At 68.8% G+C, this 55,765-nt stretch carries 50 protein-coding genes and 1 pseudogene (2 of these 51 cut by a window edge); 19 read left to right on the top strand and 32 right to left on the bottom strand.

Annotated elements, in window-relative coordinates:
* A protein-coding gene (locus AB4Z46_RS13010) for an Lrp/AsnC family transcriptional regulator (protein WP_442283909.1) crosses the window boundary here: on the bottom strand, positions 1–291 show its 5' portion. The gene continues 210 nt to the left of window position 1, outside the view; the window shows 291 of its 501 coding nt (coding positions 1–291); the start codon lies at positions 289–291; its stop codon lies off the left edge, out of view.
* A 58-nt stretch (positions 292–349) separates the two neighbouring features.
* On the opposite strand from AB4Z46_RS13010, the gene ilvB reads away from it, so the two are divergent.
* Together ilvB and AB4Z46_RS13000 are read left to right on the top strand one after the other, a co-directional pair.
* Complete coding sequence (ilvB, locus tag AB4Z46_RS13005; RefSeq protein ID WP_442283908.1) at positions 350–2,149, top strand: biosynthetic-type acetolactate synthase large subunit; 1,800 nt, start codon at positions 350–352, stop codon at positions 2,147–2,149.
* A 131-nt stretch (positions 2,150–2,280) separates the two neighbouring features.
* Entirely contained in the window at positions 2,281–5,829 is a 3,549-nt protein-coding gene (locus tag AB4Z46_RS13000) for an indolepyruvate ferredoxin oxidoreductase family protein (protein WP_442283907.1), read from the top strand.
* A gap of 104 nt (positions 5,830–5,933) precedes the next feature.
* On the opposite strand, the gene AB4Z46_RS12995 is transcribed toward AB4Z46_RS13000, so the two are convergent.
* The 9 genes from AB4Z46_RS12995 to AB4Z46_RS12955 all read right to left on the bottom strand — a co-directional run bounded on the left by AB4Z46_RS12995 (position 5,934) and on the right by AB4Z46_RS12955 (position 16,016).
* Entirely contained in the window at positions 5,934–6,299 is a 366-nt protein-coding gene (locus AB4Z46_RS12995) for a RidA family protein (protein WP_442283906.1), read from the bottom strand.
* A 62-nt stretch (positions 6,300–6,361) separates the two neighbouring features.
* Positions 6,362–7,831: an N-acyl-D-amino-acid deacylase family protein gene (locus tag AB4Z46_RS12990; RefSeq protein ID WP_442283905.1), complete on the bottom strand. Its 1,470-nt coding sequence runs from the start codon at positions 7,829–7,831 to the stop codon at positions 6,362–6,364.
* Between the two features lie 16 nt (positions 7,832–7,847).
* Positions 7,848–8,828 (bottom strand): ABC transporter ATP-binding protein, encoded by a 981-nt coding sequence (locus AB4Z46_RS12985; protein ID WP_442283904.1) that lies wholly within the window; start codon positions 8,826–8,828, stop codon positions 7,848–7,850.
* Positions 8,825–9,853 (bottom strand): ABC transporter ATP-binding protein, encoded by a 1,029-nt coding sequence (locus tag AB4Z46_RS12980; protein ID WP_442283903.1) that lies wholly within the window; start codon positions 9,851–9,853, stop codon positions 8,825–8,827. Before AB4Z46_RS12980 ends, AB4Z46_RS12985 begins: the two co-directional genes overlap by 4 nt.
* A 10-nt stretch (positions 9,854–9,863) precedes the next feature.
* On the bottom strand, positions 9,864–10,751 hold the full coding sequence (locus tag AB4Z46_RS12975) for an ABC transporter permease (protein ID WP_442283902.1): 888 nt from the start codon (positions 10,749–10,751) through the stop codon (positions 9,864–9,866).
* Positions 10,752–10,768: 17 nt separating this feature from the next.
* Positions 10,769–11,704 carry an ABC transporter permease gene (locus tag AB4Z46_RS12970; RefSeq protein ID WP_442283901.1) on the bottom strand — a complete coding sequence of 312 codons (936 nt, stop codon included), beginning with the start codon at positions 11,702–11,704 and terminating at the stop codon, positions 10,769–10,771.
* A gap of 24 nt (positions 11,705–11,728) precedes the next feature.
* Positions 11,729–13,309 (bottom strand): ABC transporter substrate-binding protein, encoded by a 1,581-nt coding sequence (locus AB4Z46_RS12965; protein WP_442283900.1) that lies wholly within the window; start codon positions 13,307–13,309, stop codon positions 11,729–11,731.
* Between the two features lie 47 nt (positions 13,310–13,356).
* Entirely contained in the window at positions 13,357–14,811 is a 1,455-nt protein-coding gene (locus AB4Z46_RS12960) for a M81 family metallopeptidase (RefSeq protein ID WP_442283899.1), read from the bottom strand.
* Between the two features lie 50 nt (positions 14,812–14,861).
* On the bottom strand, positions 14,862–16,016 hold the full coding sequence (locus AB4Z46_RS12955) for an NAD(P)/FAD-dependent oxidoreductase (protein ID WP_442283898.1): 1,155 nt from the start codon (positions 16,014–16,016) through the stop codon (positions 14,862–14,864).
* A 201-nt stretch (positions 16,017–16,217) separates the two neighbouring features.
* Here AB4Z46_RS12955 and AB4Z46_RS12950 point away from each other — a divergent pair, with 201 nt between their 5' ends.
* Positions 16,218–16,931 (top strand): helix-turn-helix domain-containing protein, encoded by a 714-nt coding sequence (locus AB4Z46_RS12950; RefSeq protein ID WP_442283897.1) that lies wholly within the window; start codon positions 16,218–16,220, stop codon positions 16,929–16,931.
* A gap of 147 nt (positions 16,932–17,078) precedes the next feature.
* Here AB4Z46_RS12950 and AB4Z46_RS12945 read toward each other — a convergent pair whose 3' ends face one another.
* From AB4Z46_RS12945 to AB4Z46_RS12905, 9 genes and pseudogenes are all read right to left on the bottom strand, one after another.
* Positions 17,079–17,372 (bottom strand): type II toxin-antitoxin system RelE/ParE family toxin, encoded by a 294-nt coding sequence (locus tag AB4Z46_RS12945; protein WP_442283896.1) that lies wholly within the window; start codon positions 17,370–17,372, stop codon positions 17,079–17,081.
* Positions 17,373–17,378: 6 nt separating this feature from the next.
* A complete protein-coding gene (locus AB4Z46_RS12940; RefSeq protein WP_442283895.1) occupies positions 17,379–17,663 on the bottom strand; it encodes a CopG family ribbon-helix-helix protein in 285 nt (94 codons plus the stop codon).
* A gap of 85 nt (positions 17,664–17,748) precedes the next feature.
* Positions 17,749–17,868: pseudogene (locus tag AB4Z46_RS12935) on the bottom strand (IS6 family transposase); the annotation flags it as partial.
* 69 nt (positions 17,869–17,937) lie between these two features.
* A complete protein-coding gene (locus tag AB4Z46_RS12930; RefSeq protein WP_442283894.1) occupies positions 17,938–20,040 on the bottom strand; it encodes an HlyD family efflux transporter periplasmic adaptor subunit in 2,103 nt (700 codons plus the stop codon).
* Between the two features lie 6 nt (positions 20,041–20,046).
* On the bottom strand, positions 20,047–21,438 hold the full coding sequence (locus AB4Z46_RS12925) for an efflux RND transporter periplasmic adaptor subunit (RefSeq protein WP_442283893.1): 1,392 nt from the start codon (positions 21,436–21,438) through the stop codon (positions 20,047–20,049).
* A complete protein-coding gene (locus tag AB4Z46_RS12920) occupies positions 21,435–27,461 on the bottom strand; it encodes an Ig-like domain-containing protein (RefSeq protein ID WP_442283892.1) in 6,027 nt (2,008 codons plus the stop codon). The genes AB4Z46_RS12925 and AB4Z46_RS12920 overlap by 4 nt, the downstream gene beginning before the upstream one ends.
* 52 nt (positions 27,462–27,513) lie before the next feature.
* A complete protein-coding gene (locus AB4Z46_RS12915) occupies positions 27,514–28,293 on the bottom strand; it encodes an efflux RND transporter periplasmic adaptor subunit (protein WP_442283891.1) in 780 nt (259 codons plus the stop codon).
* Positions 28,293–29,801, bottom strand: coding sequence for a TolC family protein (locus AB4Z46_RS12910; RefSeq protein WP_442283890.1), 1,509 nt, complete (start codon positions 29,799–29,801; stop codon positions 28,293–28,295). The genes AB4Z46_RS12915 and AB4Z46_RS12910 overlap by 1 nt, the downstream gene beginning before the upstream one ends.
* Before the next feature lie 422 nt (positions 29,802–30,223).
* Positions 30,224–30,625, bottom strand: coding sequence for a LexA family protein (locus AB4Z46_RS12905; protein ID WP_442283889.1), 402 nt, complete (start codon positions 30,623–30,625; stop codon positions 30,224–30,226).
* Between the two features lie 187 nt (positions 30,626–30,812).
* Here AB4Z46_RS12905 and AB4Z46_RS12900 point away from each other — a divergent pair, with 187 nt between their 5' ends.
* The 4 genes from AB4Z46_RS12900 to AB4Z46_RS12885 all read left to right on the top strand — a co-directional run bounded on the left by AB4Z46_RS12900 (position 30,813) and on the right by AB4Z46_RS12885 (position 32,934).
* Positions 30,813–31,430 (top strand): LexA family protein, encoded by a 618-nt coding sequence (locus AB4Z46_RS12900; RefSeq protein WP_442283888.1) that lies wholly within the window; start codon positions 30,813–30,815, stop codon positions 31,428–31,430.
* Between the two features lie 229 nt (positions 31,431–31,659).
* A complete protein-coding gene (locus tag AB4Z46_RS12895) occupies positions 31,660–32,232 on the top strand; it encodes a chemotaxis protein CheB (protein ID WP_442283887.1) in 573 nt (190 codons plus the stop codon).
* Between the two features lie 25 nt (positions 32,233–32,257).
* Entirely contained in the window at positions 32,258–32,464 is a 207-nt protein-coding gene (locus AB4Z46_RS12890; protein ID WP_442283886.1) for a hypothetical protein, read from the top strand.
* Positions 32,465–32,478: 14 nt separating this feature from the next.
* The gene (locus AB4Z46_RS12885; RefSeq protein WP_442283885.1) at positions 32,479–32,934 is read left to right on the top strand and encodes a hypothetical protein; all 456 of its coding nucleotides are present in this window, start codon (positions 32,479–32,481) and stop codon (positions 32,932–32,934) included.
* Positions 32,935–33,003: 69 nt separating this feature from the next.
* On the opposite strand, the gene AB4Z46_RS12880 is transcribed toward AB4Z46_RS12885, so the two are convergent.
* Positions 33,004–33,198 (bottom strand): hypothetical protein, encoded by a 195-nt coding sequence (locus AB4Z46_RS12880; protein WP_442283884.1) that lies wholly within the window; start codon positions 33,196–33,198, stop codon positions 33,004–33,006.
* A gap of 250 nt (positions 33,199–33,448) precedes the next feature.
* Positions 33,449–34,375: a hypothetical protein gene (locus AB4Z46_RS12875; RefSeq protein WP_442283883.1), complete on the bottom strand. Its 927-nt coding sequence runs from the start codon at positions 34,373–34,375 to the stop codon at positions 33,449–33,451.
* Between the two features lie 140 nt (positions 34,376–34,515).
* Here AB4Z46_RS12875 and trxC point away from each other — a divergent pair, with 140 nt between their 5' ends.
* Together trxC and AB4Z46_RS12865 are read left to right on the top strand one after the other, a co-directional pair.
* Positions 34,516–34,953: a thioredoxin TrxC gene (gene trxC / locus AB4Z46_RS12870; RefSeq protein ID WP_442283882.1), complete on the top strand. Its 438-nt coding sequence runs from the start codon at positions 34,516–34,518 to the stop codon at positions 34,951–34,953.
* 147 nt (positions 34,954–35,100) lie between these two features.
* Positions 35,101–35,664: a hypothetical protein gene (locus tag AB4Z46_RS12865; protein ID WP_442283881.1), complete on the top strand. Its 564-nt coding sequence runs from the start codon at positions 35,101–35,103 to the stop codon at positions 35,662–35,664.
* Positions 35,665–35,683: 19 nt separating this feature from the next.
* Here AB4Z46_RS12865 and AB4Z46_RS12860 read toward each other — a convergent pair whose 3' ends face one another.
* Positions 35,684–37,051 (bottom strand): FAD-binding oxidoreductase, encoded by a 1,368-nt coding sequence (locus AB4Z46_RS12860; RefSeq protein ID WP_442283880.1) that lies wholly within the window; start codon positions 37,049–37,051, stop codon positions 35,684–35,686.
* Positions 37,052–37,140: 89 nt separating this feature from the next.
* Here AB4Z46_RS12860 and AB4Z46_RS12855 point away from each other — a divergent pair, with 89 nt between their 5' ends.
* The 5 genes from AB4Z46_RS12855 to AB4Z46_RS12835 all read left to right on the top strand — a co-directional run bounded on the left by AB4Z46_RS12855 (position 37,141) and on the right by AB4Z46_RS12835 (position 41,947).
* A complete protein-coding gene (locus AB4Z46_RS12855) occupies positions 37,141–37,860 on the top strand; it encodes an SDR family NAD(P)-dependent oxidoreductase (protein ID WP_442283879.1) in 720 nt (239 codons plus the stop codon).
* Entirely contained in the window at positions 37,857–39,455 is a 1,599-nt protein-coding gene (locus AB4Z46_RS12850) for a GMC family oxidoreductase (protein ID WP_442283878.1), read from the top strand. The genes AB4Z46_RS12855 and AB4Z46_RS12850 overlap by 4 nt, the downstream gene beginning before the upstream one ends.
* Before the next feature lie 73 nt (positions 39,456–39,528).
* Positions 39,529–40,257, top strand: coding sequence for an RraA family protein (locus AB4Z46_RS12845; protein WP_442283877.1), 729 nt, complete (start codon positions 39,529–39,531; stop codon positions 40,255–40,257).
* Entirely contained in the window at positions 40,254–41,183 is a 930-nt protein-coding gene (locus AB4Z46_RS12840; protein WP_442283876.1) for an amidohydrolase family protein, read from the top strand. The genes AB4Z46_RS12845 and AB4Z46_RS12840 overlap by 4 nt, the downstream gene beginning before the upstream one ends.
* Positions 41,180–41,947, top strand: coding sequence for an SDR family NAD(P)-dependent oxidoreductase (locus tag AB4Z46_RS12835; protein ID WP_442283875.1), 768 nt, complete (start codon positions 41,180–41,182; stop codon positions 41,945–41,947). Before AB4Z46_RS12840 ends, AB4Z46_RS12835 begins: the two co-directional genes overlap by 4 nt.
* 16 nt (positions 41,948–41,963) lie before the next feature.
* Here the strand turns inward: AB4Z46_RS12835 and AB4Z46_RS12830 are convergent, their stop codons facing one another.
* The 7 genes from AB4Z46_RS12830 to AB4Z46_RS12800 form a co-directional block, all read right to left on the bottom strand.
* Positions 41,964–42,977 (bottom strand): ABC transporter ATP-binding protein, encoded by a 1,014-nt coding sequence (locus AB4Z46_RS12830; protein WP_442283874.1) that lies wholly within the window; start codon positions 42,975–42,977, stop codon positions 41,964–41,966.
* On the bottom strand, positions 42,974–43,996 hold the full coding sequence (locus tag AB4Z46_RS12825; RefSeq protein ID WP_442283873.1) for an ABC transporter ATP-binding protein: 1,023 nt from the start codon (positions 43,994–43,996) through the stop codon (positions 42,974–42,976). The genes AB4Z46_RS12830 and AB4Z46_RS12825 overlap by 4 nt, the downstream gene beginning before the upstream one ends.
* Complete coding sequence (locus AB4Z46_RS12820; RefSeq protein ID WP_442283872.1) at positions 43,993–44,820, bottom strand: ABC transporter permease; 828 nt, start codon at positions 44,818–44,820, stop codon at positions 43,993–43,995. The genes AB4Z46_RS12825 and AB4Z46_RS12820 overlap by 4 nt, the downstream gene beginning before the upstream one ends.
* Positions 44,821–44,830: 10 nt before the next feature.
* Positions 44,831–45,766, bottom strand: a complete 936-nt coding sequence (locus AB4Z46_RS12815) for an ABC transporter permease (protein WP_442283871.1) — start codon at positions 45,764–45,766, stop codon at positions 44,831–44,833.
* 13 nt (positions 45,767–45,779) lie between these two features.
* Positions 45,780–47,318 carry an ABC transporter substrate-binding protein gene (locus AB4Z46_RS12810; RefSeq protein WP_442283870.1) on the bottom strand — a complete coding sequence of 513 codons (1,539 nt, stop codon included), beginning with the start codon at positions 47,316–47,318 and terminating at the stop codon, positions 45,780–45,782.
* Positions 47,319–47,409: 91 nt separating this feature from the next.
* On the bottom strand, positions 47,410–47,910 hold the full coding sequence (locus tag AB4Z46_RS12805; RefSeq protein WP_442283869.1) for a MarR family winged helix-turn-helix transcriptional regulator: 501 nt from the start codon (positions 47,908–47,910) through the stop codon (positions 47,410–47,412).
* Positions 47,911–47,971: 61 nt separating this feature from the next.
* Positions 47,972–48,880 carry an alpha/beta hydrolase gene (locus AB4Z46_RS12800; protein WP_442283868.1) on the bottom strand — a complete coding sequence of 303 codons (909 nt, stop codon included), beginning with the start codon at positions 48,878–48,880 and terminating at the stop codon, positions 47,972–47,974.
* 131 nt (positions 48,881–49,011) lie between these two features.
* On the opposite strand from AB4Z46_RS12800, the gene AB4Z46_RS12795 reads away from it, so the two are divergent.
* From AB4Z46_RS12795 to AB4Z46_RS12780, 4 genes are read left to right on the top strand one after another with little or no spacing between them, the layout of a single operon-like run.
* The gene (locus AB4Z46_RS12795) at positions 49,012–49,608 is read left to right on the top strand and encodes an NADPH-dependent FMN reductase (protein ID WP_442283867.1); all 597 of its coding nucleotides are present in this window, start codon (positions 49,012–49,014) and stop codon (positions 49,606–49,608) included.
* 40 nt (positions 49,609–49,648) lie between these two features.
* A complete protein-coding gene (locus AB4Z46_RS12790) occupies positions 49,649–50,449 on the top strand; it encodes an alpha/beta fold hydrolase (RefSeq protein ID WP_442283866.1) in 801 nt (266 codons plus the stop codon).
* Entirely contained in the window at positions 50,446–51,615 is a 1,170-nt protein-coding gene (locus AB4Z46_RS12785) for an LLM class flavin-dependent oxidoreductase (protein ID WP_442283865.1), read from the top strand. The genes AB4Z46_RS12790 and AB4Z46_RS12785 overlap by 4 nt, the downstream gene beginning before the upstream one ends.
* Before the next feature lie 35 nt (positions 51,616–51,650).
* The gene (locus AB4Z46_RS12780; RefSeq protein ID WP_442283864.1) at positions 51,651–52,628 is read left to right on the top strand and encodes a Bug family tripartite tricarboxylate transporter substrate binding protein; all 978 of its coding nucleotides are present in this window, start codon (positions 51,651–51,653) and stop codon (positions 52,626–52,628) included.
* Positions 52,629–52,640: 12 nt separating this feature from the next.
* Here AB4Z46_RS12780 and AB4Z46_RS12775 read toward each other — a convergent pair whose 3' ends face one another.
* From AB4Z46_RS12775 to AB4Z46_RS12765, 3 genes are all read right to left on the bottom strand, one after another.
* The gene (locus AB4Z46_RS12775; protein ID WP_442283863.1) at positions 52,641–53,111 is read right to left on the bottom strand and encodes a MarR family winged helix-turn-helix transcriptional regulator; all 471 of its coding nucleotides are present in this window, start codon (positions 53,109–53,111) and stop codon (positions 52,641–52,643) included.
* A 108-nt stretch (positions 53,112–53,219) separates the two neighbouring features.
* Positions 53,220–54,386 carry an alpha/beta hydrolase gene (locus AB4Z46_RS12770; RefSeq protein WP_442283862.1) on the bottom strand — a complete coding sequence of 389 codons (1,167 nt, stop codon included), beginning with the start codon at positions 54,384–54,386 and terminating at the stop codon, positions 53,220–53,222.
* Positions 54,383–55,549, bottom strand: coding sequence for a homogentisate 1,2-dioxygenase (locus AB4Z46_RS12765; protein ID WP_442283861.1), 1,167 nt, complete (start codon positions 55,547–55,549; stop codon positions 54,383–54,385). The genes AB4Z46_RS12770 and AB4Z46_RS12765 overlap by 4 nt, the downstream gene beginning before the upstream one ends.
* 162 nt (positions 55,550–55,711) lie before the next feature.
* On the opposite strand from AB4Z46_RS12765, the gene AB4Z46_RS12760 reads away from it, so the two are divergent.
* Positions 55,712–55,765 carry the beginning of an FAD-dependent monooxygenase gene (locus AB4Z46_RS12760; RefSeq protein WP_442283860.1) on the top strand. The gene runs 1,650 nt beyond the window's last position, so the window shows 54 of its 1,704 coding nt (coding positions 1–54); the start codon lies at positions 55,712–55,714; the stop codon falls past the right edge of the window.

The raw sequence follows: 55,765 nt of genomic DNA, 5'->3' as shown, positions 1-55,765 counted from the left end.
TTCGTACAGCGTCTCGTCGGTGTGGCTTTCGAGCGTGAGCTGGACGATCACCGAGTCGTGGTAGCCCAGGCTCGGCGCGTCGAGGTCGACGGTGTAGCGCTTGATCACGCCCTGCGACTCGAGCTTCTTGATCCGCGTCCAGCAGCTCGTCGGCGACAGCCCGACCGCGGCGCCGATCTCCTGCAGGGTCTTGCGCGAATCCTCCCGCAGCACGCGCAGGATCGCCAAGTCGATCTTGTCGGATGATTTTTCGTCTCCGGCTTCCTTTTGGCGACTGGTTTTCTGGTTCATGAGCAAAAGAGCCCGAATAAAGACGCATATTTTGCAGTCAAAACGGAAGAATATTGGCATGCAAACGCTCGCCACCCCCCAACTCCCGTCTCCCCTGGACAACCCCGCATCGCCACCGCGCATGCGCAACGGTGCGGTCGCGCTGCTCGAAACCCTGATCGAGTGCGGCGTCGACACGATCTTCGGCTACCCGGGCGGCGCGGCGCTGCCGCTCTACGACGCGCTGCACGGCGAGCCGCGCCTGCGCCACATCCTGGTTCGCCACGAGCAGGCGGCCGTCCACGCCGCCGAGGGCTATGCCCGGACCACCGGGCGCGTCGGCGTGGTGCTGGTCACTTCGGGCCCCGGCGTCGGCAACACCATCACCGGCCTGCTGGACGCCATGAGCGATTCGATCCCGGTGCTGTGCATCAGCGGCCAGGTGGCGACCGCCGTGATCGGCACCAACGCCTTCCAGGAAAGCGACGCGCTCGGGATGTCGCGGCCCGTGACCAAGTGGAACCACCAGACACGCAGCGCCGACGACATCCCGGCCGTGGTCCGGCGCGCCCTCGAGATCGCCGCGTCCGGGCGCCCCGGACCCGTGCTGCTCGATGTGCCGAAGGATATTCAGCTCACGCCGCTGAATGCCGCACGCGCCGCGCCGGCCGCCATGCGCAAGGGCCGGACCCTCGGGCTGCCGCCGCGCGGGATGCTGCAGCGTGCCGCCGATCTGCTGTCCACGGCGCGCCGGCCGATCCTTTATGGCGGCGGCGGGCTCATCAACGCCGGGCCCGGGGCCTGCGCCGCCTTCACGCGGCTGGTCGAGCGGCTCGACGCGCCGTGCACGCTGACCCTGATGGGCCTGGGCGCCTTCCCGGCGTCCGACCCGCGCTTCCTCGGCATGCTCGGCATGCACGGCGCGCTCGAGGCCAACCTGGCGATGCACGAGGCCGACCTGGTGGTCTGCGTCGGTGCCCGCTTCGACGACCGCGTGACCGGCAAGCTCGACGAGTTCTGCCCGCACGCGCGCAAGATCCACATCGACATCGATCCGAGCAGCATCAACAAGATCGTGCAGGTCGACGTGCCGATGGTCGGCGACTGCGGCGCCGTCCTCGACGTGCTGCTCACGATGCCCGAGCTCGATGGCCTCGCGCCGGAGCGCCTCGCGCCGTGGTGGCGGCGCATCGATCACTGGCGCGCCCAGCGCTGCTTCGGCTACACGCCGCGCGCCGACGTGATCCTGCCGCAGGAACTGATGACCTCGCTGCAGCAGGCCATCGAAGGACGCGACGCGATCGTCTCGACCGACGTCGGCCAGCACCAGATGTGGGCCGCGCAGTACCTGCGCTTCGAGCGGCCGGGCCGGTGGCTGACCTCAGGCGGCGCCGGCACGATGGGCTACGGCCTGCCGGCCGCGATCGGCGCGCAGATCGCGCACCCCGACGCGCTCGTGGTGTGCGTCAGCGGCGACGCCTCGGTGCTGATGAACATCCAGGAACTGTCGACCGCCGCGCAGCACCGCACGCCGGTCAAGCTGGTGTTGTCGAACAACGGCTACATGGGCATGGTGCGCCAGTGGCAGGAACTGAACCACGGCAATCGCCTGAGCCACAGCTGGAACGAGGCGCTGCCGGATTTCGTGGCGCTGGCCAAGGCCTTCGGCTGGGGCGCGCGCCGCGTCGCCGATCCGGCCGAGCTGCCCGGCGCGCTGGCCGAATGCCTGGCGTATGACGGGCCCTTCTTTCTCGACGTGCAGGTGGCGGCGCAGGAGAACTGCTTTCCGATGATGCCGTCGGGCCGCGGCCATCACCACGTGATGCTCGCGAAGGACCGCTGGTACGAAGAAGAGAAGGAGGACAACGCGCCCCACTGAAGCCGCTGCCCGCGCCAGCTCGAAAAATCCTCATGCCTCGCCGCCTACCGGTGGCCGGGGTATCCCGTGCGCACGCCGCTTACCCGCGGCCGCGCGCACGTCCCAGAGAGTCCTACCGGATCCTAGAAACAATGATGACCCCCGAACTCGCCAGCGTCTCGCTGGACGACAAATACACCGCCACCACCGGCCGCGTCTACCTGAGCGGCATCCAGGCCCTCGTGCGCCTGATGCTGGTGCAGAAATGGCGCGACCAGTCGGCCGGCCTGAACACCGCCGGCTTCGTTTCAGGCTACCGCGGTTCGCCGCTCGGCGGCATCGACGAGGCCTTCTGGAAGGCGCAGCCCCAGCTCGACGGCCACGGCGTCAAGTTCCTGCCCGGCGTCAACGAGGAACTCGCGGCCACGGCCGTGTGGGGCACGCAGCAGGTGCAGCTGACGGGCGAGAGCACGGTCGATGGCGTCTTCGCCATGTGGTACGGCAAGGGCCCGGGCGTCGACCGCTGCGGCGACGTCTTCAAGCACATGAGCCACGCCGGCACCTCGCCGCACGGCGGCGTGCTGCTGGTGGCCGGCGACGACCACGGCGCCTACTCATCGACGCTGCCCAACCAGAGCGACCACATCTTCGCGGCCTCGATGATCCCGATGCTCTATCCGCAGAGCGTCGAGGAGTACATCGAGCTCGGCCTGCACGGCTTCGCGATGTCGCGCTTCGCGGGCCTGCCGGTGGGCTTCAAGGCGCTGGCCGATACCGTCGAGTCGTCGGGCCCGATCTCCGCCGACCTGATGGGGGTGCAGACGCGCCTTCCGCAGGGCTTCGTCTTTCCGCCCGGCGGCGTGCATGCGCGCCTGTCGACCGACACGCTGGGCTTGCAGGCGCGCAAGCAGGAAGCGCTGATGCAGGACTACAAGATCTACGCGGCGATCGCCTACGCGCGCGAGAACCGGCTCAACCGCATCACCATCGACTCGCCGCGCGCGAAGCTCGGCATCGTCGCCTCGGGCAAGTCCTACCGCGACGTGCTCGAGGCGCTGGAGGAACTGGGCATCGACGCCGACGAGGCCGCGCGCATCGGCGTGCGCGTGTTCAAGGTGGCCATGCCCTGGCCGCTGGAGCCCGACTCGATCCGCGAATTCGCCGACGGGCTGGACGAGATCCTGGTGGTGGAGGAGAAGCGCCAGATCGTCGAATACCAGCTCAAGGAGCACCTCTACAACTGGCGCGAGGACGTGCGCCCGCGCGTCATCGGCAAGTTCGACGAGGCCGGTGAGTGGGCCTCGCCGCGCGGCCGCTGGCTGCTGCCGGCCACGGCGGACTTCTCGGTGGCGCAGATCGCCCGCGTGATCGCCGGGCGCATCGCGCGCTTCCACACCAGCGACATGATCCGCACGCGGCTGGCCATCCTCGACGCCAAGGACGTGGTGCTCGGCAAGTCCGTGGCCACGCCGGCGCGGCCCGCCTGGTACTGCTCGGGCTGCCCGCACAACACCTCGACCAAGGTCCCCGAAGGCAGCCTGGCGCTGGCCGGCATCGGCTGCCACGTGATGGCGACCGCGATCTACCCGGAGCACAACAAGACCACCACCCACATGGGCGGGGAGGGCGCACCGTGGCTGGGGCAGGCCTGGTTCTCGAAGCGCAGGCACGTGTTCGCGAACCTCGGCGACGGCACCTACTACCACTCGGGGTCGATGGCGATCCGCGCGGCGGTGGCGGCCGGCATCCCCATCACCTACAAGATCCTCTACAACGACGCCGTCGCCATGACCGGCGGCCAGCCGGTCGACGGGCCGATCAGCGTGCCGCGCATCGCGCAGCAGGTGGCGGCCGAAGGCGTTCGGCGCATCGCGCTGGTGGCCGAGGACCCGGGCCGATGGGCCGACCGCTCGAAGCTGCCGGCCGACAGCGAGGGCCTGTCGCTCACGGTCCACCACCGGGACGCGATGGACGACGTGCAGCGCATGCTGCGCGACTACGCGGGCGTGTCGGTCCTGATCTACGACCAGGTGTGCGCGGCCGAGAAGCGGCGGCGCCGCAAGAAGGGCGAGTTCCCGCAGATCGCCGAGCGCGTCTTCATCAACGAGGCGGTGTGCGAGGGCTGCGGCGACTGCGGCGAGCAGTCCAACTGCACCTCGCTGCTGCCCCAGCCGACCGAGCTCGGCCTCAAGCGCCGCGTCGACCAGAGCTCGTGCAATGCCGACTATTCATGCGTCAAGGGCTTCTGCCCGAGCTTCGTGAGCGTCGAGGGCGTCGCGCCGCGCAAGAGCAAGCCGGTGGCGGCGAAGGCTGAAACCGCAGCGGCGCTGCCCGAGCCCGCGGGCGCGTCGCTGGAAAGCATCCACAACATCCTGATCACCGGCATCGGCGGCACGGGCGTGATCACCATCGGCGCGCTGATCGGCATGGCGGCGCACCTCGAGGGCAAGGGCGTGAGCGTGCTCGACATGACCGGCATGTCGCAGAAGAACGGCTCGGTGACCTCGCATGTGCGCATCGCGCGCGACAACGCGCAGCTCAAGGCGCAGCGCATCCCGACCGGCGAGGCCGACCTCGTGCTGGGCTGCGACATGCTCACCGCGGGTGCGCCCGACGCCATCTCGAAGATGCGGCCCGGCCGCACCTATGCGCTGATCAACACCTTCGAACAGCCGACCGGCCATTTCGCGCAGGATGCCGACTGGGTCTTTCCCGCCGCGCAGGTGCGCGCGCTGATCGAGGAGTCCGTCGAGGGCGGCGCCGACTTCATCGACGCGACGGCGCTGGCCACCCGCCTGATGGGGGACGCCATTGCCTCTAACCTGTTCCTGCTGGGCTTCGCCTTCCAGAAGGGCCGCATCCCGCTGTCGTCGGCCGCGCTGCTGAAGGCGATCGAGATCAACGGCGTGGCGGTCAAGGCCAACCAGGCGGCCTTCGGCTGGGGGCGCAAGGCGGCGCTCGATCTGGCCGCGGTCGCGCGCGAGGCTTCGCCGGCGCAGGTCGTCTCGGTCTCGCGGCCGACGACCTTGCGTGCGCTGGTCGCGGACCGCGTCGAGTTCCTGACCGCCTACCAGGACGCTGCGTACGCGAAGCGCTATGCGGATTTTGTCGAGCGGGTGCAGGCCGCCGAGGCGAAGCATGGCGGCAAGGATGTTCTGGCCCGGGCGGTCGCGGCCAATCTGTTCAAGCTCATGGCCTACAAGGACGAGTATGAAGTGGCCCGGCTCTACACCGACGGGCGCTTCCAGGCGCAGCTGGCGCAGGCCTTCGAAGGCAAGCCGAAGCTGCGCTTCCATCTCGCGCCGCCGATCCTGGGCAAGCGCGATGTGCACGGCCATCCGGTCAAGCAGAGCTTCGGTCCGTGGATGCTGCATGGCTTCCGCGTGCTGGCGGCGCTGCGCCGGTTGCGCGGCACGCCGCTGGACCTCTTCGGACGGACGGCTGAGCGCAGGACCGAGCGGCAGCTCATCGAGGAGTACCGCGCGGCTGTCGAGGAGGTGCTGGCGCGTGTCGAGCAGGTCGGGCTGGACGCTGTGCTTGACACCGGAGTCGCGCTGGCGCGGCTGCCGGAGAAGATCCGCGGGTATGGGCATGTGAAGGAGGAGAGCCTCGCACAGGCGCGGGTCAGGTGGCTCAAGCTGGCGGAGGAATTGCGTGGGGTGCGGAAGGTGCCAGTCGGGCCGGAGGCTGTTTCCGCCTGAAAAGGCCCGTGCCTGGTGGTCGCCATCGCCACGCCGTTCGCAAGAACGGCGTGGCGCGAGGATGGGCGAGCGCGGCGCGCTCGCCGATCACGCGACCGATTCCGTCAACCCACCCAGGCCTGCACTTCGATTTCGACCCGCGCGCCCTTGTAGAGCTCGGCCTGCACGGTCGAGCGCGTGGGCAGCGCGCCCGCGAAATGCCTGGCGTACACCTCGTTGAAGGCCGCGAAGTCGCCCAGGTCCGCGAGCCACACGGTGACGCGCACCACGTCGCTCATGCGCGCGCCGCATTCGCCGAGCGTGAGGGCCACCCGCTCCAGCACGGCCTGGGTCTGGGGCTGGATGCCGCCTTCGATGATGTTGGCCTCCGCATCCATCGCCAGCACGCCGGACAGAAACAGGAAGCCGCCCGCACGCACCGCTTTCGAGAACGGGACAGGCAGGGGCGTGGGGTAGCGTTCGATGCTCATTGGAGTTCCTTCGTGCTGCGCACTGCGGCGCGAATTGGCTTGGGAGTGGCCCGGTGCGGCGCTCATGCGCCTGCTTCCTCGGGGTTCTTGCGGGTGATGACCTGGCCGTTGCGCGCACCGCTGTGCGTGCCGAACTGCCAGGTAATGGCGCCGTTGACGATCACGGCGTCGATGCCTTCGGCGGGCCGGGTGGGTGTTTCATAGTTGGCGGCGTCGCGCACCGTGAGGGCGTCGAAGATCACGATGTCGGCGTGATGGCCGGTTTGAAGCGTGCCGCGCTCGCGCAGGCCGAAGTTGCGCGCCGTGAGGCCGGTCATCTTCCAGACCGCGGTCTCCAGCGGGAACAGGCCGACGTCGCGGCTGTAGTGGCCGAGCACGCGCGGGAAGGTGCCCCACAGCCGCGGATGCGGCTTGTCGCCGTGCGGGATGCCATCGGAGCCGATCATGGTTTCGTCGAACGCCAGCACGCGCTGCACATCGTCCTCGTCCATCATGAAATAGATCGCGCTGCCCGGCTGCAGCCGCGCAGCGGCCTCTTCGCCCGAGACGCCCCATTCGGCCGCGATATCCTTGAGGTCGCGGCCCGCGCACTCGGGGTGCGGCACGCTGGAGGCGATCAGCACGCGGCCGTTCATCATGCCGCGGTCGGTGCGGATCATGGTGGAGCCGGCGGTGTACGGGTAGCAGTCGAGCGAGATGCACTGGTGCTGCATCGCCTCCTTGATGAAGGGCAGCGTGATCTTCGTCTTGCCGTGGTTCCGCACGTCCTGCACCTTGTGGTGCGAGACCACCACCGGGATGCCGAGCGCGCGGCCGATGTGGAAGGTTTCCTCCAGCGACTCCATCACGTGGTCGGCCTCGTCGCGCATGTGGGTCACGTAGAGCGCCTTGCGCGCCGTGAGCGGGCGGCCGACCTCGATGATCTCCTCGGTCGTTGCCTTGACCGCCGGTGGGTAGAAGGTGCCGGTCGAAAGCCCGATCGCGCCCGCCTGCATCGCTTCTTCGACCAGCGCCTGCATGGCCGCGATCTCCTCGCCGTTCGCCGGCCGGTCGAGGTCGGACATCGTGACGGCGCGCAAGGTCGAATGGCCGACCATTGCCGCGACGTTGACCGACGACGGCGTGGCGCGCAGCGCATCGAGATAGGCGGCGAAGGTGGTGAAGCGGCCCTCGGCCGGCGAGTCGAGCAGGCTCAGCGGCATCGGCAGGTCCATGCCGGCGCGCAGCGGCGCGGCACTGATGCCGCAGTTGCCTGCGACCACCGTGGTCACGCCCTGCGAAATCTTGAAGGGCATCTGCGCATGCGACAGCACGGCCTGGTCGTCGTGCGTGTGCGAGTCGATGAAGCCGGGCGCCACGATGCGGCCGGCGGCGTCGAGCGTCTGCGTGGCCGTGCAGCCGGCGAGATCGCCGATCGCCGCGATACGGCCCGCGAGGATGCCGACGTCGGCATCGAAGCGCGGCGCCTTGGTGCCGTCGATCACGGTGCCGCCGCGGATCAGCAGGTCGAAGTGGGAGCGGGTGTTGGACATTGGGATCCTCTCGTATCTAGCGGAAATGGCAGGCCACCCACTGGCCGCCGGCCGAGGTCGATGGGCGCTCGGTCAGCGCGGGGGCTTGTTCCTTGCACACGGCTTGCGCCAGCGGGCAGCGGGTGTGAAAGCGGCAGCCCGAGGGCGGGTTGGCGGGACTGGGCGGATCGCCCTGCAGAAGAATTCGCCTGGCCGGCGTGCGCGGGTTCGGCACCGGCACGGCCGACAGCAGGATCTCGGTGTAGGGATGGCGCGGCGCCGAGAACAGCGTGTCGCGGTCGGCCACCTCGACGATGTGGCCGAGGTACATCACGGCCACGCGATGGCTGATGTGGCGCACCACCGCGAGGTCATGCGCGACGAAGAGGTAGGCGATGCCCAGCTCGGCCTGCAGGTCCATCAGCAGGTTGACCACCTGGGCCTGCACCGAGACGTCGAGCGCCGACACCGGCTCGTCGCAGACGATCAGCTTCGGGTTGAGCGCCAGCGCCCGGGCAATGCCCAGCCGCTGGCGCTGGCCGCCCGAGAACTCGTGCGGATACTTCTTCGCCGCCTCGGGCCGGAGGCCCACCTTGCCGAACAACCATTGCACGCGCTCGCGGCGCTCGGCGCCGGAGGCCATGCCGAAGTTCTTCAGCGGCTCGGCCACGATGTCGCCGGCCGAAAGGCGCGGGTTCAGCGAGGCGTAGGGGTCCTGAAAAATGATCTGCAGATCGCGCCGGCGCCGCCGCATCTCGTGGGCCGACAGGACGGTCAGTTCCTCGCCGTCGAGCTGCACCGAGCCGGAGGTGGGTTCGACCAGCCGCATCACCGACTTCGCGGTGGTGGTCTTGCCGCATCCCGATTCGCCGACCAGCGCGAGCGTCTCGCCGCGCGCCACCGTGAAGGAGACGCCGTCTACCGCCTGGACCGGCGGCTTGGGCCTGGCCAGCCAGCGCTGCGGCGAAACGTAGTGCTTGGTGAGCTTCTCGACCTTGAGCAAAGTGGGAGCGTTCATGCGGTCACCTCCTGCGCCCACTCGACGCGGCCTTCCTCGACCGCGAAGCAGGCGGCCCAGTGGTCCTGGCCCTGCTCGACGAGCGAGGGCATCTCGGCCGTGCAGCGCCCGTTGGCATGCGGGCAGCGCGCCGCGAAGGCGCAGCCGCGGCCCAGCTCGTGCGGCGCGGGCACCAGGCCCGCGATTTCGGCGAGGCGTGTGCCGCTGCTGTTCATCGAGGGCATCGAGGCCATCAGCGCGCGGGTGTAGGGATGCAGCGGCCGGTCGAAAAGATCGAGCACGTTCGCCTCCTCGACCTTGCGGCCGGCATACATCACGATCACGCGGTCGCAGCTCTCGGCCACGACGCCGAGGTCGTGGGTGATCATCACCACGCCCATGCCCAGCTCCTTCTGCAGGCGCTTGATGAGGTCCAGGATCTGGGCCTGGATCGTCACGTCGAGCGCGGTGGTGGGCTCGTCGGCGATCAGCACCTCGGGGTTGCAGGCCAGGGCCAGCGCGATCATCACGCGCTGGCGCATGCCGCCCGAAAGCTGGTGCGGGTACTCGTTCACGCGCCGCTCGGGTTCGGGGATCTGCACCACGCGCAGCATCTCCACCGCGCGCTTCAGGGCCTCGCCGCGGCCGGCCTTCTGGTGCAACTGCACCGTCTCGGCGATCTGGCGGCCGACGGTGAGCACCGGGTTCAGCGAGGTCATCGGCTCCTGGAAGATCATCGAGATGCGGTTGCCGCGGATCTGCCGCATCTCGCGCTCGCTGAGTTGCAGGAGGTCGGTGCCCCGCAGGCGCACGGCGCCACGCACGCGGGCCGGCGGCGTCGGCACCAGCCGCAGCACCGACAGCGCGGTGACGCTCTTGCCGCAACCCGATTCGCCGACCACGCCCAGGGTCTGGCCGGCGCGCACGGTGAAGGAAACGCCGTCGACCGAGCGCACGGTGCCGGCCAGCGTGTCGAAGTGGGTGCGCAAGTCGTCGACTTCGAGCACGGGCTCGCCGGCAGCAATGGAATCGCGTGACATTTTCATCGTGCGTTGCTCACAGTTGCCGTGCCAGGCGCGGATCGAGCGCATCGCGCAGGCCGTCGCCCAGCAGGTTGATGGCCAGCACCGTCGCGGCCAGCAGCAGGCCGGGGTACAGGATGATGTGGAAGGCCACGGCCACGAAGTTGCGGCCCTCGGCCATCATGTTGCCCCAGCTCGGCATCTGCGCCGGCACGCCGACGCCGAGGAAGGACAGCACCGCCTCGGTCAGCACCGCGGCCGCGGCCACGAAGGTGGCCTGCACGATCAGCGGCGCCACGATGTTGGGCAGAACGTGGCGCACCAGGATCAGCGGCAGCCGGGTGCCGACCGCGTGCGCCGCCTCGACGTAGAGCTGCTCGCGCAGGGTGAGGGCCAGCGAGCGCACCAGCCGCGCGACGCGCGGCACTTCGGGGATGGTGATGGCGACGATGACGGTGGTCAGGCTGGCCTGCGTGACGGCCATCAGCGCGATGGCGAGCAGGATGCCGGGGATCGCCATCAGCCCGTCCATCACGCGCATGACGATGGTGTCGGCCCAGCGCACGAAGCCAGCCACCAGGCCGAGCACCACGCCGAGCACGGTCGCCAGCAAGGCCACCGACAGGCCGACGACCATCGACACGCGGCCGCCCCAGACGGCGCGGCTGAACACGTCGCGCCCGAGCGCGTCGGTGCCGAACCAGTGTTCGGCCGAGGCGGTCTGCATGCGCGCCAGCGGATCGATGTCCTGCGGATCGTGGGTGGCGATCCAGGGGGCGGCGATGGAGAGCGCGGCCACCGCGATCAGCAGCAGCGCGCCGAGGATCAACGTCGGGTGCTTGCGCGCCCAGCGCCAGCGTTTGGGCGCAACGGGCGCGTCGTCGGCGGGCGGCGCTTCGCGCAAGGGAAGTGTGGTGGACATGGCGAGGAAAGTGAGGCTCAGTACTGGATACGGGGGTCGAACAGCCGATAGCTCAGATCGATCAGAAGGTTGATCAGCACGTAGACTCCGGCCGAGATCAGCAGCACGCTCTGGATCACCGGATAGTCGTGGCGCTGCACCGAATCGATCACCAGGCGGCCGACACCGGGAATGGCGAACACCGTCTCGGTCACGACCACGCCGCCGATCAGGAGCGCGATGCCGACGCCGACCGTGGTGGCGATCGGGATCGCGGCATTGCGCAAGGCATGGCCCAGCACCGGCAGCACGCCCAGGCCCTTGGCACGCGCGGTGCGGATGTAGTCCTCGTGCAGCACCTCGAGCACGGTGGCGCGCGTCATGCGCGTGACCAGCGCGATGTAGACCAGGGCCAGGTTCACGCAGGGCAGCACCAGCGAGCGCAGCCAGCCGGCCGGGTCTTCAGCGAAGCGCACATAGCCCTGCACCGGAAACCACGGCAACTGGATCGCGAAGCTGTAGATCAGCAGGTAGCCGACCAGGAACACCGGCACCGAGAAGGCCAGCACCGCGAACATCATCACCAGGCGGTCGATCCAGCTGCCCGCGCGGTGCGCCGCGAGCGTGCCCAGCGGCACCGAGACCACCAGCGTGATCGCCATGGTGAGGACCGCGATCGACAGCGTCGGCTCCAGCCGCTGCGCCAGCAGCTGCGCCACAGGGACCTGCGTGAAGATCGAGGTGCCGAGGTCGCCGGTGGCGAGCTTGGCCAGCCAGAGCATGAACTGCTGCCAGAGCGGCAGGTCGAGGCCCAGCGCGGTGCGCAGTTTGGTGATGTCTTCCTCGGTGGCGAGGTCGCCCGCGATCAGCGCCGCCGGGTCGCCCGGCGAGAGATGGATCAGCAGGAACACCACCACGGCCACCACCGCCATGACGGGGAAGGTGGAAACGAGGCGTCGGAGGATGTAGCCCATGGATGCGTGCGTCCTTGCCTCGGCCTACTTGTCGAGCATCCAGACCGTCGGCAAGCCGGCCCACAGCTTGTCCACGCCCTTCAGGCTGGCGCGCGCCGCGAAGGCGGCCGAGTACTGGCCGGCGCTCACGTAGGGCACGGTCTCGTAGGCGCGCTTCTGGAACGCGTCGAGCAGTTCGCGGCGCTTGGCCGGCGCGGTCTCGCGGATCCAGGCGCTGCGCAGCTCGTCCAGCGCCTTGTCGCAGGGCCAGCCTGGCAGGGTGTTGCCGCAGGCCGCGCCCAGGTAGGCGTTGGCGATCGGCGAGTTGACGTCGAACTCGCCGGCCACCGTGACGTACATGTTCCAGCCGCCGGCCTCGGGTGCATCGCGCTTGGCGCGGCGCGCGCCGATCGAAGCCCAGTCCATGTTCTGCAGGTCGACGTTCATGCCGATGCTGCGCAGGGTCTGCGCGGCCATCAGCGCTTCGGCGTTGAGATAGGTGACGTCGCTCGGCACCAGCAGCACCACCTTCTCGCCCTTGTAGCCCGAGGACGCGAGCATCTGCTTGGCCTTGGCGACGTCGGCCCGGCGGTAGGGATCCGCGCCGGCCGAGGTCTCGTTGGCGCCGCCGCAGATGAAATAGGTCGGGCAATGGGTCACGCGCATGTCCAGCGGGTAGCCCATGGCGGCGGTGAAGCGCTCCTGGCTCACGGCCTGCAGGAAGGCCTGCCGCACCTTCGGGTTGTTGAAGGGCGGATGCAGGTGGTTCAGCACCAGGAAGCCCTGGTAGGAACCGCCCGCGCCGACCTTGATGTTGCTGTCGGTGCGCAGCGGCGCGATGTAGTCCGGTGGTACCTGTTCGACCAGGTCGACCTCGCCGCGCTTGAGCGCCGCGATGGCGCTGTTGGCGTCCGGCAAGTAGAGCCACTCGACGCGGTCGAAGTGGCTCTTCTTGCTGCCCGACAAGCCGTCCGGCGGCTCGCTGCGCGCCACGTAGTCGGGATTGCGCACGAACACCGCCTTGTTGCCCGGCACCCATTCGTCGCGCTTGAAGATGAAGGGGCCCGAGCCCAGCACCTCGGTCAGGGGCGAGGTGGTCGGCATCTTCGCCAGCCGCTCGGGCAGGATCACCGGCGGGAAGCCCGAGGGCTTGGCCAGCGCGTCGAGCACCATGCCGAAGGGCTCGTTGAGCGACAGTGTGAAGCTGCGCGCGTCGACCGCCTTCCATTCGGCGCCTGCGGTGCCCATGGCGCGGCCAAGGCTGTCGCGCAAACTCCAGCGCTGCATCGAGGCGACGGCGTCGGCCGAGGTCACGGGGCTGCCGTCGGAGAACTTGAGGCCCGGCCGGAGCGTGAAGCTCCACTGCTTGCCGTCCTTCGAGCTGGTGTACTTCTCCACCATCTGCGGCTTGGGTGCGCCGGTCGAGTCCTGCGCGAACAGGGTGTCGTAGACCATGTGGCCGAAGTTGCGCGAGATGTAGGCGGTGGTGAAGGTCGGGTCCAGGATCTTCACGTCGGCATGCGCGACCACGCGCAGCGTCTTGGTCTGAGCCAGCACGGGCAGGCTGGCGGTGCTGAGGGCCAAGGCGCTCAGGGCGGCGAAGGCGGCGAGCGTGCGTCGTTTCATCTTCGGATCTCCGGTGAAGTGGCGGAAGGAAAAAGTGGGGCGAAGGCTCAGGCGGCCGTGGCGTCCAGCGGCCATTTGGGACGCCGCGCCTTGCGGTAGGGCAGGGTCGACAGGTCGAGCGTCACGGCGCCGGGCGCGCCGGCGTAGATCACGTGCTTGGCGACCTTGGAGAACGAGGCGTAGAAGTGCTGCGAGGACTTCACCACGATGATCTTCTTCGCCGCCAGGTCGCAGCCGAGCTGGGTGAACAGGTCGGTGCCCATCGCCTGGTTGCGCAGCGTGATCAGCACGATCTCGATGCCGTTGGCCTCGATCAGCGCGCTGTCGCCCATCGGGGTGGGCGTGTTCGACAGGCCCGTCATCACCAGGTCGTGCTGGAGCGCCTTGACCGTGCACTCCAGATCGAGCGGGTCGCCCGACAGCGGGCTGATCTTGCCGCCGATGCGCATCGCCAGCCTGGCGCCGACGCCGGCGTCGAAGGCGATGCGGACCGCGATCGGGTCCCACATCGGGCCGATGGCCGCGTTGGTTGTGCCGCGCTCGATCATGCGGCGCAGGATGAAGGTCGAGTCGCTGGCCGCGCCGCCGCCGGGGTTGTCGGCGCCGTCGGCCAGCACCACCGGTGCGCCGTCGAAGGCCAGCGCCTCGTCGAGCGCCGTGTCGATGTCGGGGTAGCGCACCGTGAGGCCGTCGCGCATCCCGATCAGCTCGTCGGCGAGCTGCCGCGCCAGCGCATCGGCCCTGGCGCGATCGCCGTCGGTGTAGACCAGCACCTTGGTGCCCATCTCGGCCACGTCACCCCAGGAGAAGCCGTGCACGATGGAGATCGAGAGCACGCCGTCCTTGCCTTCGAGCGCCTGGAGGCGGTCGACGAAGCTGCGCGCCGGCTCGCGCGAGGTGTGGACGGTGACGATCATCTCGCAATCCACGACCGCGGCCACCGGCTTCACCTTGCCCTCGACCATCGCGGCGCACAGGTCGACCAGTTCGATGGCGCGCTCCAGCACGTCGGTGTGCGGGTACTCCTTGAAGGCGATCAGCAGGTCGGCGTTGGTCACCATCTCGGTCGTCAGGTGGCTGTGCGGGTCGAGTTCGGCGCCGACCACGACGTCGGGGCCGACGATCGCGCGCACGCGCTGCAGCAGGTCGCCCTCGCAGTCGTCGTAGCCGTCGGCCACCATCGCGCCATGCAGGCCGAGCACCACCATGTCGACCGGCAGGGCCGCGCGCAGGTCGGCCAGCAGCTCGTCGCGCAGGGTCTCGTAGGCATGGCGCGTGGTGGTGCCGCTGGGCTGGGCGCCGGCGACCATGCCCTCGACCAGGTCCCAGCCGCGCTCCTTGCCGCGCAGGCGCGCGGCCCACAGCGGGCCCGAGAAGAACGTCATCTGGTCGGGATGCTGGCCGGCCGGAAAGTAGCCGCGGTCCTTGAAGGAGGCGAGTCCGGTGGGCATCGGCCCGAAGGTGTTGGTTTCGGTGGCGAGGGATCCGCTGAAGACACGCACGATGGTGGACTCCTGGAAGGATGTGGATGAAGGGGTGGAAGGAAAGCGGTTCAGGCGGCCGTGCGGCGCAGGCGCTGCGGGCCCAGCATCTCGGCCGTGAGGCCGAAGGAAGCTGCGTGCGCAGGCACCGGCAGGCCGCGCGCGAGCGCGGCGCAGGTCTCGCCCATGGCGGCCGAGGTCTGGATGCCGTAGCCGCCCTGGGCCGCGACCCAGAAGAAGCCGGGCGCCGCATCGTCGAAGCCGCCGACCAGGTCGCCATCGGCCACGAAGGATCGCAGGCCGGCCCAGGTGCGCGTGGGACGGCGGATCGCGAGCGTGGTCGCCTCCTCGATGCGATGGATCGCAAGCGCGATGTCCATCTCCTCGGGCTGCACGTCCTGCGGGTCCACCGGGTCGGCATTGGCCGGCGAGCCCAGCAGCATGCCGGCGTCGGGCTTGATGTACCAGTCCTCGTCGGCGCCGAAGGTCATCGGCCAGCGCGTGATGTCCCAGTTTTCGGGCGGCGCGAAGATGAAGGCGGAACGACGGCGCGGCTCGATGCCGATCGGCTCCACGCCGGCCAGCCGCGCGATGGTGTCGACCCAGGCGCCGGCGGCATTGAGTACCGTCGGCGCTTCATAGGCGATGCCGCCCGCTTCCACGCGCCAGAGCCCCTGCACGCGCTGCAGGGCCGTCACGTCCGCATCGCACACCAGCTTGCCGCCAGCCTGGCGCATGCCGCGCAGGTAGCCCTGGTGGATGGCGTGCACGTCCATGTCGGCGGCGTCGGGCTCGTAGACGGCGCCGAGCACCTGTTCGGGGCGCAGCGCCGGAACCAGTGCGCGTGCCTCGTCGCCGCTGAGGCGTAGGGCGTCGGGCGACATCGCGTGCACCACCTCCCAGTGCGCTTCGAGCAGCGGCAGTTGCCCGGGGCCGGCCACCATCATGGCGCCGCGCGGCGTGAGCAGCGGGTGCTCGGAAAAGCCCGCCGGCGGGTGCTGCAGAAAGGCGCGGCTGGCCATCGTGAGGGCGCGCACCTGCGGCGTTCCGTAGCTTTCCATGAAGAGCGCGGCCGAGCGGCCCGTCGAGTGGTAGCCCGGTTGCGCTTCGCGCTCCAGCACGATCACGCGGCCGTGCGGCGCCAGCCAGTGCGCGACCGAAGCGCCGGCAATGCCGCCGCCGATCACGAGGTAGTCGGCGCGCACCGGAGAAAGAGGAGATGTCATGAAAGTGCGTGCTGGATAAGATTCGGAATGCGGCGAAGTTTAGTGAGACTTTTGCGCATACGCAAAAAATTTTGAGGTTTCTACGGGTAAGTACCTGCGCCAAGGCCTGACTAAATTTGCGTCCATGCAATTTTCAGATCTGCAACTCTGAAGTCGGAAAACGCGGCAGAATCCTTCAGGCACAGCAAACAGGACGCAGGCTTGAAAGCACACCCCGGCTCACCGCACGACGCCGAACCCAACACGCTCGACCGCGAGACCTTCGGCAAGCGCCTGCGCACGGCGCGCAAGGAATTCGGCTGGACGCTGGCCCAGCTGGCGGAGCTTTCCGGGGTTTCGATCCCCACCATCTCGCGCGCCGAGCGCGGCCAGCTCGCGCTCGGCTACGAGAATTTCGCGGCGCTGGGCCGGGCCCTGCAGATGGACATGAACGCGATGTTCGCCAGTGCGGGCGTCAAGCCGGCGCAGCTCGACGGCCCGGTCGTCACGCGCGCGGGCAAGGGCGTGGTCTACCGCGGCCTGTCCTTCGCCTACGAATTCCTGGGCACGACTGCGGCCGGCAAGCTGATGAGCCCGGTGGTCGGCACGGTGCATGCGCGCCGCATCCACGGGCCCGAGGATTTCGCGCGCCATGCGGGCGAGGAGTTCGCCTATGTGCTTTCGGGCGAGATCGACGTGCACTTCGACAACGGCGACGTGGTGCGGCTGGCGCGCGGCGACTCGCTGTATTTCGACAGCCGCATCGGCCATGCCTACGTCAGCGTGAGCCGCCAGCTCGCAAAGATCGTCGGCGTGACCTCGACCGAGAGCAGTTTCATGCAGTCGGCGCGCGCCGGGGAGCGCAGCGTCACGCGGGCGCCGGCAGCACAGCGAAAAAAGGCAACGACCCTGCGCAGCGCTGCCCGCAGCCGATGAGGGGTCAGCGACCAGTATCGGATCTCTGGCGCGCGGCTGTCGCCGATGCGGACGGCGCCGGCGAAGGTGAACTGACACATTGCCACAGCGCGCCGTCTGTCGTGGATCGCGAAGTTCGCGCCCGACATGGCGTGGCCTTTCCGACAATCAATGTTTGAAGCCAGACTCGCGCTGCGCTCGGAGGGCGAGGATGAAGACAGTCTCGATCTCGGCCAAGTAGCGGTAGAGCGCCACAAAACCTCGAGTGCCCTTTCCGATCACCAGTTCCCGCTTGCCGCCTCTGACCGGCCTGCCGATCAACGGACTGTGGGCAAGAATGTCGATCGCCTGCACGATTTCCTCTACTCGTTCCGCAGCGTTGTCCACCTCGTACTGCACCATGTGGTCGACGAAGCGGTCCATGTCATCAAGGACATCCGGCGCAAGTTCGATGCGAGCCACAACCCTTTAGCGCGCCAGCTTGCGAGACGCCGGACGACGCAGCTTCTTGCCGGCCACGCGCGCCCGAAGATAAGTCGTGGCGTCCTTCCAAGGGACCGATTTGCCCGTGCTCTGCAGAGCGGACCAGCGCTCATCTGCGATTCGATGCAACTCTTCGTCCATTTCGCAGCGCTCGACCGTCTCGGAGAGCGCCTCCAGGATGAAGGCATGGGGGGATTTGCCGGCTCGCTCCGCGGCAGTCGCGATGCGAGTTTTCAGGGCTTCTTCAATGCGAATCGTGGTCGTGGACATGGCGGCCCTCAGGTCAACGGGAAGTCAATGTAGCACATTTGTGCTTCATTGAAAGCAAGCTGCGGGGACAGGTGTGGTTGGGCGATTCCCGCACCGCGCGATGCGAGGCCGCATGGCCATCGAGCAAGATGCCCACCGACGGTCGCCCTTGAGTCTTGAGCGCCTTGTGAAAGATTGCCTTGGCTGCTCTCACGGATATTCGGGACTTCCGACTTCTGAAATCCGCGCCCCGCCAACCCTCAGGCGACGAACCTGGGTCAAGCCTGCGGCTGAATCAGAACCCGGCCTCGCGCCAGGCCACCGAGGCGGCGCTGCGCAGGAAGCGCATCGCCGGCACTTCCCATTGCCCGGCGATGGCGACGCGCCCGCGCCATGCCGGGGTGGTGGCAGGCAGGGCCGAGTCGGCGTCCAGCACCACGCGGTAGACCGCGTGTTCCGGAAACAGCGTGCCGTTCTTCTCGCGCACCAGCACGTCGCCACCGAACAGCGATGCCAGCTCCGGCTCGCCCAGCGTGCGGCTGGCGTTGCGATCGATGCTGGCGACGGTCAGCCGCAGCGCCGGTCCGGCGAGGCCGTCGGCGACGAACAGCGCGCGGTCGCCATGGGCGATGCGGCGCACCGCCTCCTCGTCCACATAGGTCACCACCTGCCATCGGTCGGCGGCCACCAGCGAGCCCAGGTATTCCTGGCTCTTGAGCCATTCCCCGGGACGCAGGTCGGGATCGACATCGACCATCACGCCGGCGAAGGGGGCGACCGGGCGATAGCGTTGCAGGTCCGTGCCGACGGCCGCCTGCTCGGCATGGGCGAACGCCAACTGGTCGTTGAGTACCTGCCAATCCTGGCGGCTGGCCGCATCGAGGCCGGAGGCCGCCGATTGCCAGGCCAACAGCTCATGGCGTGTGCCCGCCTCGCTGGCGCGCAGGTCCAGTTCCGCGGAGGACAGGCGCAGCAGCGGCTGGCCCGGCTGCACCGCCTGTCCATTGGCGACCGGCAGCGCATCTAGCACGGCCTGTGCCGGGGCGTAGAGTGCCAGCCGGGTCTGCGGCTGCAACAGGCCGGAGGTGTGCACGCGGTCCGGCCACGGCAGAAAAAGGGCGAACGCCAGCAGCGCCGCCAGCAAGGCGCTGCGGCGGGCCCGGGGACTGCGGCGCAGCGCGGGCCAGCGCGCGCGCCACGCTTGCAGTTCGCGCCACACGGGCAGCGCGACGAACCAGCCCATCTCCACGACAAACAGGACGATGCCGACCGCCTTGATGAAGAAGTGATAGACCAGCGCCGCAATGCCGAGGAACAGCACCAGCCGGTAGATCCAGACCGCCCAGGCGAACAGGACCAGGCCCGTCTGACGACGGCGCGGGAAGGCTTCCGGCGCGGGTTCGCCAAGCGCGAACAGGCGTTCGCGCAAGTCCCAGCGTGCCAGTGCGAAGGCGCGGCTGTGCAGGTTGGGCAGGCCCAGGCAGTCCGACAGCATGTAGTAGCCGTCGAAGCGCATGAAGGGGCTGGCGTTGATGGCCAGCGTGGTGATCCAGGTGGTGGTCGAGAGCAGGAATGCGACCTGCTTGGGTCCGCCCTCCGGCAGCCAGGTCCAGGCCAGGGTCGCCCAGACGGCGATCCCCAGCTCGGTGACGATGCCGGCACCGGCCACCGCCAGCCGCTGCCCGCGGCGCGCCAGCTTCCACACTTCGTTGGTGTCGGTATAGGCCACCGGCCACATCACCAGGAACGCCAGCCCCATGGTCGGCACCCGGCAGCCGTAGCGCTTGGCGGTGAGCGCGTGGCCCATTTCATGGCAGGTCTTGGCGAACACGATGGCGGCGCCGTACAGGAGCGCGCCATTCCAGCTCAGCGTGTCCATCAGCGTAGCGGAGAAGCGGTCCCAGTCGCGGAAGACGCCGGCCAGTCCGAGCACGCCGGCGACGATGGTCAAGCCGCGGAAGGCGGGGCTGAACAGGAACGCGAGTCGCGGTTGCAGCCAGGTCAGCCAGCGGTCGGGCCGCAGCAGCGGGATGCGAAAGAACAGATAGTTGTGCAACAGCCATTGCTGCCAATTGCCGCGCTGCTTGTCGCGCAGGGCGGCCAGGGAGGCGGCGGACCCGCTCGCCGGCTGCAGCAATTGCTGGTCGCGCAGGAAGGCCATCAGGCGGTCGAGCGCTTCGCTGTCGAGTTGCAACGCGGTGTCGCGGTTGATCTCGGCGAGCACCGCCCGCGGATCGCCCAAGTCCCAGCGGCTGAGCATTTCGAAGCTGGGCCAGTCCAGCTGGAAGAACAGGTTGCGTACGGGGTCGTGCAGCGTCCAGCTGGGCTGGCCGTCGGCCAGCCGCGGGCCGGCGCCGATGGCCAGCTCCTGACGCAGGGTGGGTAGGACCGACTGCATGCGGCCTCAAAGAGCGAGGAACTGGCGAATGCTGGCAAGCGGCCGCCGCAAGACCCAGTAGATCAGCGGCACGCGCTCCCCGGCCAGCTTCGCCGTGCCCTTGAGGCCGATGCGCTGGTCGGTGGGGGCGTCCAGCCTGGCGCGCACGCGGTAGGCGTAGCTGCCATCGGGGCGAGGCGTGGCGCGGTGGCTCATGTAGCGCAGCGTGCCCGACACCGGCGACAGCGGCGACGCCGCCAGGTACAAGTGCATCGGCGCCTGGTCGGCCACGGGGATGGCGTCGCCGATCGGCACCCAGGCTTCGATTTCGACATCGGTGGCCGAAGCCACCTGCAGAATGCGTTCACCGGTCTGCACCGGGCGGCCGATCCACTCCGACGGATCGTCGAACAGCACGATGCCCGCATGCGGCGCCAGCACGCGCGAGCGCCGGGCCTGGCTTTCGAGGAACGCGGCCTGGGCCTGCTTCTCCGCGATCTTGCCGAGCAGCGTGGCCAGTTGGGCCTTGGCGCGCGGATCGTTCAGCACCATTTGCGCCGCTTGCCGGTATTCCGCTTGTGCGGTGCCCAGCGCTTCGCGCGCCACGGTGAGGCGGCTGTCGATCGGCGCCTGGTCGAAGGAGAACAGCAGCTCGCCGGCCGCCACCGCCTGGTTGGGGCGAACCGCGAAATCCGCGATCACGCCGTCCAGCGGCGCGCGCAAGGTGGCCGGATTGGCGGGCACCAGTTCGCCCGGTGCCAGCACCGTGAGGCGCACCGGGCACAGCAGCACCGCCAGCAGCGCCAGGCCCACGGCGAGCCGGCGGCGCGAGCGCTTGCCTTGCGGACCACCGCGCCACCAGCCGCGCAGCCGCGCCGGCAGCGCGGCCACCGACCACCGCGATCGCCGGTGCGTGGCGCGCCAGGCGTGCTGCCAGATATCCATCCATTCGTCGAGCAGCGCCAATTGCGCAGGCGACAAGGGGGCGTCGCCGGCCAGCAGCAGGCCGGCCTGGTCGGCGGCGCCATCGACCGGTCCGTCGACGGGGCGCTGCAAGCCTCGCAGCGGCACCCATGTGACGAAGGCAGGCAACCACTCGTCCCAGGCAGCGGTGACGTCGACCGGCAATGGCGCGCGATCGACCGCGAGCGCGCCGCCGGCCTCGTGGTGCGTGGCCAGCGCGCGGCACAACCGGTTGAGCCACTGCGCATACGGCGCGTTGGCTTCGACCGCCACCACGCCGGACAGCGTGTGCACGCCGTCGGCGCCGAACCACAGCGCGGCCTGGCGGTATGGCGCCAACTCGCGGCTGTCGTTGACCGCCAGAAAGGCCAGTTCGTTGCCGCTGCCCGCAGCGCGGGCGCGCTGCGCCAGTTCGAGAAGTTTCAGTAGCGGATTGGCGGGTGCGCCGTGGTTCATGCCCGCAGTCTCGCCGCCGCCGCACTTTGCGACAGCGCGGTCAGGCGCTCGGCGGCAGCCCCGCGCGCGGCGCGCAGCTGATCGTTCAGGCTTGCTCGGCCGGCCGGTTCTGCGATTCCATGCCCCCATTCGGCATGGGCGACCTTGGCGCCCTGGCCATCCTTGGTGATGGTGATCTTGAAGACCTGCACCGCCTCGCGTCCCTGGGCATCGCGCGCCACCACCTTGAACTGGAGCGTGCCTTCGAAGCCGAGTGGCGGGGTGCCATCGAAGCGCGCCGTGCGGCCATCGAACCTGAGCCAGCTCGGCAGCGGCTTGCCGTCCACCGACAGCGCGCGGAGCTGGATCGCCGCGCTCTCGTCGGCATGGGCGAAGGTGTCGGCGGGCAACTGCAGCGAGATCTGGCCGCCGCTGCGCACGTCGAGGTCGGCGATCGGGCGGTTGGCAACCAGTCCATCGCCGCTGCCCGGCCCATTCGGCAGCACCAGGCCCTGGAAGCCGCCGTCGCCCGCCGCTTGCGCCAGCCGGGGCGCGGAAGTCGCTCCCAAGCCCGAAGCGGAGAGCGCGGCGGAATCGAGTGCGGAGACGCTGTGGTCGACGCTGCTCACCCAGAAGCCCGGCCATTGCGGCACCGCGCCACCACCGGATTCGCCGGGCGTCGTCGTCTGCGCCTGGGGTCTGCTGTCTTGCGGAACGGCGATCGCCGGGGTGGTTTGGAGCTCGGGCCGCGGCGCCGGCGGCACTTGTGGCACTTGCGGCACTGCGGCCGGCGCACTGGCATCGACGACCAGGGTCGCACTGGCGTTGCCTGCGGCATCGCGCACCTGCACCTGCAATGTGCCGGTGCCTGCGTTGGCCAGCGACCAGCTGCTGCCGTCGGCGCCGATCGTGGCGAGCACCCAGGTGGCGCCGCCATCGAGTGACGCAGCGACCGTTTCGCCGGCGGCCAGCGGCGCCGACAGGAGGCCGCTGACGCTGCCGTTGTCGGCCCGCGTGGCCGAGGTCACTGTCGTGGTGGGCGCCGCGGTGTCGAGCGTGTAGGCCCTGCTGGTGGTGGTGCCCTCGTTGCCGGCGGCGTCCGTGACCTTGAGCATCAACGTGCCGCTGGAAGCCAGCGTGACGCCGTTCCAGCTCAGCGTGGTGCCCGAGACCTGGCTGGTGATGTCGGTCCATGTGGCGCCGCCATCGAGCGAGCCGTAGACGATATCGCCCGCAGCCGGCGCGCCACTGAGGGTCGCCGTGATGGTCTGGGCGGCGGTCCGGGTGATGAAGTCGCTGCTGCTGGTGCCGGTGTCGGCCGACAGCGCCAGGTTGCCGAAGCCGATCGTGGGCGCGGTGGTGTCGACCGCGTAGGCCTGCGAATGGGCGGCACCGTGGTTGCCGAGATCGTCGATGACCCGGAGCATCAGCGTGTTGCTGCCGGCCAGCGTGACGCCGCTCCAGGTCAGCGTGGTGCCCGAGACCTTGCCGGTGATGTCGGTCCAGGTGCTGCCGCCATCGAGCGAGCCGTAGACGATGTCGCCGGCGGCCGGCGCGCCGCTGAGGGTCGCCGTGATGGTCTGGGCGGCCGTCCGGGTGATGAAGTCGCTGCTGCTGGTGCCGGTGTCGGCCGACAGCGCCAGGTTGCTGAAGACGATCGTGGGCCCGGTCGTGTCGAGCACATAGGCCTGCGACAGAACGGCGCCGTCGTTGCCGGCAGCGTCGCTGACTTTGACCAGCAGCGTGTTGCTGGCGACCAGTGTCTGTCCGGCCAGCGACCAGGTGTTGGTGCCCACCGAAGCGGTGGCCGCAGTCCAGGTGCCGCCGTTGTCGAGCGAGACATAGACGGTTTCGCCTGCGGCCAGGTTGGCCGACAGCATGCCGCTGAGGGTCTGCGCCGCGACATTGGTGACGAAGTCGCTCGCCGAGGCGCCGCTGTCGTTGGAGAAGGCGACGCTGGCGACACTGGTGGTGGGCGCCGTGGTGTCGAGCACATAGGCCCGGATGGTGGCGGCGCCGTTGTTGCCGGCAGCGTCGGTGACGCGGAGCCTCAGCGTGTCGCTGCTGGCCAGCGTGACGCCGTTCCAGCTCAGCGTGGTGCCGCTGACCTTGCTGGTGATGTCGGTCCAGGTGGCGCCGTTGTCGAGCGAGCCATAGACGATGTCGCCAGCCGCCGGCGCCGCGCTGAGCGTGGCGCTGAGGGTCTGGACGGCTGTGTTGGTGATGAGGTCGCTGTTGCTGGCGCCGGTGTCGGCCGACAGCGCCACATTGCCGAAACTGATCGTGGGCGCGGTGGTGTCGAGCACATAGGCCTGCGAATAGGCGGCGCCGTTGTTGCCGGCGTCGTCGCTGACCCGCACCTTCAGCGTGCCGCTGCCGGTCAGCGTCTGGCCGGCCAGCGACCAGGTGTTGGCGCCGACGGTGGCGGTGGCGAGGGCCCAGGTGCTGCCGTTGTCGAGAGAGACGTAGACGTTCTCGCCGGCCGCCAGGTTGGACGCCAGCGTGCCGCTCACGGTCTGCGCCGCGGTGCGGGTGACGAAGTCGCTGCCGGACGTGCCGGTGTCGGCCGAGAAGGCGGCGCCGGCCACGGTGTTGGTCGGCGCCGCGGTGTCGATCACGATGTCCTTGTTGGCGCCCAGCGAGCCGGCCGTACCCGGCGTGGCCAGTGTGACCGAGGCGGCCAGATGAGCGCCGCCGGCGTCGATGATGGCGGCGCCGTTCAGCGCCAGCGCGCTGGCCGAGCCGTAGTCGAGGTCGGCGCTGTTCTGGCCGGCGCCGACGATGTAGCTGAAGGTCAGCGTGGTGCTGCCCGAGCCGCCGGTGTAGGTGGCGATGCCGCCGCCGTCGAGGGCCAGCGTCGGCGTGCCGCCGCTGGCGTCGACCGTGACCGCGCTGGAGAAATCGACGGTGATCGTGATGGTCTGGCCGCTGCCATAGGCGCCGTCGGCGGTGCTGGCGCTGACGCCGATGACGCTGGGCTGGTTGCCGTCGACATGGACGCCGGCCGTGTTGCCGACGCTGTTGAGGGTGGTCACGGCGTCGTTGCCGGCGCCGTCCTTCAGGCTGCCTCCGTTGAGCGACAGCGCGCCGACCGTGATGCCGTTGGCGTCCAGGTCGCCGTTCGGCACGGTGTAGCGGAACACCAGCGCGCTGGTGCCCGAACCGGACACATAGTCGGCATAGCGGGTGGTGGCGCCGACCACGATGGCGATGCGCGGCGTGCCGCCGGTGCTGTCGACCGTGACCGTCTCGTCGAAATTGACCGTGAAGTCCAGCGCGCCGCCGCTGTTGTAGGTGCCGTTGGCCGGCACCGCGACCGAGGCGACAGTGGGCGCCACGTTGTCGACGGTGATGGTCAGCCCGGCGGAGGCGGCCGAGACGTTGCCGGCCGCGTCGGTGGACACGGCGGTGAAGGTGTGGCTGCCCTGGCTCAGCGCGCCGGTGGTGTAGGTCCAGCCGCCGGCGCCGGCGGTGACGGTGCCGAGCAGCGTGGCACCGTCGTACAGCGTGACGGTGCTGCCGTTCTCGGCCGTGCCGCTCAGGGTCGGCGTGGTGTCGGCGGTGATGCCGTCGGCGCTGGACGGGCCGGTGTCGCTGGCCGTGGCCAGCACCGGCGTGCCGGGCGTGGCCGGGGTGCTGGTGTCGAGCAAATAGGCCCTGGTGGCGGCGGCGCCGTCGTTGCCGGCAGCGTCGGTGACGCGGAGCATCAGCGTGTTGCTGCCGGCCAGCGTGACGCCGTCCCAGCTCAGTGTCGTGCCGCTGACCTTGCCGGTGATGTCGGTCCAGGTGGCGCCGTTGTCGAGCGAGCCGTAGACGATGTCGCCGGCGGCCGGAGCGCCACTGAGCGTGGCGGTGATGGTCTGGGACGCCGTCTTGGTGATGAAGTCGGTGCCGCTGGCGCCGGTGTCGGCCGACAGCGACAGGCTGCCGAAGGTGATGGTCGGCGCGCTGGTGTCGTAGACATAAGCCTGCGACCGCACGGCGCCGTCGTTACCGGCGGTGTCGCTGACCCTGACCTTGAGCGTGCTGCTGGCCGTCAGCGTGCGCCCGCTCAGCGACCAGGTGTTCTGGCCGACGGTGGCGGTGGCGGCGGTCCAGGTGCTGCCATTGTCGAGCGAGACGTAGACGCGCTCGCCGGCCGCCAGATTGGCCGACAGGGTGCCGCTGACGGTCTGCGACGCGATGTTGGTGATGAAGTCGGTCGACGAGGTGCCGCTGTCGTTGGAGAACGTGGCGGTGGCCACGCTGGTGGTGGGCGCGGTGGTGTCGAGCGTGTAGTTCTGGAAGCTCAGGGCGCTGTCGTTGCCGGCCGCGTCGGTGACCTTGAACATGATGGCGCTGCTGCCGGCGTTCAGCGTGGCGCCGTTCCAGCTCAGCGACGTGCCGCTGATCTTGCTGGTGATGTCGATCCAGCTGCTGCCACCGTCGACCGAGCCGTAGACGATGTCGCCGGCGGCCGGCGCGCCGCTGAGCGTGGCGGTGATGGTCTGGGACGCCGTCCTGGTGATGAAGTCGCTGCCGCTGGTGCCGGTGTCGGCCGACAGCGCCATGTTGCTGAAGCTGGTGGTCGGTGCCACGGTGTCCAGCGCGTAGCTGTGCGAGTAGGCGGTGCTGGCGCTGTCGGCGTTGCTCACGCGCGCCAGGAAGGTGCTGCTGCCGGCCAGCGTGGTGGTGGTGCTCCACGCGCTGGAGCCCACGGCGTAGGTGGTCGCGTTGCTCCAGGTGCTGCCGTTGTCGTAGGACACTTCGACCCGCTCGCCGGCGGCCAGGTTGGCCGACAGGGTCCCGCCGATGGTCTGGGCCGCGATCTGGGTGATGAAGTCGGAGCCGCTGGTGCCGGTGTCCACCGACAGGCCGGCGTTCGTGACCTTGGCGACCGGCGGCAGCGCCTTGACGTCGGTGATGTTGAAATTCTGGAAGGTCGTGAAGTCGTTCGAAGTGATCGTGACGCTGCGGATGTCGTTGAGCGGGGTGTTGAAGCTCGAGACCGTGCTGATGACGCCGGTGTTGTTGATGCCTCCCTGAGTGAAGCTGCTGGTCGTGCCGTCGGCCCAGGTGACGTCGAAGTGGACCGCCCCGGCATAGCTCTGGACCCCGAACGAGCTGATGTCGAAGCTGTACCCTGTCGGGGCGCTGACGGTGAGCCTGACGCCACTGCTGCCGTCTGACGCGTACGCATAGAGACCGTCGTCCGGCGAGCCGTTGTTGTAGATGTACATCTCTGGGCCGCTGAACGCAATGGTCCTGCCCGACCCGGTTTTGTCCAGCACGGTCTTGGTGATGCTGGTCCTCGGCGTGAAGTCGTCGCCGTCGCTGCCGTAGATGAAGGGCACCACCGTCAACGCGCCGTCGTACTGCGTCAGCGCCAGCTCGCGGGCATCGATGTCGCCGCTGTGCGCCTCCAGCGTCCAGTTGCCGCCGAGGCGGGCCGCGCCGGTCAGGTCGGTCGAGGCGGCGACATCGGCGCCGGTGGCTCGGGCGATACCGTCCAGCAGCCGGGCGCCGCTGCCGGAGGCGACGTCGCAGCCGTACAGCAGCAGGTCGCCGTCGGCGCTCAGCGCGCGGCCCAGTTCGGCCAGTTCGGCCTGCGTCGCGGCCGAGGCCAGCGACGACTCGGTCAGCTGCTGGCTGCCGAGATTGACCATGCCCTCCGAGCCGTGCGACAGGATGTGGATCGCGTCCAGCCCGCTTTGTGTGGCGGCCCACTGCGCGATCTGCGCCAGGCCGTTGCGGCTGCCGTCGAATTCGACGATGCCGACGCCGTCGCGCACGCCCGCTTCCAGGCTCTTGTAGTTCGCCAGCGAGGTGTCGACGACCACCACCTCTTTCTTGCCGTCATCCTTGGCCGGTTCGGCGGCGCGCACCTGCACCGCCGGCGGGACGGGCGGCGGTGCGCCGTCGTGGGCGGTGTGGGCGGCGTCGGCCACGGCGCCATCGAACATGAAGCGCTGTTCCAGCGCAAGCAGCTGCGACGCCGGACGCAATGGACGGCGGCTGCCGAGGACACCGGCGGGGAGACGCAGAGGGGAGAGCGACGGATTCATGGCAGGCATCTGGAAAAGCGCGACTGGAGCAGCCGGACAGTGGGTGAGGGACTTAGCGCTGCGGTGGCGCCATCAAGACCTTGCCGCTCATGCCGGCGGCCAATTCGCCGAAGCGGCCATCGATGACCGCGTTCAGCTTGACCGACTGGCTGACCGGATCGACGCGGGCGCCGATGCGCTGCACCTTGGCCGGGTAGGTCTTGCCGGTCTCGTCGATGTGGACGGTGAAGGCGGTGCCATTGCGGACCCAGGCGAGCCAGCGCGATGGAACGATGAACTCCAGTTCCAGCTGGCTGTCGTCGAGGATTTCCATCAGCGCCTGGCCCGGCTGCACGTATTGCTGCTCGCGCGCCTTCTGCTCGGCGATGCGGCCGGAAAAGGGCGCCGCAATCTGGCATTTGCCGATCAGCGCGCGATTGGCCGCGACCTCGGCCTGCGCCTTGAGCACGTCGGCCTTCGAGACGTCGAGTTCGATTCTGCCGACCGAGTTGAGCTCGGCCAGCTTCTGATTGCCGCGCCAGGCGGTATCGGCCGCCATCAGCGCGGCCTGGGCCTTGGCGAGCTGCGCTTGCTGCAGCAAGCAGTCGAATTGCACCAACACCTGCCCTTGCTTGAAGGCCGCGCCCTCGGCCAGCGGCAGGCGGTTGATCTTGGCGCCGATCTCGGCGGCCAGCGTGGTGTAGCGGCGCGGCGCCAGCTGGGCACGCACCTCGCGCGTCTCCAGCGCCGAACCGGCCGCGGGTTCCGGCGTGGCCGCATGAATGCCCGGGGCGAGAATTGCCAGCGCGCAGGCCAGCGCACGGCGCAGGCGGGCGCTCGGTGACGCGGACATCAATGAGTTCCCTCGAGCGTCGGCAACCGGCCCTGGTTCCAGGATTGCAGCGAGGTGGCGACCACCTCGGTCAGCGCGGCCAGCGGCATGCTGGACGAGGCATCGACGGACGGCTCCATGCCCAGCGTGGCTTGCAGCCGCGATGCCGCCGCCTGCGCATTCGACAGCGCCTGATAGCGGCGCAACTGCGACAGCACCGACGTGCTTTGCTGCGAGATCCGGTCCAGCGCCGACTGCTTCTGGGCATCGGCCTGGTTGGCGACATGCTGCGCGATGCGGCCGTCGACCTGGGCGATGGCGTCGGAGCGTTCGTACTGCCTGGCGGTGTTGGCGTATTGCAGGCGGGCGATGTGCAACTGGGTGAGCACGGCCATCTGCATGGCCATGCGGCGCTGGTCGGCCAGCGCGACGCCGGCGTCGGCCAGACGCATCTGCACCGGGGCCGCCAGCAGCCCCAGCAGGTTGAACGACAGCTGCGCGCCGACTTCGTTCCAGCTCTGGTTGATCAGGAAGTCGTCGGTGCTGTGCTTGGCACCGTAGTTGAAGGACAGGCCGGGGAACAGCTTGAGCAGCGCGCGCCGTGTTTCCTGCTGGGCGATGCGGGCGTTGTAGATGCCTTCGCGCAGGTCCGGATTGCGCAGCAGCACCGTCTCTTCCATCTTGTCCAGCGGCTGTTCCAGCCAGACGGTGTTCACCTCGCTGGCCGGTTCGACCACCGTGAAGTCGCTGGCGAGCGGCAGGGCGGTCAAGGTCGCCAGCTCCACCCGGGCCGTCGACAGCTCCTGCTCGATGGTTTCCAGCAGGCGCAGGTTTTCCAGCAACTGGCGCTGGTAGCGCAGCGGTTCGAGCGGCGAGCGAATGCGGTCGTCCTCGGCCTTGCGGGCATCCTTGAGCGCTTGCTCCGAATCGGCGATGGTCGTGCGCAGCAAGGGCATCAGCTTTTGCGCCGCGACCACTCGCCAGTAGGCGGTGCGCACGTCCAGGATCAGGTTGTGCAGCGCCTTGCGGCGGCGCTCGCCGGCGATCATGACGCGGTCGGCGTTCTGGCGTGCGGCGTAGTAGCTCTGGCCGAAGTCGAGCAGGCTCCACGAAATGCCGATCTCGCTGGTGGTCGCCTCGCGGCTGGAGGAGATGTACGGATTGGCCAGCGACGGCTTGCCGGTGACGAAGTCCACGCTGCGGGTGATCAGGTCATTGCTGCGATCGCGGTAGCCTGCCGCGGCGATCAGCTTGGGCAGCATGTCGAACTTGCCGGCCTCGAAGGTGCCCAGCGCAACGGCTTCTTCCATGGCCCGGGATCGGCGGTCGGCGTTGTACTTGATGGCGCGGGCGACGGCGCCATCCAGTGTCAGCGGACCGGTCAGCGGTTCGACATCACGCTGCAGCGTGGCCTTGTCCTGCTGCAGCGTCGTGCGTATTTCCTGCGTGGACAGCTGGGCGGTATCCACGTTGAAGGATGCGCAGCCGCTCAGAACGAGCACACCGGCGACCCCGAAAGCAGCTTTCAAGACAGGAAAATGAAAAGGTCGATGTTCTTGGTTGTTGTGCATGGATGGAGCTTGTTTTCTCTTGTCTCCGAACCGCGCCTCGGACACGCTGCCACTCAGGGAGCGCGTTCTGGCTGGAAGGAGAGGGCGCGGGCAGCACGCAGGTGCTGAAGAGTTCGGGCGGGGCGATGCAAGCACCACCGCGAACGGCGCGACGGGAGTCAGATGAACGGAGCGTTTTTCGCCAATGGATGTCGAGTTGATTGCTTTCGCGGGATGGAACGACCCATCGCTTGGGCAGGGCGCTTCCGAGGAAATGGAAGACGCGGCCCAGCCCGAAAACACACTCGAGCGGCGCTGTTGTTTCCAAGTGTAACTATACTGGCGTGCCGGTATTTGCACAAGCGGCATTGCGTCGAATTCCCCGACGCGCAGTGGCACAACTACCGAACGCGCCAGATGGCCTCGCGCACGACGCCGACGATCTCGCCGTCGCCGAGAAGCCGGGTCTTGAAGCGCTTGTTGAGCGGTCGCAGGTAGGACACGTCGCCGATCAGCACCCACTGCTTGAATGTGGCCCGCCTGGCGCGATTCAGGACGATGACGAAGTCGCCCGGCCGGGCCTTCATGTCCGGCTCGATCACCACGATCGTCCCGGACGGAAACGAATTCGCCCCCCGGCCCTTCATGCTGTCGCCATGAACCCGCAGCGCGAAGGTGTGCTTCTTCACCTCGATCGTGACGAGCACGGTTTCGAGTTGGGTGTGCGGTCCGAAGTTGTCGATTCGCACATAGCCACCGGCCCCCACGCGGGACAACACGCAAACCGAAGGAGGCGAGGCCATCGCCCATTCTGAGCGCGAAATCGCGCCCACTTCATCGAACGCGATGTTCGACCTTTGCACTGCCCATCGCTTGGCGCCTTGCCTTTGAAATCGCGGCGTGCGATGGAGGTCGCAACGCCTTTCTCAGGATGCAAGAATGGCTATCGAAGAATAAAATTCTATCCAACGCCAACAGTAGTCTTCGGCCATGAGCAGCCATCGACTGATCCGAGAAGGGCGCCGGAATCTTGGCATGAGCGAACAGCAATTCGCCGATGCGGTGGGAGTCACTCGAGGAGCGGTACAACAATGGGAAAAGCCAGGCGGTACGGCGCCCAAGCGCAGCAACCAGCATCGCGTCGCGGAATTGCTGGGGATCTCCGTGGCCGAGTTGGTGTCAGGCGGCTCGAACACCGGCCAGGGAGTTTCGATGCGCGCTGAAGTGCCCCTGGTGTCCGACGTCGAGGCAGGGGACTACACGGTCATCGACAATTTCAAGCCCAAGGGAAAGTTCGAGACGGTGCCGGTGTCGGTGCCGGTCAAGCGCCACACCTACGCCCTTGCCGTCCAGGGCGACAGCATGGTGAGCGAGACGGGCGATTCGTTTCCTCCCGGCTCCGTCATCGTGGTCGAACCCGAACTGGCCGCCTTGCCAGGTGACTACGTCATCGCGCTCGACGGCGACGGCGCCACCACCTTCAAGCAACTGGTCAAGGACGGCGGCGATCTGTATCTGAAGCCGCTCAACGCGCGCTACCCGATCAAGCCCCTGGGCGACGCGAAGGTCGTGGGTGTCGTGCGCGAGTTCAGCAAGAAGTTCCGCTGAGATCTCCTGCCGATTGATGAGAAGTCGGGGATAGATTGAGCACGCAGTGCTATATTTTCTATCCCCCTTGAAGCGGCGGCCGAATCCGGAATCTCAGGGGTGGATCCACTACGGGCGACGAGGCTATGTTGCAGAAAGCGACCCCTTCGCAATGGCGTGCGGTGCCGGCATTCGAGGCGGCCTGCGAGCGCCTGCGCAACACGCCGAGTTCACGAGGCGGCGACGGCCCATGACCCCGAGCCGCGACCTGGTCGTCATCGGCGCCGCCGAGGGCCGCCTGGCGGCGTTGTCGACGATCCTGAATGCGCTGCCCGCGACCTTCCAGGCGCCCGTGCTCGTGGCCCTGCGCACCCACCCCCAGAGTGTCCAGACGCTGGTCCGCATCATGAACGGCTATTCGTGCATGCCGGTCAGCTATGCGTGCGAAGGCCGCTTCCCGCGGGTCGGCCATGCCTACCTGCCGCCGGCTGGCGTGGACCTCGTGATCCGGCCGGGCGGCGCGATAGGCCTGGACGATCGGGACACGACGCCGAGGGGCATGCGCCCCATCGATCGGCTGTTCAGCTCCGCCGCCACGACGCATGGGCGGCGCTTGATCGGGGTGCTGCTTTCAGGCTGCGACGGCGAGGGCACGCTGGGCCTGAGCGCGATCGAGGAGTCCCATGGCGTGGTCGTTCTCGAGGACCCCGAAAGGGCCGCCGTCCCGTCGCTGTTGCTGCGCGCGCCGGATCCCGACCGCCTGCACCACGTCGCGCGGCTTGACGGCATTGCAACGCTTCTCGCGACGCTGGTCGACGGATGAAGCACCAGGAGATCGGAGGCAAGCCATGACCATCCACATCGAAGCACCGGACGAGATATTGCGCCGCTGCGCCACGGCCGCGATGCTGATCAAGCCCGGTGATTCGCTGCCCATGCGGCTGCGCGACTTCGGGATGCTCGTCGCCGACGAATGCGCGGAAGTGGTCCGCGGGTTCAAGGATGACAGGCAGCGAGATGCGAGCGACTCGATCAGGGAAGTGTTCGGCGAATAGCACCTGACGACCAGATGGCATCGCCAGAAATTCCCTTCGAGGACCAGCTTCTGGCCTTCGAGGTCTGCCTGCAACGGGGTCTGTCCCCGGCGCTGGAACTTCTGAACGGTCGAGCGAAATTCCGATATACGGCGCTGCACAGGATCCACCATGACATCTTGGAGCCCATCTGCGTCTTCGATCGCTTCGGTGAAGACCGCGCCTACCTGCCAAGTGCTCCGTTCCTGGACGCCATAAACAGGATCACCGTGGCGGACGGCGATTTCGTCACGTCGGACTGCAGTCAGGACGATCGTCTGAAGCCGCTCGGCGGCCTGATCGTCTCGTACTGCGGGTTGGTGGTGGCACCGGTGGACGGACCCGCCTGCGGAATCCTCTGCCATTTCGACATGGGCCATTGCCAGCTGAAGCCGTGCGAGCTTGCGTTCCTGCGCGCGGTGGCACCTCTGTTGGTGGACTACGTCGACTAGGGCCTATTGATTGCGAAGCCCGCGACGGCCATCTGACCCTGGGCCGCAACGGTGTCTGGGGACCGCTCCCTACCGAGCGGAGGCCACCGACGTGCTGCCCCGGGTCAACCAGGCGAACGAGGCGAACGCCTCGGAGCTTGCGCTGACGGACGTGGCCGCCTCGGCGAGCCGCAACTCGCCCTTCGCGGCCTCACCGCCGATGATTCCAGCCGCGGACGCCAGGGTCACCGCGCAGGCCAAGATGAAGTTCCATGTCGTGTTCATAGCTGCCTCTGTATGACCAGAGTTTGAGGCCAACAAACCAGGCAGAAACGACGCAAAGGGAACTGCAGTGTTCATCCCGAGGAAACAATGGCGCCTGTGCGCTTCGGGGGTCGCCGCGTACCCCACACACGCAGATCGGGCTCGGAACTCGGCCGCCGTCGAGGTTTTGTCTGAAAATCAAAACCAGAAGGGCCATTCATGGCGTCGATGCGCCGCGCAGCCCCGCTGCGAGCGCACCGCCACCCCGATTTCAGCGGTACCCGCTGTCGTTCGGGTTGTGGATGATCCAGGTCAGGTTGCCGCCCGAGATGTTGCCGAGGTTGCCGCCCGCGAAGATCAGGCGCCCCTGGCCCTTGTAGGCCAGCTCGATGCGGGTGCGGTCGCCGCCGAAGTAGAACGGAATGAAGGCCTTGCCGGTGACGTACGCGCCCGAGTCCGTCGGCTCGCCCACGATGTCGGTGACCTGTTTCAGGCTCATGCCGATCTGCAGCTTGGTGAACTTCGAATTCGGTGCCGGGTTGCCGGTGATCTCGCCTTCGTAGTCGTTCATGCCCTTCACGGTCCGGCCGCTGCCGGACTCGATCTTGGTGGAGTCGATCACGTTGCCCTGGGCGTCCATGCCGGGCTTCGCAGGGCCGCGGGCGGCAGGGGCGGCGGCTGCGGGCGCAGCAGCAGCCGCTGCGGCAGCGGCAGGTGCCGGCTTGGGCGCCGGCGCGCTCGCCACCGCCTCGGGCGGCCCGCAGCGATCGACCTTCAGCAACGCCCGCTTGGTGTCGGCGGACCATTCGACGCCGACGATGCGCGACGAGATCTGCCCGCCGGCGAAGGACTCGCCGTCGCACTGGAACCGCACCGGGTCGGCCGGCCGGACCGCGAAGTCATCGCCCGCGCCCTTGACCTTGGTCACCCGGGCGCTCAGATCCTTGCCGATCAGCGCCTTTTCGAGCTTGGCCTCGTCGCCGCGGGCCGCGCGCACGGCCTTCACGACCTGGTCGTAGCTCGTCTTGCCGGTGCTCGGCACTTCGGGCTTGACCGGCGCCGGCGCGGCGGCCGCCACGGGCTCTGGCGCCGGCGCTGCATTCGCCTGGGGTTGGCTTTGGGTCTGCGCGCAGCCTGCGGCCAGGACGGCGAGGGCGGCCAGGACCGCGAAACCGGTCGAAGAGGTTCTCAAATTCACGGATAAGACTCCTGTAACGAAGTGTTCATTATTTCAGGATCCCGCGGACCGGGGCGAGGCCCACGTTCGCGGGGTGTTCTTGCATTCGCGTGGCGCGACCCCAGGTCCCTGGAACGAGACCGCCCGCCCACGGAGATTCCATGACCGATACGCTGCACATCGTGTGCCCGCACTGCCACACCACCAACCGCGTCCGCACCGAGCAACTCGGCAGCGCTCCCGACTGCGGCCACTGCCACCAGCCGCTGTTCGCCGGCCGTTCGACGGCGCTGGACGAAGCCGCCTTCGATCGCCACGTGGCGCGCAGCGAGATTCCGCTGCTGGTGGATTTCTGGGCACCGTGGTGCGGCCCGTGCCGCCAGATGGCACCCGGCTTCGAGCAGGCGGCGGCCCGGCTCGAACCGCGCATGCGCCTGGCCAAGGTCGACACCGAGGCGGTTCCGGCCCTCGGGACGCGCTTCAACATCCGCAGCATTCCCACGCTCGCGCTGTTCAAGGGCGGCCGCGAGGTGGCCCGCCAGGCCGGCGCGATGGGCGCGGCGGACATCGTCCGCTGGGCCGAAGCGCACGCGCGCTGAGCGGGTGCGCTTGCGCGGGGAGGCGACTGCCGGCAAGCAGCGCCTCCGCCCCGCGACGAGTGCCGCAGGCGACAGCCGAGGGCCCGGATGCCCCGTCAGCCGCTCCGCGCCCGAGTACATTCCTGCATCTTCTTGCCACCTCCATTCATGACCTTCGAGCGCTTGCACCTGACCGGTCCGGATGGGCGGCCCTACGTGCTCGGCGAGCGGATCGAGGTGTTCGACGGCAGCGCCCTGATCGGACGCGTCCAGTCGGTCACCCCGAGTCCGGGCGGCGACGAGGTGCGGATCGAGAACTTCGTCAGCACCGACTCCGCCGACTTCCGCGCCAAGGCGCTGCCGAAACTGGTGCTCGCCGAAGTGGTGACCTTCATCGCCGAGCGCTATCCGTCGATCCATGCCATCGGCATCGAGCTGAGCCGCGACATCGAAGGCTTCGAAGGGCGGCAAACCGCGCTGGCCAGCGCCCGGGCCGAGATCCTGCAGAGCATCGGCACCGCGAACGTTCAAGTCAGCCCCAAGCCGCACGCGGGGCAGGCCGGCCACTTCGCCGTGACGGGGGTCTGGCACTACGACGAGGCCAGCCTCGCCGCGCTCTCCGCCGTGCTCCAAGCCCAGCGCGCCGCCTATCGCGAGCGGCAGAAGGAGGAGGCGGCCAGAGCGACGCCCCCCCGGCCGACCTTGCGCCAGCTGTTGCGCAAGGACCGGTGAGAAGCTCGACGGCACCGGCTCAGCAGATCTTTCCGGGATTCAGGATGTTCTTCGGGTCCAGTGCGGCCTTGACCGCCCGCATGACGCCGATCTCCTGCTCGGTGCGCGTCAGGCCGAGGTACTTCTTCTTGTCCACTCCGATGCCGTGCTCCGCCGATATCGAACCGCGAAAGACCCGCAGCGGCTCGTAGACGAGCCGCTCGATCGCGGCCTTGTCCGCGCTGCTGCCGCAGGACACGGCGATGTGCAGGTTGCCATCCCCCAGGTGGCCGTACGAGATCAGGGTGACGCCCTCCCATCGGCGCTCCAGTTCGGCGCGCAGATCGTCCACGTAGCGCGCCATCGCCGGCACCGGCAGGCTGACGTCGAAGACGAACAGCGGATTCAGCGTGCGCAGGTAGTGCACATCGTCGCGAATGCGCCAGAGGTCGATGCGCTCGGCTTCGGATTGCGCGATCACGGCATCCACCATCAGGCCGCTCTCCATGCAGCTCTCGAGCACGGCATGGAAGCGCGCGCTGTCGGCTTCCTCGTCGGCGCCCTCGCATTCGATCAGCGAGTAGAACGGGTAGTCCTGCGCCAGCGGCGGCGGGCGGCGCCCGGGCGCGGTCAGCAGCAGGTAGTAGTCGCGCCACATGATCTCGTAGGAGCTCAGGCTGCCGCCCGAAGCGGCGCGCATGCGGTCGAGCATCGTGGCGACCGATTCGAAATCGCGAAAGGCCCCGAGCACGGTCTGCCGCGTGCGCGGCTGCGGCTGCAGGCGCAGCACCGCGCGCGTCACCACGCCCAGCGTGCCTTCGGTGCCGACGAACAGCTGCTTGATGTCGAGGCCGGTGTTGTTCTTGATGATCTTGAACATCGACGAGACGATCTCGCCGTTCGGCAGCACCGCCTCGAGACCCAGCACCATGTCGCGCGTCATGCCGTAGCGCAGCACCTTGTTGCCGCCGGCGTTGGTGGCGATGTTGCCGCCGATGGTGGCGGAACCGCGCGCGCCGAGGTCCAGCGGAAACAGCAGGCCCTGCGCTTCGGCCGCTTCCTGGATTGCCTGCAGCGGCGTGCCGGCCTGCACCGTCATGGTCTGCGAAACCGGGTCGATCTCCTCGATGCGGTTCATGCGCTCCAGCGAGAGGGCGATCTCCCCGGGCCCGGCCAGGGAGCCGCCGACGAGCCCGGTCATGCCGGCCCGGGGCACCACGGGCTGGCCGGCCTCGTGGCACAGCCGCAGCACCAGCGCCACCTCTTCGGTCGAAGCCGGCCGGACCAGCGCGCCGGCCTCGCAGCCGCTTTGCACGATGCGAGAGACGGGGCGGGCGCGTACGTCCTCGCCGGTGAGCACGGCGGTTTCGCCCAGTGCTTCGCGCAGGGCTCTCAGAATCGCTTCCATGCGGTCTCCGATGGTCTGAAATTAGAACGTATACTAACTTATCAAGAGGGCTCCGAGGCCCGAGGCCGAACGCCCGAAGAGGAGACGACATGACGGATCGCAAGCCGGTGGCGGTGGTCACCGGAGCCAGCCGCGGCATCGGCCGCGCCATCGCGGAACTGCTCGCGAGCGAAGGCTACACCGTGATCGGTACCTCGCGCTCGGGCACATCGCTGCCGGCGGGCATCGCCGCGGCGCGCTGCGACGTCACCGATCCGGCGCAGGTCGCCGCGCTCTTCGACGAAGTGCGGCAGCGCCATGGCCGGCTCCACGTGCTGGTCAACAACGCCGCGATCGCGGGCGGCGCACCCTTCGGCAGCGACGCCGAGGAAGCGGAGTGGGCGCCGATCCTCGCCACCAACCTCACCGGCACCTGGGCCTGCTGCCGCGCGGCGCGCGAGCTGCTGGTGGACGGCGAGGGCCGGATCGTCAACATCTCCTCGATCCTCGGCCTGCGCGGCGTCGCCGACCAGCTGGCGTACTCGGCCTCCAAGCACGGCGTGATCGGCCTGACGCGATCGCTCGCCCGGGCACTGGGTCCGCGCGGCATCACGGTCAACGCCGTCTGCCCCGGGTGGGTCGCGACCGAGATGGCCCTGGGCCGGCTCGAGGACCTGGGGCTGAGCCAGGCCCAGGCCGTGGCGCTCACGCCGACCGGCCGCTTCAGCCAGCCCGAGGAGGTCGCACGGCTGGTGGCCTTCCTCGCGAGCGCGGGCGCAGGCAACATCACGGGGCAGGCGCTCAGCATCGACGGCGGCGCGCTCTCGTGACGCGCGTGCCGCATGTCGACTACGTGATCGTCGGCGCCGGTTCGGCCGGCTGCGTGCTGGCCCATCGCCTGTCGGCCGACCCGCGCTGCAAGGTACTGCTGCTCGAAGCCGGTGGTCCGGACCGCGACCCGTGGATCCATGTGCCGCTCGGTTTCGCGCGCAATGCCTACAACCCCAAGCTGGCCTGGCTCTACCAGACCGAACCCGTGCCCGGCCTCGGCGATCGCCGGCTCACGTGGCCGCGGGGCCGCGTGCTCGGCGGCTCCAGCGCGATCAACGCGATGATCTATGTGCGCGGCCAACCCGAGGACTACGACGCCTGGACCGCGGCCGGCTGCGAAGGCTGGTCCCACGCCGAACTGCTGCCCTTCTTCCGCCGGGCCGAAGGCTATCGCGGGGAGGATCCCGGCGACTACGGGACCGACGGGCCGCTCGGCCTGGCGGATCCGCCGATGCGGCATCCGCTGCACGATGCCTTCCTGGCGGCTGGCCAGGAACTGGGCTACGGCTTCAATCCCAATTTCAACAGCGGCGGGCAGCAGGGCGCCGGGCGCTACCAGCTGACCGTGCGCGACGGCCGGCGCAGCAGCACGGCCGCCGCCTATCTGCACAGGCCCGGCCCGCGCCCCAACCTCCGGGTGCTGACCGGGGTGCAGGTCCGGCGCGTGCTGTTCGACGGCACGCGCGCGCTGGGGGTCGAATTCCAGCGCGGCGGACGCCGGCTGCAGGTCTTCGCGGACCAGCAGACGGTGCTGGCTGCCGGCGCCATCGGCTCGCCGCAATTGCTTCAGGTCTCGGGTGTCGGACCGGCGCGGCTGCTGGACGACCTGAAGATCCCGGTCGTGCTCGATGCACCGGGCGTCGGCGAGAACCTGATGGACCACCTCAACACCCGCGTCGTCTTCCGCTGTCGTGGGCATTCGCTCAACACCATGCGCCGCAGCAAGCTGCTGCAGGCCGCGGCCGGCCTGCGCTACCTGGCCACGCGTGGCGGCGTGCTGGCCGGCGGGCCGATGACCATGGGGATGTTCGCGCGCAGCAGCGCCGCCGTCGCCAGCGCCGACCTGCAACTGCACTTCCTCGCATTCAGCGCAGCGGCCACCGCCGGGTCGGTGCATCCCTTTCCGGGCATGACGGTCTCGTGCGTGCCCAACCGGCCGCTCAGCCGCGGCCGGCTCTGGATCCGCAGCGCCGATGCGGCCGAGCCGCCGTTCATCCAGCCCAACTGCCTGAGCGAGGCGAAGGACCGCGAGGTGCTCGTGGCCGGGCTGCAGCTCGCGCGCGAGCTGTTCCACACCCGGGCGCTCGGTGCCGAGGCGGTGCAGGAAGCGTTGCCCGGCCCGCAAGTGCAGACCGCGGCGCAATGGCTGGCCTATGGGCAGGCGAACGCCGGCACCGCCTTTCATGCGAGCGGGACCTGCAAGATGGGCATCGACGCCATGGCGGTGGTGGATCCGGCGCTGCGGGTGCGCGGCATCGCGGGGCTGCGCGTGATCGACGCGTCCATCATGCCGACCATCGTTTCGGGCAACACCAACGCGGCGGCCGTGATGATCGGCGAGAAGGGCGCCGATCTCCTGCTGGCCGCGCGCTGACCGTTATTTAGAACGTATACTAACTTTATTCGCTCTCGACGCGTGCGATGGGCGACCACCGAGGAGACTCTGCATGACCATCGAAGACAAAGCCGTCGCACCACTTCCGGACACTCTGCTGGCGCAACTCGCCACGTTCGACACGCCCACGATCTGCAACGCGCTCGAAGTGATCGCGCCCGAGCGCCGAAGCGTCGGCTTCACGACCGAAGGCCTGAACTGCCTCTATCCCGAGCTCAAGCCGATGGTCGGCTACGCGCGCACCGCCACCATGCGCTCGGTGCACCCGCTGCGCCAGACGCCGGAAGAGGGCGGCAAGCGCACGATGGCCTATTACGAATACATCGCCGACGGCGGTCCGCGGCCGTCGGTCTGCATCATCCAGGACCTGGACGCGGGGCGGGCCGGCTTCGGCTCGTTCTGGGGCGAGGTCAACACCAGCATCCACAAGGGCTTCGGCTGCCAGGGCGTGGTGACCGACGGCAGCGTGCGCGACGTCGACACCAACGCGCCGGGCTTCCAGATGCTGTGCCGGATGGTGGTTCCTTCGCATGCGCACTATCACGTCGTCGATTTCGGCGGCACGGTGTCGGTGGCCGGCGCCTACATCGGGCACAACGACCTGGTCCATGCCGACCGCCACGGCGCGGTGGTGATCCCGGTGGAGCACGCGGCGCGCATTCCGGAGGTGGTGGCCACGCTCACCCGCCGCGAGGCGGTGATCATCGCGGCCGCCCGGGAGCCCGGCTTCAGCATCGAGAGCCTGCGGCGCGCCGTCGGCGACGCGCGCAGCATCCATTGAGCACGCAGCGCGTGGCGCCGCTGAAGATCATCGACGCCCACCACCACCTGTGGGATCCGGCCGCGGGCGGCTATCCGTGGATGCGTTCGGGCGCCGTCAAGTTCATGGGCGATACCTCGGCCGTCTGCACCCGCTACGAAGTGGAGGACCTGCGCCGCGAGGCCGCGCCGATCGAGCTGTTGGCCTCCGTGCACCTGCAATGCGGGCGCAATCCGCAGGATGCCGTCGAGGAGAGCACCTGGGTCCAGCAGCAAGCCGACCGCAGCGGCCTGCCGATTGCGATCGTTGGGTATGCCAACCTCGCGGATCCGCAAGTCGATGCGCTGCTCGCACGTCATGCGGCCAGTCCGGGCTTCCGCGGCGTGCGGCAGATGCTCAACTGGGGCGACCAGGAGTGCATGCGCCTCTGCGACCGCGGCGACTACCTGAGCGACCCGGCATGGCAGCGCGGGTTCGCGCAGCTTGGCGAGCTCGGCCTGTCGTTCGACCTGCAGGTCAATCCGTGGCAGCTGGCAGCGGCTGCGCGCATGGCCGAGCGACATCCGGACACGGTGGTCATCTTGAACCATGCCGGCCTGCCTTTCGACTATCGGGGCGAGGGTCTCGCGCACTGGCAGGACGGCATGCGCCGCATCGCTGCGCGTCCTGGTTCCTTTGTCAAATTCTCCGGCCTCGGCATGGTCGATCCCGGCTGGAGCGCCGCGAGCGTGCAGCCGGTGTTCGATTTCCTGCTCGAGCACTTCGGCGCCGAACGCTTGATGTTCGGCTCCAATTTCCCGATCGACCGGCTCTACAAGCGCTACGAGCAGGTCTTCGCGAGCTACGGTGAACTCTGCGCCGGGCTCGACCCGACGGCGCGCCGCGCGCTGTTCAGCGGCACCGCGGCGCGCGTCTACCGCATCGACACCGGAGCACCGCAGCAATGAGCGACATGGCAAGCTATCCGTCCCTGCGGCAACGCACGGTCTTCATCAGCGGCGGCGGCAGCGGCATCGGCGCCAGCTTGGTCGAGCATTTCGTCCGCCAGGGGGCCAGGGTCGGCTTCGTCGACATCGCGACCGAACCGTCGCACGCGCTGTGCGAGCGGCTCGCGGGCGAAGGGCTGCAGCGCCCGCACTTCGTGCCCTGCGACGTCTCGGACATCGCGGCGCTGCAAAACGCCATCGCGGCCGTCGCCGCGTCGTTCGGCGACGTCGACGTGCTGATCAACAACGCCGCCAACGACGAGCGCCACGCGCTCGAGGCATTGACGCCGGAGCGCTGGCAGCAGCTGATGGACGTCAACCTGCGGCATCACGCGTTCGCGGCGCAGGCGGTGATCGACGGCATGCGGCGAAAGCGCGCCGGCTCGATCATCAACATGAGTTCCGTGACCTGGCTCAAGGGCACGCCGGGCCTGCCGGCCTATGTCGCGGCCAAGGCCGCGATCGTCGGATTGACCAAGGCACTGGCGCGCGAGTTCGGCGTCGACGGCGTGCGCGTCAACGCGCTGCTGCCCGGCTGGATCATGACCGAGCGGCAGGTGTCACGCTGGCTCACGCCCGAGGCCGAGGCCCGGCTGCTGCAGAACCAGTGCCTGAAGGAGAAGCTGTACCCCGAGGACATTGCGCGCATGGCGCTGTTCCTGGCCGCCGACGACAGCCGGCTCATCAGCGCGCAGAGCTTCATCGTCGACGGCGGCGCGACCTGAGCGCGCGCCGCGCGCCTCAGACCACGCCGGTCGCCTGCGGCAGCTGCGCTGCCAGGTGGCAGGCCACGCGATGCCCGGCCTGCACCCCGCGGTTCGCATCCAGCGGCGGCACCGACGCCCGACAGACGTCCTGCGCATGCGGGCAGCGCGGATGGAACGCGCACCCCGGCGGCGGCGACACCGGGTTCGGCAGGTCGCCCACGATGTCCTGTTCGCGGCGGCGCCGCGACGGATCGGGGCGCGGAATGGACTCGAGCAGCGCCCGCGTGTAGGGGTGCTGCGGGTTGCGGAAGATCTGCTCGACCGGCCCGTACTCCACGATCCGGCCCAGATAGACGATCGCCACCTGGTCGCAGACGTGCTCGATGATGGCCAGGTCGTGCGAGATGATGACGTAGCTCAGGCCGAACTCGCGCCGCAGGTCGGCCATCAGGTTGAGGATCTGCGCCCGCACCGAGACATCGAGTGCGCTCACCGGCTCGTCGGCCACCACCAGCTTGGGATTGAGCGCCAGGGCCCGCGCGAGGCCGATGCGCTGGCGCTGGCCGCCCGAGAACTGGTGCGGGTACTGGCGGGCCTGCGCGCGCGACAGCCCGACCTTCTCGAGCAGTTCCAGCGCCCTTGCGTCCGCCTGCGCGCGCGTCATGCGGCCGAGCGCATCGAGCGGTTCGCGCACCAGCTCGATGGCGCGCAACCGCGGATCCAGCGAGGCATACGGGTCCTGGAAGACGAACTGCATGTCGCGCCGCGCCTCGCGCAGTTCGCGTCCCTTGATGTGCGTGATGTCGCGCCCGCGCAGCGTGATCCTTCCGTCGGTGGGTTCGTGCAGGCGCAGGATGCAGCGCGCGAGCGTGGTCTTGCCGCAGCCGCTTTCGCCGACGATGCCCAGCGTCTCGCCCTGGCGCAGCGAGAAGCTCACGTCGTTGACCGCATGCACGTACTGCCGCGGCTGCATGAAGCCGCGCTGCCGCACCGGGTAGCGCATGCTGAGCCGGTCGATCTCGAGCAGCATCTCGCCTGCGTCGCTCATGGTCCAGTCTCCTGCGAAGCGTTGTCATCGGGCGGCGGCGAGCGCAGCCAGCAGGCCGCGGCGTGGCCGCTGCCGTCGTCCACCAATGGCGGCGCCGCCTCGGTGCAGCGTGCGACGGCCAGCGCGCAGCGCGGCGCGAAGCGGCATCCCTGGCGCAGCACCCCGATGCCCGGCACGCTGCCCGGAATCTCGGCGAGCCGCCGCACCCCGTCGCGCCAGCGCGCGCCGAGCCGCGGCACCGACGCCAGCAGCCCCTCCGAATAGGGATGGCGGGGCTGCGCGAACACCGCGCCGACCTCGCCGGTCTCGGCGATGCGCCCGCCGTACATCACGGCCACGCGGTCGGCGTACTGGGCGACCACACCCATGTCGTGCGTGATCAGGATCACCGACAGGCCGAGCTCGCGGCGCAGCCGGTCGATCAGGTTCAGCACCTGCGCCTGGATCGTGACGTCGAGCGCGGTGGTGGGCTCGTCGGCGATCAACACCTCCGGCGTGTAGGCCAGCGCCATTGCGATCATCGCGCGCTGCCGCATGCCGCCGCTGATCTCGTGCGGGTAGCGCCGCATGATGCCTTCGGGATCCGGGATCCGGACCAGCTTGAGCAGGTCGAGCACCCGCCTGCGGCTCGCCTCGCCGGCGCCGTCGCCGTGCGCGACGAAGACCTCGCCGACCTGGTCCCCGATGGTGTAGCAGGGATTGAGCGCCGACAGCGGCTCCTGGAAGATCATCGAGATGCGGCGCCCGCGGATCTGGCGCAGGGTGGCGTCGGTCGCCGCCGCCAGGTCCATGCCGTCGAACAGGATCTGGCCGCCCGCCACGCGACCGGCTTGGCGATCGATGAGCCGCAACAGCGAGAGCGCCGTGACGCTCTTGCCGGAGCCGGACTCGCCGACCAGGCCGAGGATCTCGCCGCGCTTCAGCGCGAAGGACACGCCGTCGACCGCGCGCCGCGCGCCGTCGCCGCGGCCGAACTCGGTGACGAGGCCGCGCACCTCGAGGATCGGTGGCGGATTCATGCCTGTACCCCCCGCAGGCGCGGATCGAGGATGTCCCGCAGCGCGTCGCCCAGCAGGTTGAAGCCGATCAGCGTCAACGTCAGCATCAGGCCCGGAAAGGTCGTGAGCCAGGGCGCGCCGAGGATGTTGCTGCGGCCCTCGGCCAGCATGTTGCCCCACGAGGGCTCGGGCGGCGTGACGCCGACGCCGAGGAACGACAGGCCGGCCTCGATCAGGATGGCGTCCGCCATGAACACCGTGCAGGTCACGATGATCTGCGCGGTCGCGTTCGGCAGCAGGTGGCGCACGATGATGCGGTAGGGCGTCTGCCCCGAAGCGCGCGCGGCGTCGACGTAGTCGAGTTCGCGCAGCGCCAGGGTTTCTGCCCGCACCACGCGCGCGAAGCGCGGCACGAACAGCAGGCTGATGGTCAGGATCAGGTTCATCAGGCTCGGGCCCAGCGCGGCCACCAGCGCCAGCGCGAGCACCACGATCGGAAAGCTCAGCAGCACGTCGATCGGCCGCATCAGCACCAGGTCGACCCAGCCGCCGAAGAAGCCCGCCGCGAGGCCGATCGCCGAGCCGATCGCGCAGCCGATGGCCACGCTTGCGAAGCCGATCATGAGCGAAGGCCGGGCGCCCCACACCATGCGCGACAGGATGTCGCGGCCGAAGAAGTCGGTGCCCAGCCAATTGGCGGCCGAGGGCGGCATCACGCTGACCGCAGGATCGAGCTGCAGCGGGTCGAAGGGCGCGAGCAGCGGCGCCAGCAGCGCGGTGAGCAGGATCAGGAGGACCAGCAAGGCGCCGGCCAGAGCCTTGGGGCTCTGCAGTAGACGGGACATGGAGGGCGCCTCAGACGCGGATGCGCGGGTTCAACGCCCCGTACAGCGCATCGGTCAGGAAGTTGGTCAGGATGAAGAGGGCGGCGAAGATCGCGACCGCGGCCTGCACCTGCGGATAGTCGCGCTGGAGGATGGCGTCCCAGATCATGGTGCCGACGCCGGGCCGCGCAAACACCACCTCGACGATCACGGCGCCGCCCAGCAGTTGCCCCACCGTGAGGCCGAGCACCGTGATGACCGAGAGCAGGGCGTTGCGCAGCGCGTGCCGCACGATCACGACGCGCTCGGGCAGGCCCTTGGCGCGCGCGGTGCGCACATAGTCGCGGCCGAGCGTCTCGAGCATGCTGGAGCGGGTCAGCCGCGTCGACAGGCCCAGGAAGCCGGCCGCGAGCGTGGCGGCCGGCAGCGCGATGTGATGCAGCTGCGAGAGCAGGCCGCCGCCATCGGCGCCGCCGTAGATCGGGAACCAGTCGAGCCAGTACGAGAACACCAGCAGCAGGATCAGACCGAGCCAGAACTGCGGCATCGACATCAGCAGGAACACCGCGACCGAGACGCCGTAGTCGACCCAGCTGTCGCGCTTGACCGCGCTGATCACGCCGGCCGGGATGCTGACCACGATGACGATGGTGATCGCCGCCGCGCAGAGCATCAGCGTCGAGGGCAAGGCTTCCAGCACGCGCCCGAGCGCCGGCGTCTTGGTGGTGATCGACAGGCCCCAGTCGCCGCGCAGGAAGTCGAACATGAAATGGCCGTACTGCACCAGCAGCGAGCGGTCGAGCCCGAGCTGGTGGCGCACCCGCTCGAGGTCGGCGCCGGTCGCGTCGGCGCCCAGCATGGCCTGCGCCGGATCGCCCGGGATCATCCGCAGGATCAGGAACAGAACGGTGATGGCGCCGAGCAGCGTCGGCACCGCCCGCAGCAGGAATCGCAGGACGAACTTCATGCGCGAGTGCGGGCTATTTCTGGATGAAGGCGGTCTCGACCAGCGGCGCGTTCTCGGGCACGCGGTACGGGCCCAGGCCCTTCACGTACTTCTGCACCACGTGCGTGTTGAGTTCGAGCGTGATCGGGATCGAGGGGCTGTCTTCGGCAATCCGCTTGAGGGCCTCGGTATAGAGGGCGGCGCGCTGCTTGTCGTCGAAGGTCACGCGCGCCTTGTCGATGAGGTCGTCGACGCCCGAATAGAAGGCGCAGTTGGTGCCCTTGGGCGGCTGGTTGCTCGAGTGGTAGCTCGAGAACAGGAAGGCGTCCGCGGTCGGCGCGCGGAAGTGCGCGTTCCAGATGATGTCGTGCTCGCCCTGGCCCAGCGCGCGGAACCAGGTCGGCCGGTCGATCATCTTGAGCACCAGCGTCACGCCCGATGCCTTGAGCTGGGCCTGCAGCATCACGGCCTCGCGCTGGTAGTCGGTGGGGATCGTGAGCGTGCAGCTGAGGTTGGCCACGCCGGCGTCGGCGAGCATCTTGCGCGCCTTGGCCGGGTCGTGCTCGTAGCGGCGCACGTTGTCGGTGTAGCCCTCGACGCCCGGCGGGACCACGGTGTCGACGACGCGGCCGCGCTGCGCGTACACGGCCTGCACGATGGCCTTCTTGTCGATCGCGTGCTGGAAGGCCTGGCGCACCTCCTTGCGGTCGAAGGGCGCCTTCGAGGTGTTGAAGGTCAGGAGGAAGATCCCGGTCGAGACGTCGGACACCTTCACGTCGGCCTTGGGATTGCGCAGGTAGCGGTCGATGTTCTCGCGCTCCTTGACGGCGACGATGTCGAGCTGGCCGCGATCGAAGGCCAGCGTCGCGGTGCTGGATTCGCGAATGATCTTGAACGAGATGCGATCGAGCTTCGGCTTCGATCCGAAGTACTCGTCGTTTCGCTTCAGCACGACTTCCTGGTCGAGCACCGCCTTCTCCACCATGAAGGGCCCGGTGCCGATGATCTGCTTGCCGTAGTCGGCGCCCTGCGCCTTCGACGCCGCCTCGCTCATCAGGAAGCCGCCGCGGAAGGTCGCCATCGCGTGCGGGAACACCGCCGAGGGCGCCTTGAGCGTGAACTTCACCGTGTGGTCGTCCAGCACGTCGACCGTGGCGATTTCCTGCAGCTGGCCCGCGTTGCGCGACTTGGTCTCGGGATTCAGGATGCGTTCCACCGACCACTTCACGTCGCGCGCGGTGAAGGGGCCGAAGCCGCCGTGCCACTTCACATCCTTGCGCAGCTTGAAGGTGTAGACCTTGCCGCCCTCGCTCACCTCGAAACCGGTCGCCAGGTCCGGCACGAGGTCGAACTTCGGGCCGGGCACATAGCGCATGAGCGCATTGCTGACCAGGATCGCGATGCGGCCCTCGTCGCCCGCAGAGGTCTGGTGCGCCGGGTCGAGCGAGTTGAGCGCGTTGCTCTGGATGCGCAGGTGCTGCTCGTCGGCGGCCATCGCGTGCCATGCCGGAAGACCGGTGGCCGCTGCGGCCGCCGAGGCCTTGAGCAACGCACGGCGATTGAAACTGGACATCTTGTCTCCTCTTCGGGTTTAATCAATTGGTAAGTGTAATTACTAAATGGAGCGTAGTGAGCCCTCCGTCGACTGTCAAGGCCGGCAGTACCTACTTGACGCCAGATCGTAAGTGCACGCCCTTTTTCGGGCGTGCAAGATGCCCGAGGTCGTCTTCCACGCCCATCATCTGGCGCAGCAGGTTCATCAGTGTCTTCTGCTCCTCGCGCGAGAGGCGCGCGAGCAGGGTCTTCTGTGCCTGTCGGACGATCTGCTGCATCTCCACCAGCAGCGCCGTGCCCTCGTCGCTCAGGAACAGGGCGCGCGCGCGCCCGTCGAACGCCGACTGCTCGCGCCTCACAAGGCCACGGTCGACCAGGCGGGAGACGATGCTGCCGGTCGTCACCTTGTCGAGCGCGACCAGTCCGGCGAGCGTGACCTGGTCCACGCCGGGATGCTTGAAGAGCGCCGTCATCACGACATGCTGGGGCGCCGTGATGGAGAAGGGCGCGGCCTTGGTCTCGAAGATGGCCACCGACATCTGGTGCGCCCGACGTATGAGATGGCCCGGTTTCTCGAGCAGATCGGCGATGACCTGCGAACTTTTCTTCATGGGCATTTTTCTGCTTTCGGCTCCGCTGCGGTACTTCGGAGTCTGCCAGAAGCCGAGGTTCCTAAAGCGGCCCGCCAGCTCCCAGATTCGCTGCTGCGAAGGCCGACAGCAGGGGGGTCAGGCAGCGGTCGCGGCTGCCGATATGGAACACCTGGGTGAAATGGTTGTGGCCCGGCACGACGCAGAAGCCGGGCAGGCGTTGCCGCCGGGCCGCGACATGCTCGAGCACCGTCAGGGCCTGCGCATGGAAGCCGTCGGGGTCTTCCTCGGCCACGGTCAGCAGCAACGGCAGCCGGGTGTCGGCCAGTCCGTTCACCGAGGACTGCGCCGCATGGCGTGCGGGGTCCCGGCCGAAGTACGACTGCACCGAGGGCCGCGTGCCCATCGCCTCGATGTCGTAGATGCCCGACAGCAGCACGGCGCCGCGCAGCCCGGCGTGGCCGGCGCCATGCAGATCGCGCTGCGCGATGTAGCCGGCCGCGTGCGCAGCGCCGGCCGAGTGGCCGGCCAGCAGGATCCGCGACGTGTCGATGCCCAGCTCCGCGCCGTGGCGGCCGATCCAGTCGATGGCGCGTGCGATGTCTTGCGCGGCCGCGGGCCAGCCGTGCGCCGGCGCCAGGCGGTAGTTCATGGTGATGGCGGCCCATCCCTCGGAGGCCGCCCAGCGCCCGACGTTGTCGTACAGGTGGCTGCCCGGCCGATGCTTGTCGCCGCCGGTGAAACCGCCGCCGTGAACGAAGAGCCACACGGGCCGCAACGCCCCTGCCTGCATCGGGCCCGGCGGCAGGAACAGGTCGAGCCGGTGTCGCTCGTGTTCGCCATAGGGCAGCTCGCGCTCGATCGGTCCCGCCGGCGGCAGTTCGCTCAGCACCGCTTCGGCCCACAGGGCTTCGCTGGCGGCGACGGCCTCCGGCGACAGCTCTCGCCCGATGGCCTTCAGGCGCCGGCGCATGGATGCGACATCGTTCATGGTGAAACCCCTGGTTGTCTTCGCTTGACAGTGTCCGATGAGATCGGGTTCAATTATAAACATAGACATCTATGTAATTTCCAGATCCCGAGCGCGAGAGAGCGCCGCCGGACCGCAAGGAGCCAATGCGCATGAAAAGAAACCGTCCCTACATCGTCGCGATCGGTGGCACGACCCGTCCCGGTTCCTCCACCGAGCGGGCATTGCGCCATGCGCTGGCGTCCATCGATGCCGACACCGCGCTGTTGTGCGGCGACGACCTCGACCTGCCTCTCTTTGCGCCGCACAACCCGGTGCGCACGCCCGCGGTCGAGCGGCTGCTGCAGGAGCTTCGCCGTGCCGATGGCGTCCTGATCGGCTCGCCGGGCTACCACGGCGGCATGTCGGGCGTGATCAAGAACGCGCTCGACCACACCGAGCACATGCGCGACGACGACCGGCCCTATCTCAGTGGCCGCGCCGTCGGCTGCGTGGCCACCGCGAGCGGCTGGCAGGCCGCCGTGATGACGCTGGGCGCGATGCGCGACGTCGTGCATGCGCTGCGCGGCTGGCCCACGCCGCTGGGCGTGTGCGTGGCCGGCACCGACCCCGCGTTCGCGGCCGATGGACGCTGCCTGTCGCCGCTCGCAGGCGCCCAGCTCGCCACGATGGCGCACGAGGTGCTCGAGTTCGCACTGCTGCGGCGCGCCGCCGCGCGCCAGCCCGAGAGCGCCGAGCACGCGCTTTGAACAACACCCCTTTTGGATCAGCAACGAGGAGCAACGCCTGATGGACCATTCCCCCCCCACCACCACGACCGTGCGCATCCACGGCATCGACACCCAGGTCGAGCGCCGGGGCGCCGGCGAGACGACCATTCTCCTGCTGCACGGTTCCGATGGCGGCGACAGCCTGGCCGACCTGCAGCAGGCGCTGTCGCGCGAGGCCCGCTGCCTGCTGCCCCGGCATCCGGGTTTCGGCGGCACGGCCGCGCCAGTCTGGCTCGACAACGTCGCCGACCTCGCGAACTTCTATCTCGAACTCATCGAGCGGGAAGGGCTGAAGAAGGTGCACCTGGTCGGCGTCGACCTCGGCGGCTGGATCGCGGCCGAGATGGCCGTGCGGCACAGCGCGGCGCTGGCCTCGCTCACGCTGGTGAGCGCGCTGGGCATCCACGTGAAGGACGTGCCGGTGGTCGACGTCTTCCTGCGCACCGACGAACAGCTGATCGGCGACACCTTCCACAGCCAGGCGCTGGCCGAGCGGCTGGCGCAGGCGCCGCGCAGCGGCGAGCAGGACGAGATCGCGATCAAGAACAAGGAAGTCACGGCACGCCTGACCTGGCAGCCGCGCGGCCATGATCCGCACCTGGCCAAGTGGCTGCACCGCATCGGCGTGCCGACGCTGGTGGTCTGGGGCGCGCAGGACCGCATCCTGCCGCCGGCCTACGGCGAAGCCTGGGCCGCGCAGGTCCCGGGCGCGAAGCTCGTCACCCTCGCGGACTGCGGCCATGCGCCGCAGATCGAGAAGCCGGTCGAGCTCGCCTCGGCCATCGAACAGTTCACATCCTCTGCCAGGAGCCTCGCATGAAGTTCTTCAACTTCCACCTGATGCCGTACCGGCACGCCGACCTGGAGGCGATCGAACGCAACCAGTCGGCCTGGGTCACTTTCTCCAACAGCCACTACGATCCGGCGCTGGGCGCCGAGCTGTACCACGAGTACCTCGACCAGATGGAGTACGCCGACCGCCTCGGCTTCGACGGCGTCTGCCTCAACGAGCATCACCAGACCGCCTACGGCCTGATGCCGACGCCGGGCGTGCTGGCCGGCGCGCTGGCGCGCAGCGTCAAGCGCGCCAAGATTGCGATCCTCGGGCGCGCGCTGCCGCTGCTCAACAACCCGCTCAGCGTGGCGGAAGAGTTCGCGATGCTCGACAACCTCACGCGCGGCCGCTTCATCGCCGGCTTCGTGCGCGGCATCGGCGCCGAGTACCACGCGATGGGGATCAACCCGGCCGAGTCGCAGGCGCGCTTCGCCGAGGCGCACGACCTCATCATCCGCGCCTGGACCGAGCCGGGCCCGTTCTCGTATCACGGCAAGTACTACCAGTTCAAGTACGTCAACACCTGGCCGCGCCCCTACCAGGACCCGCATCCGCCGGTGTGGGTGCCGTCGCAGGGTTCCAGCAGCACCATCGAATGGGCCGCGGGCCTGCGCTACACCTACTGCCAGACCCTGAGCCCGATCGAGACCGTGGCCAAGTTCTTCAACATGTACCGGGAGGAAGCGCGCAAGGCCGGCTACGAAGCCAGCAACGACCAGCTCGCCTGGTCGAACTGCATCTACGTCGCCGACACCGACGAGAAGGCCATCCGCGAGGCGCGCCCGCACCTGGAGGCGCTGGTGGGCACGCTGCTCAAGATGCCGATGGAGATGCTGCTGCCGCCGGGCTACACCAACATCGAGGCCATGAAGCGCATCAAGGCCACGCGCGCCGGCGGCTTCAACAAGAAGCCGCAGACCATCGAGGATCTGATGAAGGCCGGCGTGGTGATCGTCGGCAGTCCGTCGACCGTGCGCGAGAAGCTGGCCGAGTACGAGGCGATCGCCGGTTTCGGCACGGTGCTGACCAAGACCCAGTTCGGAACGCTGCCCGACGACATGACCCGTGCGAACATGGCGGCCATCGCGCAGGAGATCATTCCTCATTTCCGCGACCCGGCGCCCGCGCCGGCGACCGCTGTCGCGGCCTGAACACCGGCCCGGCGAAGACCCAAGGAGAACTGAACGTGCGTATTCGCTTGAAGATCCTTGCCGCGGTATCGCTGGCCGCGGCCGCGCTGCTGGCCCTGCCGGCGGCGGCGCAGGGCTACCCCGACAAGCCCGTGCGGCTGGTCCTGCCGTTCCCCCCCGGCGGCTCGGCCGATTTCATCGCCCGCCTGCTGGCCGAGCAGCTGCGCGCAAAGATGGGCCAGCCCTTCATCGTCGAGAACAAGCCCGGCGCCTCGGGCAACCTGGCGACCGGCCATGTGGCGAAGTCGCCCGACGACGGCTACACGCTGCTGGTCGGCGTGACCGGCGCGATGGCGATCAACCCGACGCTCTACCGCGGCCTCGACTACGCCCCCGAGACCGACTTCGCGGCGATCTCGATGGTGGCGCAGGCGCCGGTGGTGATCGTCGCCAGCCCCGAGTCGGGCGTGAGCTCGCTGAAGCAGCTGGTTGACCGCTCCCGTGCGGCACCGGGCAAGTTCTCCTATGCGACCAACGGCGTGGGCACCAGCCACCACCTCGCGGCGGAGATGTTCAAGGGCGTTGCCGGCATCGACATCCGCAACGTGCCCTACAAGGGAACGCCCGGCGCGCTGCAGGACATCGTCGGCGGGCGCATCGAGTTCGGCTTCATGGACCTCACGGCCTCGCTGCCGCTGATCGCCGCCGGCCGCATCAAGGCGCTCGCCACCACCGGCGCGGCGCGCTCGGCCGCGCTGCCCGATGTGCCCACGGTGGCCGAGTCCGGCTTTCCCGCCTACGACGCCGTCACCTGGATCGCGCTCTTCGCGCCCAAGGGGATGAAGCAGGAGGACGTCCGGAAGCTGTCCGTCCAGGTGAATGCCGTGCTGGCCGATCCCGCGGTGCGCGCCAAGGGCGTGGTGCAGGGTCTCGACGTGGCCGGCAGCACGCCGGCGGCGCTGCAGAAGTTCCTCGCCGACGAGAACCTGAAGTGGCGCCGCGTCGTCACCGACGCCGGGATCAAGATCGACTAGGGCCTACAGGCCCTAGCGCCCGCTCTCGAGGTTCTGCGTCATCCGGGCGCAGATGCTCAGGAAGCTCTGGATCTCGGCGTCGCTCAGGCCCTCGATGGCCTGCTCGTACACGGTGTGGGCATGCTCCGTCATGAGCTTGAGCATCGCCTCGCCGTGCGGCGTGAGCGTCACCAGCTTGCGGCGGGCGTCGTGGTCGTCGGTCTGGCGTGCGATCAGGCCGCTCTTTTCCATCCGGTTGAGCGTCACGGCCATCGAGGGCTGTTCGATGCCGCACAGGCGCGAGAGCTCGATCTGCGTCGACACCTTGAGCTCGTTGAGGCAGCGCAGCACCGGGTACTGCGCGGGCATGACGCCGTGCACCGCCGTCTTCTTGGCCAGGCTCCAGACGATCCGGCGCGACAGCGTGCTGACGGCGAAGCCGAGCCCGGGTGCACGGACCTGATCGTTCGCAGACCGCTTGGCGTCCGGACGCTTCTTGCTCATCGTTCAAATTCCAGAGGGGGAGCCCGGTGCCGGACGTTCGCGGAGACTGCGGCAAGTTTAGCTTTGAACGGTGGCCGGTTCAGGCCGCGGGCTCGCGCCCGCGCTGCCTCACGGCAGGCCGAGCGACCAGTCGACGATGAGCCGGCAGCATTCCAGTTTCTGCGCGGGCTGGTCGAACAGGTAGTGCTTGGCGCCCTGGATCGGCGTCAGCACCTTGTTTGCGTGTGGCACCGCGTCATACAACATCCTGGCGTGCCCCGGGTAGCACCCCGGGTCGGCCGTGCCGTAGATGACATGCACCGGTGCCTTGACCGTGCGCAGGCGCTCGGGACCATCGCCGTTGGAGCAGCGCGTGCTCCATTGAGAGAGCCAGGAGCGCAGCGAGGTGTAGTGGCCGATGGAGGCCGGCATCAGGTTGGCGACGAACGGCTCGCCCCACTGGGTGGTCGCGGCGCGGTCCGACGGGTCGAGCGACAGGTCGAGGTTGCGCGGATCGGCCATGGTGGCATGCACCGTGAAAGGCAGGTCGTCGACCCGTCCCTGGGTCTTGTCCTTCAGTTCCTCCAGGCGGTCGAGGGCCCACTGCGTGATGCGCTCGTTGCGCGCCACCTGGGCGGCGCGATAGCGCACCAGGAAACCGTCCGTGTACGGCGGGCCGTTGGCCGGGTTGAACATGTCCAGCGCCGGGTCGCGCCGGAAGGGATCGGCCTCGTCGAGCACCGCCGGGTCCAGCTTCTCGGTCAGCACGGTGCTGCGCCCGGGGTGGGCCATCAGCATGACGAGGCCGTCCGCGGGCGGCAGGTCGGCCCGCGTCAGGTCGGGCGGGCCGCCCGCGGGCGGCGCCTTGATCGTCGGCCGTTCGGCCTGGTTCTGATAGAGCGCGACCAGGCCGCCGCCGCCGGAATTGCCGATCAGGATCACGCGGCGGTAGCCCTGGGTGCGCAGGTGCCGGATCACGGAGCCGATGTCGACCACGCAGTGCTCCAGCAGCAGCATGGATTCGTTGCCGATGTAGCGCGTGGTCATGCCCACCGCGTCGACGCCGCAGTCGGCCAGCGTCGCCAGCGCATAGTGGCCCATGAAGTTGGAGGAGGGATGCACCACCACGACCGCGGTGTCGGCCAGCGGGCCGTCGACGCCCGCGGCGCGATGGCGGGTGCACCAGAGCACGCCGGCGCGGCGTGCCACGCCGGACTGCACATCCATGCCGCCCGCGCTCTGCATCGGGACGGCCAGCAGCTCGGGGCCGCGGGTGGGGTGGGTGGTGGTGTTCAACGCGCGTTCCATGACTGGTAGTAGTCCGGCCGGGCCGCATCCAGCGCGGCGCGTCCGAGCAGCAGGGGCTTGAAGGTGTCGAGCATGACGGCGAACTCCTCGGTGCGCTGCCCGACCCGCGAGGCCCCGCCTTCGTAGGCGGCCGGCTGGGGGCCGTGGATGTGGCCCGCGGGGTGCAGGGACAGCGCGCCGCGCTCGACGCCGCTGCCCTTGCGGCTGAAGAAGTTGCCTTCGGCGTAGAAGATCAGCTCGTCCGAATCCACGTTCTGGTGGTACGACGGGATCGGCATCGCCCGCGGGTCGTAGTCCATCATGCGCGGCACGAAATTGCAGAACACGCAATTGCGCGATTCGAACACCTGGTGCACGGGCGGAGGCCGATGGAAGCTGCCCGTGATCGGCGAGAAGTCGGCAATGTTCAGCGCGTGGGGGTAGTTGCAGCCGAACCAGCCCACCACGTCGAAGGGATGGGTCTGGTAGATGTACCGGGTCAGTCCGGCGCGGGTCTTCACCAGCACCTCGACGTCCGTGCCTTCGCAAAGCAGCGGCGCCGACGGGCGGCGCAGGTCGAGTTCGGAGTAGGGCGCTTCCTGGTTGTACTGGCCTTGCGCGGTCAGGTAGCGCTTGGGCGGGCGGATGTGGCCGTCGGTCTCGAACACCAGCGCGCGCAGCGCCTGGCCGCCCTGCGGCAGCCAGCGGTGCGTGGTTCCCTTGGGGATGACGACGTAGTCGCCCTGTCCCACCTCCAGCGCACCGAACACTGTCTCGAGCCGGGCCGCGCCGTCGTGCACGAAGAGCAGTTCGTCGCCCGCGGCATTGCGGTACAGCGGCGACGGCCGGTCGGCCACCGCGAACGACACCAGCACATCGGCGTTGCCGCACAGCAGATGGCGCTGGCCGACCATGTCGCCGGCCTCCTGGAGCGCGCGGGTGCCCAGCAGGCGCGGCAGCAGCGGGTGGTTGTCGACCAGCTCGGGCGCCTGCCAGGCGACCTCGCCGGCCTGCACGACGGCCGACGGCGTGGCGCGGTGGTAGAGCAGGGACATGTTGGAAGAAAAGCCTTCCTCGCCCATGACCTCCGCCGCGTACAGCCTGCCGTCATCGCGCCGGTGCTGCGAGAAGCGCTTGCGGGGAATGTCCCCGAGTTGCATGAAATAGGGCATGCGCCGTCACCTCTTTAAAAAACAGGACGATGTTTCATTTTTGTGGCGAAGCGTAGGGCGTTTGGCGGCACGCAACCATTCGGGTTTGCGTTAACAAAATGAAATCGCGTTCCAAAATACCATCGCCTCCGACCCCTTGCCACCCACAGCAAAAGCTCCGCGATGGAAATCACCTTTGACGAATACTTCGAGTACCAGCATCACGAGGCACGCCTG

It is taken from the genome of Variovorax sp. M-6, from assembly GCF_052114385.1.
In the GTDB taxonomy this organism is placed as follows: domain Bacteria; phylum Pseudomonadota; class Gammaproteobacteria; order Burkholderiales; family Burkholderiaceae_C; genus Variovorax.
Note: the sequence above shows the minus strand (reverse complement) of the source record. Positions and strands in the feature narration are given on the sequence as shown.

What these genes read in the sequence shown, in the direction of transcription:
- AB4Z46_RS12880 (WP_442283884.1), bottom strand. Translation starts at nt 33,198, where the DNA reads ATGAACACGACATGGAACTTCATCTTGGCCTGCGCGGTGACCCTGGCG.
- AB4Z46_RS12855 (WP_442283879.1), top strand. Translation starts at nt 37,141, where the DNA reads ATGACGGATCGCAAGCCGGTGGCGGTGGTCACCGGAGCCAGCCGCGGC.
- AB4Z46_RS12765 (WP_442283861.1), bottom strand. Translation starts at nt 55,549, where the DNA reads ATGCCCTATTTCATGCAACTCGGGGACATTCCCCGCAAGCGCTTCTCG.
- AB4Z46_RS12795 (WP_442283867.1), top strand. Translation starts at nt 49,012, where the DNA reads ATGAAAAGAAACCGTCCCTACATCGTCGCGATCGGTGGCACGACCCGT.
- AB4Z46_RS12835 (WP_442283875.1), top strand. Translation starts at nt 41,180, where the DNA reads ATGAGCGACATGGCAAGCTATCCGTCCCTGCGGCAACGCACGGTCTTC.
- AB4Z46_RS12985 (WP_442283904.1), bottom strand. Translation starts at nt 8,828, where the DNA reads ATGAACGCTCCCACTTTGCTCAAGGTCGAGAAGCTCACCAAGCACTAC.
- AB4Z46_RS12775 (WP_442283863.1), bottom strand. Translation starts at nt 53,111, where the DNA reads ATGAGCAAGAAGCGTCCGGACGCCAAGCGGTCTGCGAACGATCAGGTC.
- AB4Z46_RS12980 (WP_442283903.1), bottom strand. Translation starts at nt 9,853, where the DNA reads ATGAAAATGTCACGCGATTCCATTGCTGCCGGCGAGCCCGTGCTCGAA.
- AB4Z46_RS12990 (WP_442283905.1), bottom strand. Translation starts at nt 7,831, where the DNA reads ATGTCCAACACCCGCTCCCACTTCGACCTGCTGATCCGCGGCGGCACC.
- AB4Z46_RS13000 (WP_442283907.1), top strand. Translation starts at nt 2,281, where the DNA reads ATGATGACCCCCGAACTCGCCAGCGTCTCGCTGGACGACAAATACACC.
- AB4Z46_RS12940 (WP_442283895.1), bottom strand. Translation starts at nt 17,663, where the DNA reads ATGTCCACGACCACGATTCGCATTGAAGAAGCCCTGAAAACTCGCATC.
- AB4Z46_RS12805 (WP_442283869.1), bottom strand. Translation starts at nt 47,910, where the DNA reads ATGAAGAAAAGTTCGCAGGTCATCGCCGATCTGCTCGAGAAACCGGGC.
- ilvB (WP_442283908.1), top strand. Translation starts at nt 350, where the DNA reads ATGCAAACGCTCGCCACCCCCCAACTCCCGTCTCCCCTGGACAACCCC.
- AB4Z46_RS12830 (WP_442283874.1), bottom strand. Translation starts at nt 42,977, where the DNA reads ATGAGCGACGCAGGCGAGATGCTGCTCGAGATCGACCGGCTCAGCATG.
- AB4Z46_RS12825 (WP_442283873.1), bottom strand. Translation starts at nt 43,996, where the DNA reads ATGAATCCGCCACCGATCCTCGAGGTGCGCGGCCTCGTCACCGAGTTC.
- AB4Z46_RS12915 (WP_442283891.1), bottom strand. Translation starts at nt 28,293, where the DNA reads ATGTCCGCGTCACCGAGCGCCCGCCTGCGCCGTGCGCTGGCCTGCGCG.
- AB4Z46_RS12925 (WP_442283893.1), bottom strand. Translation starts at nt 21,438, where the DNA reads ATGAACCACGGCGCACCCGCCAATCCGCTACTGAAACTTCTCGAACTG.
- AB4Z46_RS12900 (WP_442283888.1), top strand. Translation starts at nt 30,813, where the DNA reads ATGAGCAGCCATCGACTGATCCGAGAAGGGCGCCGGAATCTTGGCATG.
- AB4Z46_RS12845 (WP_442283877.1), top strand. Translation starts at nt 39,529, where the DNA reads ATGACCATCGAAGACAAAGCCGTCGCACCACTTCCGGACACTCTGCTG.
- AB4Z46_RS12905 (WP_442283889.1), bottom strand. Translation starts at nt 30,625, where the DNA reads ATGGCCTCGCCTCCTTCGGTTTGCGTGTTGTCCCGCGTGGGGGCCGGT.
- AB4Z46_RS12895 (WP_442283887.1), top strand. Translation starts at nt 31,660, where the DNA reads ATGACCCCGAGCCGCGACCTGGTCGTCATCGGCGCCGCCGAGGGCCGC.
- AB4Z46_RS12810 (WP_442283870.1), bottom strand. Translation starts at nt 47,318, where the DNA reads ATGTCCAGTTTCAATCGCCGTGCGTTGCTCAAGGCCTCGGCGGCCGCA.
- AB4Z46_RS12970 (WP_442283901.1), bottom strand. Translation starts at nt 11,704, where the DNA reads ATGGGCTACATCCTCCGACGCCTCGTTTCCACCTTCCCCGTCATGGCG.
- AB4Z46_RS12975 (WP_442283902.1), bottom strand. Translation starts at nt 10,751, where the DNA reads ATGTCCACCACACTTCCCTTGCGCGAAGCGCCGCCCGCCGACGACGCG.
- AB4Z46_RS12930 (WP_442283894.1), bottom strand. Translation starts at nt 20,040, where the DNA reads ATGCAGTCGGTCCTACCCACCCTGCGTCAGGAGCTGGCCATCGGCGCC.
- AB4Z46_RS12920 (WP_442283892.1), bottom strand. Translation starts at nt 27,461, where the DNA reads ATGAATCCGTCGCTCTCCCCTCTGCGTCTCCCCGCCGGTGTCCTCGGC.
- AB4Z46_RS12800 (WP_442283868.1), bottom strand. Translation starts at nt 48,880, where the DNA reads ATGAACGATGTCGCATCCATGCGCCGGCGCCTGAAGGCCATCGGGCGA.
- AB4Z46_RS12865 (WP_442283881.1), top strand. Translation starts at nt 35,101, where the DNA reads ATGACCTTCGAGCGCTTGCACCTGACCGGTCCGGATGGGCGGCCCTAC.
- trxC (WP_442283882.1), top strand. Translation starts at nt 34,516, where the DNA reads ATGACCGATACGCTGCACATCGTGTGCCCGCACTGCCACACCACCAAC.
- AB4Z46_RS12785 (WP_442283865.1), top strand. Translation starts at nt 50,446, where the DNA reads ATGAAGTTCTTCAACTTCCACCTGATGCCGTACCGGCACGCCGACCTG.
- AB4Z46_RS12820 (WP_442283872.1), bottom strand. Translation starts at nt 44,820, where the DNA reads ATGTCCCGTCTACTGCAGAGCCCCAAGGCTCTGGCCGGCGCCTTGCTG.
- AB4Z46_RS12965 (WP_442283900.1), bottom strand. Translation starts at nt 13,309, where the DNA reads ATGAAACGACGCACGCTCGCCGCCTTCGCCGCCCTGAGCGCCTTGGCC.
- AB4Z46_RS12995 (WP_442283906.1), bottom strand. Translation starts at nt 6,299, where the DNA reads ATGAGCATCGAACGCTACCCCACGCCCCTGCCTGTCCCGTTCTCGAAA.
- AB4Z46_RS12885 (WP_442283885.1), top strand. Translation starts at nt 32,479, where the DNA reads ATGGCATCGCCAGAAATTCCCTTCGAGGACCAGCTTCTGGCCTTCGAG.
- AB4Z46_RS12790 (WP_442283866.1), top strand. Translation starts at nt 49,649, where the DNA reads ATGGACCATTCCCCCCCCACCACCACGACCGTGCGCATCCACGGCATC.
- AB4Z46_RS12955 (WP_442283898.1), bottom strand. Translation starts at nt 16,016, where the DNA reads ATGACATCTCCTCTTTCTCCGGTGCGCGCCGACTACCTCGTGATCGGC.
- AB4Z46_RS12815 (WP_442283871.1), bottom strand. Translation starts at nt 45,766, where the DNA reads ATGAAGTTCGTCCTGCGATTCCTGCTGCGGGCGGTGCCGACGCTGCTC.
- AB4Z46_RS12890 (WP_442283886.1), top strand. Translation starts at nt 32,258, where the DNA reads ATGACCATCCACATCGAAGCACCGGACGAGATATTGCGCCGCTGCGCC.
- AB4Z46_RS12860 (WP_442283880.1), bottom strand. Translation starts at nt 37,051, where the DNA reads ATGGAAGCGATTCTGAGAGCCCTGCGCGAAGCACTGGGCGAAACCGCC.